The organism is Kitasatospora sp. NPDC048298 (assembly GCF_043201465.1).
Classification (GTDB): domain Bacteria; phylum Actinomycetota; class Actinomycetes; order Streptomycetales; family Streptomycetaceae; genus Kitasatospora.
On record NZ_JBICYZ010000004.1, the window covers coordinates 56,359 to 112,744 of the forward strand.

The window sequence follows — 56,386 nt, forward strand, 5'->3', positions numbered from 1 at the left end:
TGGAGCGGCCCTCGCCGACGGCCGAGACGGTCCAGGTGATCACCATGCTGGAGTTGGCGTCCTTCTCCACCAGCTGGTCCGGCGCGGGCGCGGAGACGGTGAACAGGCAGTCGCGCACCCGCTTCTCGGTGGCCTGGAGCTTCCAGTGCACCTGGGTGCCGGCGCCGGTGCCGCCGACCCGCACCTCGTACTCGCTGTACTGCGCGGGCAGCAGCTTCGGGCGGGTCACCTGGTAGTCGGCCAACGCCTCGTACACCCGCTCGGGGGCCGCGTCGTAGACTCGCTCGGTGGTGGCCTGCACCTGTCCCATGACCTTGCTCTCCTCGTGTTGCGGGAACCGCTCTGTCCGGCAAGCCAATCACAGGCTCACGCCCGCGACGCGGCGGGATAGGGTGACCGGTGTGCTCGATCTGGTGACTGCTGTGCGCTACGTCGACCCGCTGCGGGCCGGTGGCTCCGTCCCCGGCGTGGTGGAGACCGACGACCTGGGAACGTACGTGGTCAAGTTCACCGGGGCCGCGCAGGGCCGCAAGGCGCTGATCGCCGAGGTGATCGTCGGCGAGCTGGCGCGGCGGCTGGGCCTGCGGGTGCCGGAGCTGCGGCTGGTGGACTTCGATCCGGCCGTCGCCGCGGACGAGCCGGACACCGAGATCCAGGACATGCTCAAGGCCAGCGCGGGCCTCAACCTCGGGATGGACCTGCTGCCCGGCGCGCGGGACTTCCGGCCGGGGATGATCGCGGTGGACTCCGCCGAGGCCGGCCGGGTGGTCTGGCTGGACGCGCTGACCGGCAACGTCGACCGCACCGTCCACAACCCCAACCTGGTGGTCTGGCACGGACGGCTCTGGCTGATCGACAACGGCGCCGCGCTGATCTTCCACCACCGCTGGGCCGGGGCCGAGGCGGCGGTCGGCAAGCGGTACGACCTCAGCGCGCACGCGCTGGGCGGCTCGGCCCCGGACGTCCGGCTGGCCGACGAGGAGCTCGGGCCGCTGGTCACCGTGCCGCTGCTGGAGGAGGTCGTGGCGCTGGTCCCGGACGAGTGGCTGGCCGGCGAGCCCGGCTTCGACTCGGTGGACGCCGTCCGGCACGCCTACGTCACCCATCTGGCCGCCCGGGTGGTGCTCTCCGAGGAGTGGCTGCCGGAGGGCTTCGCCACGCCCGAGCAACTGCTTGAGGCGGAGCGGCGGCGGGCGGCCCGGACCAGGGCGGGGCGGCCGGCCTGGCTGCAGGAGGTGCCGGACCTGCACGGCAAGCCGTCCGTGGAGACGGTCTGGGAGCACCACTTCGACGAGGGGTAGCCGGGCGCGGGACGGCCGGAGCGGCGCGGGCGGCCGACGCGACCCGGGTGCGGGGCGGCCCGGGTGCGGCCGGAGCGTCGGTGATCGGATGCGACCGGTCGGCGATCCTGTCCGGCCGGTTGGCGGTCGGGTGCGAGCGGCCGGCGCGGGAATGCGACCGGGGAGCGGGACCGTGTGGTCCCGCTCCCCGGCTCTACTGTTCGGAGTTGTCCGCGATCAGCGTGTCAGCGCGTCAGCGCCACCACTGGACCGCCTTCTCGGCGTTGATCAGGCCCGCGCCGTAGAAGCCGTTGTCGTCCGCGCCGCCCTCGCAGGTGGCCTTCCAGGTGCCGGCGCCGCCCGGGTTGAACTCGCCGGTCGGGCACGGGACGGACTCGGCGTGGGTGGTCAGCAGCTCGGTCAGCTCGTCCGGGCTGGCCCACGGGAAGGTGCTGGCGAGCAGCGCGACCACGCCGGCGACGTGCGGGGTGGCCATCGAGGTGCCCTGCATGTAGCCGTACTTGCCACCGGGGATGGTGGACAGGATGCGGCCGTCCTTGTCCGGGGTGTTCGGGAACTGGAAGCGGCGGTCGCCACCCGGCGCGGTGACGGAGACGACGCCCTTGCCGTAGCTGGAGTAGTACGACTTGACGCCGTCGGAGCCCACCGCGGAGACGGCGATGACGCCGGGCAGCTCGGTCGGCAGCGACAGGCAGTCGTTGGTGACCGGGCGGGAGCCGGGGGTGGTGTCGTCCGGGCTGGCCACGTCGACGGTCTTGTGCGCCAGGTCGATGTTCTCGTTGCCCGCGGCGGCGACGTTGAGGACGCCCTTGCGCTGCGAGAAGGCGACGGCCTTGCGGACGGCCTCGGAGATCGCGGCCTGGTCCTTGTCCGTCTTGCAGTTGAACATCCACGGGTCGACGAAGTAGCTGTTGTTCGTCACCTTGAAGCCGTGCTCGCCGGCCCAGACGAAGCCGCAGACCGCGTTCTCCGGGTAGATGAACCCGCCGTCGTCGACGACCTTGACGGCGGCCAGCTTCACGTTCGGCGCGACGCCGACGACGCCCTTGCCGTTCTTGGCGGCGGCGATGGTGCCGGCCACGTGGGTGCCGTGGTCGCTGGTGGTCGGCTGCCAGGCCTTCCAGTCGGTGTTCGTCTTGCCGTCGATGCAGGAGACCGACTGCGAGGCGTCCACGTTGGCGGCCAGGTCCTCGTGGGTGGCGTCGATGCCGGAGTCCAGCACGCCGACGGTGACGTTGCGGCTGCCCAGCGAGATCTTGTGGGCCTTGTCGGCACCGATCTGACGCATGTCCCACTGGTAGGCGTCGTAGGGCTCCTGGCCCGGGGCGGCCGCGGCGGCCGGCTCGGCGGCGACGTCGGCCTTGCCCTGGTCGGCGGCCTGGATGCCCTTGGTACGGCTGGCGCCGACCGAGTCGACGCCCTTGGCCAGGCGCAGCTTCTCGGCGAACTTGGTGTCGTTCGAGCGGGCGACGACGACGCCGACCTGCTCGTACGACTGGACCACGGTGCCGCCGAGGCCGGTGATGGCCTTCTCGACCTTCTGTACCTGGCCGTGGTTGGCCTTGGTGTTGACGACGTAGCTCATCAGCGGACCGGTCGTCGAGTCGGCCGTGGGGGCCGCGACGGCGGTGCCGGCCGGCAGCGCGAGGGCGCCGGCGGTGGCGAGCACGACGCCCACCGCCGCGTACCGGGTACGGCTGATCCGAGGAACACGCATGAGGGTTGGCCTCCCGAGTCGTCAGGCGGCAGCTGCGATGGGCAGGTGCGCTTGGGAATGACCGGGACGCTAATGAATATTTGGTTATAAGCGCAAGAGGTAGTCATCTAATCGTCACATCTTGACCAGGGACCGGGGTTAAGGGCACCCGGCGATCAACACAGGCAACAGAGGTCAAGAGTGTTAAAAAGTGATGGTTCGCCGACGTGCCGCCACACCCTCCGCGACCTCGGCCACCAGCACGGATCGCGCCCCTACAACGCGTACAACCGACGTGCGTTGCCGGACGCGACCGACCGCGCCAGCCGCTCGGCGTCGGCCGCGGAGCAGGCGCCGTCGGCCCGCCACTCCGCGAGCACTGCGGCCAGTCCGTACCGGAACTGACAGGTGCCCACCAAATAGAGCTCGGGCAGGCCGTACGCGTCGGTGGAGAACAGCAATTTTCCGAACGGGGCCAGCTCCGGCATCTCGCCCAGCACCGCGGCCACCCGCGGCCCGGTGTACGAGGCCGTCAGCCCGAGGTCGGTGTACACCGTCGGGAAGGCCTGGGCCAGCCAGGCGGCCTGCCGGTGGTACGGGTACCCGTGCAGCAGCACCAGCGGAACGCCGCTGGGCTCGGCGGCCCGCACGAAGTCCGTCAGCAGCGACGGGTCGGCCCGGTGCAGGGTGAGGTCGGGATCGCCGAAGCCGGTGTGGAGTTGGAGCGGCAGGCCGAGCTCGGCGCAGACGTCCACCGCCGTCCAGAGCAGGTGGTGCAGCAGCACCCGGTCCGTCAGCCGGCCGCCCCCACCGCGCAGGTGGGCGCCGGCCGCGGCCACCACGGCCGCGGTGGCGGGGCGCTCGGCGGGGGCGGCCAGGCCATGCCGGTACGCGAGCACCGACTTGACCGCGACGGCCCCGGCGGCGGCCGACGCGAGCGCCCCCGCCACGGCCCGCGGCCAGTCCTCGGCACCGGCCGCCACCGTCTCGGCGACCGACTCCAGCCGGACCACCTCGCGCACCGACGCCCCGGTGGCCGCGGCGAGTTCGGGCAGCGGCAGCAGTGCGTGACCCGCCGCGGTGGCCAGCCCGGTGTCCACCAGGCAGGCGTCCAGCCCGGCCGCCGCGAGCAGCCGCCCGGTGGCCTCGGCCGCACCCAACTCCCGCCGCCGGGCCAGGTAGTCGGCGGCCGGGGCGTGCGCCGGCAGGCCGAGGGCGGGCGGGCACCAGCGTCGCACCGCGAGGCCTAGCGCGCTGTCGAAGGGCGAACAGCCGGGCGCGGGCGGGCGGTCCGACTCCGTGAGCAGCCCGGCCAGGGCGTCGTCGGTGAGCTCGGCCGCCACCACGCTGTGGCAGTGGTGGTCGACCAGCGCGGGCCCCTCCGGCCGGGGCACCGCTCAGTACCGCCAGCGGGTGGCCGCGACCAGCTCCTCCGGCGTGGCGGCCGCGTACTGCTCCCGCTCCGCCCGGCGCACCGCCAGCACGGCCTGGTAGAGCGGCTCGCCGAGCGCCTCGCGCAGCACCGCGGAGTGCTCGTAGGCGGCGATCGCCTCGGCCGGGCTCGTCGGCAGCCTCGGCACCATGCCGGGCTCGGCGGCCGCTGGGTCTCCGGTGAATTCCGGTGGCAGCGCGCGGCGCTGGTCCAGCCCGGCGAGGCCGGCCGCGATCACCCCGCCGACCGCCAGGTACGGGTTGGCGCTCGCGTCGAAGCACTTGACCTCGGCGTTCGCGGCGGCGGACCGCTCTCCGGCGGAGCCCGTCACCAGGCGCAGCGCGGCCTCCCGGTTCTCCAGGCCCCAGCACTGGTAGGCGCCGGCCCAGTGCGAGGGCACCAGCCGCAGGTACCCGGCGGGGCTGGAGCAGCCCAGCACCAGCAGTTCGGGCAGCGCGTCGAGCACCCCGGCGAGGAAGCCCTCGGCTTCGGCGGTCAGGCCGTGCGGGCCGGGGCCGCCGTGGCCGAGGTTGTGCCCGTCCCGCCAGAGGCTGACGTGCAGGTGCCCGCCGTTGCCGACGCCGCCGGTCTCGACCACCGGGGCGAAGGAGGCCCGCAGCCCGTGCCTGGCGGAGACGGCCCTGACGGTGTGCCGGACCAGGACGGAGGTGTCGGCGGCGGCGACCGGGTCCTCGGGGGCGACCGAGACCTCGAACTGGCCCGGGGCGTACTCGGGGTGGATCTGGAGGATGCTCAGCCCCTGCCGGCCGAGGGCGCGCAGCACGTCGCGCAGGTAGTCGGAGAGGTCGGTGAGGCGGTGCATCCCGTACGCCGGGCCGTGCGTCGGGTACTGCGGATCCTCCTGCGGGGTGCCGGCCAGGGCGACCGTCCACTCCACCTCGATCCCCGCCTTGAGGCTCAGGCCGCGCGCGGCCGCCACGGCCCTGGCCCGGCGGGCGAACAGCCGCTGGCAGCCGGGGTGCGGGGTGCCGGCCTGGGTGTACCTGTCCCCCGGGGCCCAGGCCCAGCCGGGCTGGGCGGCCAGCGGGACGATCCGGTCGAGGTCCGGGTAGAGCCTGAGGTCCCCGGTGGGGCCGCCGATGATCGCACTGGTGGTGATCGTGTCGTCGGCGAGGAACACGTCGAAGCAGGGCGCGGTGCCGACACCCCACTGCGCGGCGTGCACCAGGCCGCCAAGGGGCACGGCCTTGACCCGGGTGATACCGGCGTTGTCCACCCAGGTGACGGCCACCGCCTCGACGGCGTCGGTGCGCAGCCGGTCGGCGGCCGCCTCGGCGCGCTCCGCCCGCTCGTCGCGCGGTGGCAGCGCGACGGCCGCCGCGGCGGCGGCAGCGAGCCGTTCGGCCGTGGCGGGCGGCTCGGCGGGACCGGGCGCGGTGGGGCCGGCGGCGTCGGTTCGGGTGGTCATGTCCTCATGCTGCCCCGCCGACCGGGGTCCGGTAACTCCCCTATCGGGTGGTCCCGTTGGCAGCCGTGTTCGCCCGTTCACCCGTTCGGGGCGAGCCTGGCGGCCGGCTCCCCCACGGCTCCGACGGGTTTCGCGACTCCGACGGGTTTTCCGCCCGCACCCTCTTCCTACTCGCGAGTAGCTTCGCTACAGTGGCCGGACACGCACCACCGCCGGGCTTCGGGAGCCGCACCGGCGGCAGGCCGCGGTCGCCGCTTCTCCGGCGCCCGCGCGGTGCGCTTTCACCGGCCGGTGCCGCGGACCGCGGCAGGCCGGGTTCTCCTCGTATTCAGAGCCGCTTCCTTCACCTTCGAGCGCCTGAGCACCACGGCACATCCGCAGTTCGGCCGGAGCGGACCGGCCGCTGCCCCGATGCGCCGACCCCCGTCATCTCCCCAGCCCCGCGCGTGGACCCTCCTCCGGCGGCGGCCGCCCCGGCGTACCGGCCCGGCGGCGTGCCCACCGGAGCACGCGCGCGCCCTTCATGACTAGGAGTCAGGACAGATGGAGCGTCCCTTCCCCACTGTCGCCGTCGTCGGCCTCGGCACGATGGGTGCCGGCGTCGCGGTGGCGGTCGCCAAGAGCGGCCGCCGGGTGATCGGCATCGAGGCCACCGAGGACTCGGCCGCCCGGGCACTGGCCCGGATCGAGGAGGCCACCGCGCACGCGGTGGACCGGGAGCGGCTGACCGCCGAGGAGCGCGCCGGGCTGCTGGCCCGGATCTCGGTCGGCCACGAGCTGGCGGCCGCCGCCGGGGCGGACCTGGTGATCGAGGAGGTGCCCGAGCAGCTGGAGCTGAAGCGGGAGGTCTTCGCCGAACTGGACCGGATCTGCCCCAAGGACACGGTCCTGGCCACCGGCACCACCGCGCTGTCGGTGACCAGGATCGCCGCGGCGACCGCCCGTCCGGAGCGGGTGCTCGGCCTGCACTTCTTCAACCCGGTGCACGGGATGAAGCTGGTCGAGGTGGTCCGCACGGTGCTGACCTCCCCGCGGACCGCCGAGGACGCCGCCGAGTTCGCCCGCGACCTCGGCAAGGAGCCGGTGGCGGCCGGCGACCGGGCCGGCTTCGTGGTGAACGGCCTGCTGTTCGCCTACCTGAACCAGGCCGCCGCGATGTTCGAGTCCAAGTACGCCTCGCGGGAGGACATCGACGCCGCGATGCGGCTCGGCTGCGGCCTGCCGATGGGCCCGCTGGCGCTGCTCGACCTGATCGGCATCGACACCGCGCGCACCGTGCTGGAGGCGATGTACGAGCAGTCCCGGGACCGTCTGCACGCGCCCGCCCCGATCCTCGGCCAGCTGGTCGCGGCCGGGCTGCTGGGCCGCAAGACCGGGCGCGGCTTCTACATCTACGAGGCGCCGGGCTCCTCCCGGGCGGTGGACGCGGCGACCGGGCCGGCCAGGCCCGGGGTGCCGGGGCGGCAGGTGCGCACCGTCGGCGTCTGCGGCTCGGGGACGATGGCCACCGGGATCGCCGAGGTGTTCGCCAAGGCCGGGCACCCGGTGCTGCTGGCGGCGCGCAGCCAGCAGAAGGCCGAGGCGGCCAAGGCGCAGCTGGCGAAGTCGCTGGAGCGTTCGGTGGCCAAGGGCCGGCTGTCGGCCGAGGCCCGGGACGCCGCGCTGGCGCTGGTCACCCCGGTCGGGCAGTACGCGGAGCTGGCCGAGGTGGACCTGGTGGTCGAGGCGGTCGCCGAGGACCTGGCGGTCAAGCGGGAGCTGTTCGCCACCCTGGACAAGATCGTCAGGCCGGGCGCGGTGCTCGCCACCACCACCTCCTCGCTGCCGGTGATCAGCTGCGCGACCGCCACCTCGCGGCCGCAGGACGTGATCGGCATGCACTTCTTCAACCCGGCCCCGGCGATGAAGCTGGTCGAGGTGGTCTCCACCGTGCTGACCGCGCCGGACGTCACCGCGACCGTGCTGGAGCTGACCGCCGAGGTCCGCAAGCACCCGGTGGAGTGCGGCGACCGGGCCGGCTTCATCGTCAACGCGCTGCTCTTCCCCTACCTGAACGACGCGGTGCGGATGCTCCAGGAGCACTACGCGACGGTGGACGACATCGACACCGCGATGAAGCTCGGCTGCGGCTACCCGATGGGCCCGTTCGAGCTGCTGGACGTGGTGGGCCTGGACGTCTCGCTGACCATCGAGCGGGTGCTGCACCAGGAGTTCCGCGAACCCGGCCTGGCCGCCGCGCCGCTGCTGGAGCACCTGGTCGCGGCGGGCTGCCTGGGCCGCAAGACCGGCCGCGGCTTCCGCGACCACGCGCGCCGGTGACCACGCCGCAGGCCGGGGGCGGCCCGTACGAGACGCCGTACGGGGCCCCGCCGGCCGGACCGCTCGCCGCACAGCCGTACGGGGCGCAGCCGCACGGGGCACCGCCGCACGGATCCGCGTCCGCCACGCCCTCCGCGGCGTCCGCGCGCCCCGGCTGGAGCCCCGGGACGGTGTCCTCGCGCTGGCCCCGCCCGGCCGTGACCGGCCCGGTCGCACCGGTGCGACGGGGAAGGGCCGCGGCCGCGCCGTCCGGGCCGTGTAGCGTTCCGGACATGGATCGGGTTCAGTCAACCTCCCCGCAGCACCCCACCGGGCCGCACGGCGGCACCGACCGGACCGCCCCCTCGACCGGGGGCACCGGACCGGAGGGCGGGCCGGGCAGCCGCCGGGCGGCGGCGCAGCGCCAGCAGATGCGCCAGGACCTGGCCACGGCGGCGATGGAGCTGTTCGCCTCGCAGGGCTACGAGGAGACCACGGTCGACCAGATCGCGGCCGCCGCCGGGGTGGCCCGGCGCACCTTCTTCCGGTACTTCCGGTCCAAGGAGGAGGCGATCTTCCCGGACCACGACGACACCCTGGTCCGGGTGGCCGACCTGCTGGCCAGCGCGGAGCCGGAGGAGCACCCGCTGGACGTGGTCTGCCGCGGCATCAAGGAGGTGCTGCGGATGTACGCCTCCACCCCGGGGGTGTCGGTGGCGCGGTACCAGCTGATCCGTCAGGTCCCGGCGCTGCGCGAGCGGGAGATCGCCGTGGTGGCCCGCTACGAGCGGCTGTTCACCCGCTACCTGCTGGGGCGCTTCGACACCGGCGAGTCCATCCCGTCCGGCTGGCAGCGGGGCGGCGAGGACGACTCGATGCTCGCCGAGGTCTCGGCGGCGGCGGTGGTCGCGGCACACAACCACGTACTGCGGCGCTGGCTGCGGGCCGGCGGCCGGGGCGACGTGGAGGCGCAGCTGGACCACTCCTTCGAGGTGATCCGGCGGACCTTCTGGGCCTCCAGCGCACCGGGTGCCAGACGCCGGGGCTCGCTGGTGGCACCGGGTGCCAATGGGACCCCCGGGGACACCGGGGCGCAGAGCGCACTGAGTGCCAGCCCCGGGGGTGAGGTACTCATCACAGTCGCCCGGACGGACGCTCCACTGGACGTCGTGGTGGACAGCATCCGAGCCGCGCTGAGTGGCGTCCAGGAGTCGTAGACGCGGTATTCACGCAGGTCAGAGCTTTACATCGGGCCCGCGCCGACCGATCGGCGCGGGCCCTTCGCATGCCCGCTCAACGCGCGTCACGCAGCCCCGAAGGCCGCCCGAATTCGTGACACCCGGTGTCTTTACGAGTGGCACAGGGTGCCACTACCTTGTTACTCACCAGTCGCGGCGCCGCGGCTCCCCACCTCGGCGCGCCGCCGTCCGGCGTTCCCACACCCCGGGAGCAGAGCCAGCACGGCCCGGTCCACCCGGGCGCCCAGCCTGACCCGCCCACCACCCACCTCAGCGAAGCCGGTGTCCGCTCCCGGCTCCCCCAGACGCCCTGTGCCCCTCACACAGGTACGCCTTCGGAGGCAGCCATGCAGGAAATCCTCGACGCGATCCTCAGCACCGACAGCACGTCGGCGGACTTCGCGGCGATCAAGCTCCCCGAGTCCTACCGAGCGGTGACGCTCCACAAGGACGAGGAGCAGATGTTCGCCGGCCTCGACAGCCGCGACAAGGACCCCCGCAAGTCCCTTCACCTCGACGAGGTGGCCCTGCCCGAGCTGGGCCCCGGCGAGGCCCTGGTCGCCGTCATGGCCAGCGCGGTGAACTACAACACCGTCTGGAGCTCGATCTTCGAACCGGTCTCCACCTTCGGTTTCCTGGAGCGCTACGGCCGGCTGTCGCCGCTGACGAAGCGCCACGACCTGCCGTACCACGTCGTCGGCTCCGACCTCGCCGGCGTGGTGCTGCGCACCGGTGCCGGGGTCAACGCCTGGAAGCCGGGCGACGAGGTCGTCGCGCACTGCCTCTCGGTCGAGCTGGAGTCCGCGGACGGCCACAACGACACGATGATGGACCCGGAACAGCGCATCTGGGGCTTCGAGACCAACTTCGGCGGCCTGGCCCAGCTGGCCCTGGTGAAGACCAACCAGCTGCTGCCCAAGCCCAAGCACCTCACCTGGGAGGAGGCCGCCTCCCCGGGCCTGGTCAACTCCACCGCCTACCGCCAGCTGGTCTCGCGCAACGGCGCCGGCATGAAGCAGGGCGACAACGTGCTGATCTGGGGCGCCAGCGGCGGCCTCGGCTCGTACGCCACCCAGTACGCGCTGGCCGGCGGCGCCACCCCGATCTGCGTGGTCTCCAGCGACCAGAAGGCCGAGATCTGCCGCGCCATGGGCGCCGAGGCGATCATCGACCGCTCCGCCGAGGGCTACCGGTTCTGGAAGGACGAGAACACCCAGGACCCGCGCGAGTGGAAGCGCCTGGGCGCGAAGATCCGCGAGTTCACCGGCGGCGAGGACGTGGACATCGTCTTCGAGCACCCGGGCCGGGAGACCTTCGGCGCCTCGGTGTACGTCACCCGCAAGGGTGGCACCATCGTCACCTGCGCCTCCACCTCCGGCTACATGCACCAGTACGACAACCGGTACCTGTGGATGTCGCTCAAGCGGATCGTCGGCTCGCACTTCGCCAACTACCGCGAGGCCTTCGAGGCCAATCGCCTGATCGCCAAGGGCAGGATCCACCCGACCCTCTCCAAGGTCTACTCCCTGGAGGAGACCGGCCAGGCCGCCCTGGACGTGCACCACAACAAGCACCAGGGCAAGGTCGGCGTGCTCTGCCTGTCCCCCGAGGAGGGCCTGGGCGTGACCGACCACGAGCTGCGGGAGAAGCACCTGCCCGCCATCAACCGCTTCAGGAACGTCTGATGACCGAACCTCAGAAGCGCGACCGCCCCTGGCTGATGCGCACCTACGCCGGCCACTCCACCGCGAGCGACTCCAACGCCCTCTACCGGCGGAACCTGGCGAAGGGCCAGACCGGCCTGTCCGTCGCCTTCGACCTGCCGACCCAGACCGGCTACGACTCCGACCACGTCCTCGCCCGCGGCGAGGTCGGCCGGGTCGGCGTCCCGGTGGGCCACGTCGGCGACATGCGCACCCTGTTCGACGGCATCCCGCTCGAACGGACCAACACGTCCATGACGATCAACGCCACCGCCATGTGGCTGCTGGCGCTCTACCAGGTGGTCGCCGAGGAGCAGGGCGCGGACACCGCCACGCTCACCGGCACCACCCAGAACGACATCGTCAAGGAGTACCTGTCGCGTGGGACGCACGTCTTCCCGCCCGGCCCGTCGGTGCGGCTGATCACCGACATGATCGCCTACACGGTCGGCAACATTCCCAAGTGGAACCCGATCAACATCTGCAGCTACCACCTGCAGGAGGCCGGCGCCACGCCCGTCCAGGAGATCGCCTACGCGATGTGCACCGCCATCTCGGTGCTCGACGCGGTGCGCGACTCCGGCCAGGTGCCGGCCGAGCGGATGGGCGAGGTGGTCGCCCGGATCTCCTTCTTCGTGAACGCCGGGGTGCGCTTCGTCGAGGAGATGTGCAAGATGCGCGCCTTCGCCCGGCTGTGGGAGAAGGTCACCCTGGAGCGCTACGGCGTCACCGACCCCAAGCAGCGCCGCTTCCGCTACGGCGTCCAGGTCAACTCGCTCGGCCTGACCGAGGCCCAACCGGAGAACAACGTCCAGCGGATCGTCCTGGAGATGCTGGCCGTCACCCTCTCCAAGGACGCCCGCGCCCGGGCCGTCCAGCTGCCCGCCTGGAACGAGGCGCTCGGCCTGCCCAGGCCCTGGGACCAACAGTGGTCGCTGCGCATCCAGCAGGTGCTGGCGTACGAGTCGGACCTCCTGGAGTACGGCGACATCTTCAACGGCTCCGAGGTGGTCGAGGCCAAGACCGAGGAGCTGCTGGCCGGCGCCGAGGCCGAGATCGCCAAGGTGCTGGAGATGGGCGGGGTGATCCCCGCCGTCGAGTCCGGCTACCTGAAGTCCAACCTGGTCGCCTCGCACGCCGCCCGCCGGGCCCGGATCGAGTCCGGCGAGGACAAGATCGTCGGGGTGAACTGCTTCGACACCACCGAGCCGAGCCCGCTCACCGCCGACCTCGACAGCGCGATCATGGTGGTCGACCCGGCCTCCGAGCAGTCCGTGCTCGCCGCCCTGGAGGCCTGGCGCGCCGAGCGCGACGAGGCCGCCGTCCAGGAGTCGCTGGCCGAGCTCAAGACCGTCGCCGCCACCGAGGCCAACCTGATGCCGGCCACGCTCGCCTGCGCCCGGGCCGGCGTCACCACCGGCGAGTGGGCCTTCGCCCTGCGCGAGGTGTTCGGCGAGTACCGCGCGCCCACCGGCGTCGGCGGCGCCCCCGTCGCGGTGGCCGCCGAGCCGGGCGGCGAGCTGGAGCAGGTCCGCGCCGCGGTCGCCGCGACCGCCGAGGAACTGGGCGCCGGCAAGCTGCGCCTGCTGGTCGGCAAGCCCGGCCTGGACGGGCACTCCAACGGCGCCGAGCAGATCGCCGTCCGGGCCCGCGACGCCGGGTTCGAGGTGGTCTACCAGGGCATCCGGCTGACCCCGGAGCAGATCGTCTCCGCCGCCGTCGCGGAGGACGTGCACTGCGTGGGCCTGTCCATCCTCTCCGGCGCGCACAGCGAGCTGGTGCCCGACGTGCTGACGCGGCTGCGCCGCGCCGGGGTGGAGGATGTCCCGGTGATCGTGGGTGGCATCATCCCGGCAGCGGACGGCGAGGCCCTCAAGGCCGCCGGCGTCGCCGCCGTGTTCACCCCGAAGGACTTCGGCATCACGACCATCATCGGCCGGATCGTGGACGAGATCCGGCTGGCCAACAAGCTCCAGCCGTGGACGCCCGCACCGACCGCGGCCACGAACTGACCAGCTGACCAGCTGACCACTGGGAAGGAACCCTCGATTCTTATGACTGCAGTCAACCGTCTGCGCCCGCGCCGCTCCTGCCTCGCGGTGCCCGGCAGCAACCCGCGCTTCCTGGAGAAGGCCCAGGGCCTGCCGGCCGACCAGGTCTTCCTCGACCTGGAGGACGCCTGCGCCCCGCTGGTCAAGGAGAGCGCGCGCCACAACATCGTCGACGCACTCAACAACGGCGACTGGGGCGGCAAGACCCGCGTCGTGCGGGTGAACGACTGGACCACGCATTGGACCTACCGCGACGTGATCACCGTCGTCGAGGGCGCCGGTACCAACCTCGACTGCATCATGCTGCCCAAGGTGCAGGACGCCGAGCAGGTCAAGGCACTCGACCTGCTGCTCACCCAGATCGAGAAGACCATGGGCTTCGAGGTCGGCCGCATCGGTATCGAGGCGCAGATCGAGAACGCCAAGGGCCTGATCAACGTCGACGCCATCGCCGAGGCCTCGCCCCGGCTGGAGACCATCATCTTCGGCCCCGCCGACTTCATGGCCTCCATCAACATGAAGTCGCTGGTCGTCGGCGAGCAGCCGCCCGGCTACGGTGCCGACGCCTACCACTACATCCTGATGCGCATCCTGATGGCCGCCCGCGCCAACGACCTCCAGGCGATCGACGGCCCGTACCTCCAGATCCGCAACCAGGAGGGCTACCGCGAGGTCGCCCGCCGCTCGGCCGCCCTCGGCTTCGACGGCAAGTGGGTGCTCCACCCGGACCAGGTCTCCGCCGCGAACGAGATCTACTCGCCCGCCCAGGAGGACTACGACCACGCCGAGCTGATCCTCGACGCGTACGACTACTGCACCTCCGAGGCGGGCGGCGCCAAGGGCTCCGCGATGCTCGGCGACGAGATGATCGACGAGGCCAGCCGCAAGATGGCGCTCGTCATCGCCGGCAAGGGCCGGGCCGCGGGCATGCAGCGCACCACCAAGTTCGAGATCCCGGAAAGCTGAGGGCCCACGCCATGCAGTTCGGACGCACCTACGAGGAGTTCGAGGTCGGCGCGGTCTACAAGCACTGGCCCGGCAAGACGGTCACCGAGTACGACGACCACCTCTTCTGCCTGCTCACCATGAACCACCACCCGCTCCACATGGACACCAACTATGCGGAGAAGACGACGGACTTCGGCAAGAACGTCGTGGTGGGCAACTACATCTACTCGCTGCTGCTCGGCATGTCCGTCCCGGACGTCTCCGGCAAGGCGATCGCCAACCTGGAGATCGAGTCGCTGCGCCACGTCGCGCCGACCTTCCACGGCGACACCATCTACGGCGAGACCACCGTGCTCGACAAGTGGCCGTCCAAGTCCAAGGACGACCGCGGCATCGTGTACGTCGAGACCAAGGGGTACAAGCAGGACGGCACGGTCGTCTGCATCTTCCGCCGCAAGGTGATGGTGCCGACCGAGACGTACACCAAGGAGCGCGGCGGCGAGCAGCCCGGCCGTCCGACCCCGCTCGCCTGAGCCGCTCCCCCTTCCCAGGTCCACCTCTCCCCTTTATAGGGAGCCCTCCTTCCGGGGCGGGCCCCCTCGAGAGACCCCGGACGGGCAGGCCGCCGTCATCGGCCGCGCCCCACCCGGTACGGGGGCCCTGCTGCCGCAGCCACGCCGGCAGGGCCCCCGCAATCCCCCCCCCCGGGGGGATGCCCCGACTTTCCGCAGACCCTCAGACCTTTCGGAGCCGCACGATGGGACGCCTCGCACAGACCGACGGCCTCACCGAGATCCAGCGGGACATCCTCGCCACCGTGCGGGATTTCGTCGACAAGGAGATCATTCCGGTCGCGACCGAGCTGGAGCACAAGGACGAGTACCCGACCGCCATCGTCGAGGGGATGAAGCAGCTCGGCCTGTTCGGCCTCACCATCCCCGAGGAGTACGGCGGCCTCGGCGAGTCGCTGCTCACCTACGCCCTGGTGGTCGAGGAGATCGCCCGCGGCTGGATGTCCGTCTCCGGCATCGTGAACACCCACTTCATCGTGGCGCACATGATCAACGCCCACGGCACCCAGGAGCAGAAGGACTACTTCCTGCCGAAGATGGCGGCCGGCGAGATCCGCGGCGCCTTCTCGATGTCCGAGCCGGGCCTCGGCTCCGACGTTTCGGCCATCTCCACCAAGGGCGTCAAGGACGGGGACTTCTACGTCCTCAACGGCCAGAAGATGTGGCTCACCAACGGCGGCACCTCCACCCTCGTCGCGGTCCTCTGCAAGACCGACGAGGGCGGCAACACCCCGTACAAGAACATGACCACCTTCCTGATCGAGAAGGAGGCCGGTTTCGGGCCGAACCCCAAGGTTCCCGGCCTGACCGTGCCCGGCAAGATCGAGAAGATGGGCTACAAGGGCGTCGACACCACCGAGCTGGTCCTCCAGGACGTCCGCATCCCGGCCGACCGCATCCTCGGCGGCGTCCCGGGCCGCGGCTTCTACCAGATGATGGACGGCGTCGAGGTCGGCCGCGTCAACGTCGCCGCCCGCGGCTGCGGCGTCGCCCGCCGCGCCTTCGAGCTCGGCATCTCCTACGCCCAGCAGCGCTCCACCTTCGGCAAGAAGATCGCCGAGCACCAGGCGATCCAGTTCAAGCTCGCCGAGATGGCCACCAAGGTCGAGGCCGCCCACCAGATGATGGTCATGGCCGCCCGAAAGAAGGACAGCGGCGAGCGCAACGACCTCGAGGCCGGCATGGCCAAGTACCTCGCCTCCGAGTACTGCAAGGAGGTCGTCGAGGACGCCTTCCGCATCCACGGCGGCTACGGCTTCTCCAAGGAGTACGAGATCGAGCGCCTCTACCGCGAGGCCCCGATGCTGCTCATCGGTGAAGGTACTGCGGAGATCCAGAAGATGATCGTCGGACGCCGGCTCCTCGAGGAGTACCGGATCGCCGACTGATCCCCGGGCCGCCGGTCGACGGACCACGTCGCCCGGGCGGCCCCTCGAACCGCCGGTCGACGGGCGTGCGGGCCCGTCCCGGCGGAGCGCCGTGCCCCGTCACGGGCCCGGCCTGGTCCGCCTGGGTCCGGCACGGCCCTCCCGAAGCGGCCGCAGGGCGTACAGCTGCAACGACACGCCCTGCGGCCGCTTCCGCACACCCGCTTCCGGCCGCTACGGCCGTTTCGCCCGGCGGGTTCCGTCGGCGTACCCGTTGAGACAAGAGTCACCAGCCCCGTCAGGTCCCTTGGGAACCGGACCGGGTCGGGCTACGGTCGTAGGAGTGGACGCGCACACGCGCCGCCACCGGACACATGAACGAGCAGGCGGGTTGCCCACCCACCGTGTGCTCCCGATAGCATCCACCGGGACAGCAAGCCGTCCCTCTATTACCGATCCCGCGGTGGCCCCCGTCCAGCGGCCATGATCCCCCGCGACAAAGGTCTTCGATGCCCATCAGCCCGTCCCCTCACACCTCCGTCACGGACCGCGATGCCCTCGCAGCCCCGACGGCCGGTCGGCGACCCCGCGTGACCATCGCGCGCGGAGCCACCCCCTGGTTCGTCCCCACCCTCGCCACGGCCGCCGTGACCACCGCCCTCACCCGGCGCAGCGGCAAGTGGGCCCTGGCGGCGGTACCCGCCTGCGCGCTCAGCGCGGGCATGCTGTGGTTCTTCCGCGACCCCGAGCGTGAGATCGGCACGGGCAGAGTGATCTCCCCCGCCGACGGCGTGGTGCAGAGCATCGACGCCTGGCCGGACGGTCGCACCCGGGTCGCGATCTTCATGAGCCCGCTGAACGTCCACGTCAACCGCGCGCCCCTGCCGGGCACGGTGACGTCGGTCGAGCACGTCGCGGGCGGCTTCGTCCCCGCGTTCAACAAGGACAGCGACCAGAACGAGCGGGTCGTCTGGCACTTCGACACCGAGCTCGGCGACATTGAGATGGTCCAGATCGCGGGGGCCGTGGCCCGCCGCATCGTGCCGTACGTGGACGCCGGAACCAAGGTCGAGCAGGGCGACCGGATCGGTCTGATCCGGTTCGGGTCCCGGGTCGACACCTACCTGCCGGCCGGCGTCGAGGTCGGCGTCGAGGTCGGCCAGAAGACCACAGCCGGGGTGACGCGCCTTGACCGTGACTGATCCTGAAACAATCGTCGGCCTGGACGACGAGGAGACGGCCCTGCGCCGCCGCCGCTGGGCGCGCGACCGCGAGCTGCGCGCCCCGCGCTCTCCTCAGCACCTGTCCACCGCCGACTTCCTGACCCTGGGGAACGCCGTCTGCGGCTTCCTGGCGATCTACTCGATCACCACCGGGGTCCTGGTCCCGCACATCACCAACCCGGACGCCGCTCCGGACCGGCACAGCGCCGCCACCGCGGTGACGCTGCTGCTGATCGGCTCGATGTGCGACCTCTTCGACGGCCTGGTGGCGCGCAAGCTGCGCTCCTCCGCCCTCGGAGCGGAACTGGACAACCTGGCGGACCTGATCAGCTTCGGCATCGCGCCGGCCTACTTCGTCGCGGTCTGGGGCATGGTCTCCCAGGGGTCCAACACCAAGCTGTCGGCGCTCATCGCGATCACGGTGCTGCTCGCGGTGGTCCTGCGGCTGGCCCGCTTCTCGGCCGTCAAGATGCGGCCAGGGGTGTTCCAGGGCATGCCCTGCCCGATGGGCGCGATGACGGTGATCGCCATCGTGCTGCTCGACCCGCCGTTCCTGCCCGGTCTGCTCGCCATCTTCGGCGCCGCGTACCTGATGGTCAGCCGGATCGAGTACCCGAAGCCGCAGGGGCTGCTGGCCACCGCCACGCTCTGCTGGATCGTGGTCTCCATCGGCTGCCTGGCCGCCTGGGCCACCGGCCTGCCCGGTGGCGACAACCTGATGCACGTCGGCGCGTTCGCCCAGATCACGCTCGCCGCGATGGCGCCGCTGCTGGTCATCCGCCGCAAGGTGGGACAGAAGGTCGGCGACGTCCGCGCTCGGCGGGCTGAGTCTCGGATCGGCTGATTCCCCGCAAAAGTCATAAGAGTCAGGGCCCGGAACCTGTTGGTTCCGGGCCCTGACTCTTATGACTTTTCACGACACTCGACCGCCTCGGGTGCGGCCACCCAAGACGCGGTCGGTGCTGACGACGACGTGAACGACGGAGGCGCGGTCGGTGCTGACGACGGAGCCGCCGTCGCCGTGGACGACGAACTCCATCTCAAATGTCATAAAAATCAGGCGCCACCGGTGTGCACGCTGAACGCCGAACGACGGGCCGCCCGGGCCACGCCCGGGTCCGGGTGCACGCCCGAGACCGCTGTCAGCACCGAGGCCGCCCGCGGGTGCCCGGACTGCCGGGCCCGGGCGAACAGCCGCACCGGGTCGCCCGCCGAGGCGCCCTCGACGTGGCCCACCAGCAACTCGGTCTCCCCGTGGTCGAGCACCGCGGCCGCGGTGTCCACCCAGAGCCAGGCCGCGTCCTCCGCGCCCAGCACGTCCGCCGGGGAGACGCCCTCGTCCGCGCGCTCCGCCAGCCACAGCAGCGCGTAGGGGCGCAGCACCGGCGCGTCCACGGCCGCGCGCACCGCCTGCTCGGCCGGCCCTCCGGCCACCCGCAGCGCCTCGAAGGCCAGGCCACGCACCAGCGCGTCGTCGCCCCGGGCGGCCTCCAGCAGCTCGCCCACCGCGCGGTCCGCCGGACGGGCCGCGACCCAGGCGCGGAACTCGGCGCGGGCCGGGCCCGGCGAGTAGTCGGCGCAGGCGTTCAGCAGCTCGAAGGCGCTCTGCTCGATGTGCCCGGCCGCAGTCTGGGCGACCGTGCAGATCTCCTCCAGCTTGGCCCGCACCGCCCAGTGGCCGAGCGGCGACAGCTCCGCGGCATCGTTCCTGCGTACCAGGGCGCCGACCGCCGCCAGGCCGTCCAGCATCCAGTCCAGGACGGCGGCCACGTCCGAGGGCGCGGCCGGGGTGTCGATCTGCGGCGCGCGGCAGGTGCCGCGGACGGCGGAGACGGCCGAGGCCGCGTGCGGCACCGGCGACAGGCCCGGCCCGCCGAGCCCCGCGCCGACCCGGCGCTCGTCCAGCCCGCGGCGCAGCAGCTCCAGCAGCTCGCTCTCGGCGACCGGGCCGTCCACCAGGTGCAGGAAGGAGAGCAGCTGCGGAGCCTGGTCCACGGCCTGCCCGGCGAGTACGGCGAACACGCCGCGCAGCGCGGCGGGCGGCACCGGGGCGAGCAGGGTCCAGGCGTCGAACAGCGCCGACCAGCCACGCACCACGGCCTCGTCGTCGTGCTCCCAGGCGTGCAGGCGCCAGCCGGGGCCGGCTCCGCCGTCCCGGGCCTCGACCAGACCCACCAGCAGCGCCTGCCCCCATGCCTTGGCGGCGGCGCCGACCGTCATGGCCAGCGCCCGGCCCGCCGCACGGGCGTCCTCCGGGAGCAGCTCGCCACGCTTGTCGACCTCGGCCAGCTCGCCGGCCCAGCGGGCGACCCGGACGGCGTCCACCAGCATCCGGCGGGCCAGCGGCGCCAGCTCGGCGGGTGCCGGGAAGCCCTCCGGCACGGGAACCCGACCTCGCCCGGGAGCCGGAGCCGGCCCCCGTCGCCGGGGTACTCCGTTACGGGGGACACCCGCCCCGCCCGGCCTGCCACCGGCGGGCCGTTGGGCCGTTCCGGGGAGACGGGTCACCGTCGCACCGGTACCGATCGTCGGCGGGAGCGGGGCATCACGGTCGCGCGGGTTCCGAGACGTCACGTCGAGCAGTCTTCCCCTTGTACCGGCCTTCTGTCACATCCGGTTGTCCGTACGACCGGGCGAGCGGCGGTGGCACCTCCGCAAGATCGGGCAACAGCGGCAAACCGCCTGGCCGGAAACGTATGGCCTGCCCATGCCATCCCGGGCGCCCCGGTTGCCGGGAATACTCGACCGGTCACCGTGCGTACGGGTGGGGGGTAAGGGTCCGGGCCAACTATTGCCCCTGGCGACGCGCCGGATTTCGCACGGGCAATCCCCTCCCCCGGCTTCCGGCCGGGCTGTCCAGCCCGAATCCGGACGGATGGCGGGCGGGGGCGGGGGGATCGTGCTGCACGAGAAGTCGGACAGGCCGACTTCTCGTGCGCGCTCGACGTAATGGCAGGAACGTTCATTCGTGGACGGGGGGAAGCTGAGCGGAAAAACCGACGGGACCCGGCCGAACGCGCCCGCGCGGAGAGGGGGGCTCACGCGGAACGGCTCGTACGGCAGGACTCGCGCGGAAAGGCTCGCACGGAAAGGCTCGCGCGGAAGGCGGCTAGAGCAACGGAGTGAGCCACCGGCGGAGCAGTTCGGTGTAGCGCTCGGGGGCGCTGTTCCAGAGGGTCGCGTGGTCGGCGCCGGGGAAGGCCTGGAGGCTGACCACGTCGCGGCGGGCGGCGGCCAGCTTCTCGGCGGCGCCGAAGGGGGCTATCCGGTCCTCGGGGCTGTGCAGGAGGAGGGTGGGCACCCGCAGGTCGGCGCCCTCGGCGATGCGGCCGAAGTCGGCGAGGTCGACGCCGGTCCGGCCCTCGGCGGCGAGGGCGCCGAGCTCCGCCGCGACGCCCGGGAAGCCGGAGCGGGCGGCGTCCCGGCGGGCGGAGGCCGGGAGGTCGAGCACGGGTGAGTCGAGGACCAGGCCCCGGACGGCGTGCGACCAGGCGGAGCGGGCCGCCGTGTGGAGGACCATGGTCGCGCCGAGGGACCAGCCGTAGAGGATCACCGTGCCGGCGCCGCTGTCCAGCGCCAGCCGTATCGCCGCCTCGACGTCGCGCCACTCGGTCTCGCCGAAGTGGCTGAGCCCGTCCGGGGAGGCGGGGGCGCCCCGGTCGCCGCGGTAGGTGACGGCGAGGGCGGGCAGGCCGAGCCGGTCGAGGACGGGGAGCACCGGGAGGGTCTGCCGACGGTCGGCCTCGGGACCGTGCACCAGGATCACCCAGGTGCCGCGTTTGCCGTCGAGTTGCCAGGCGGGAAGGGCGCCGAGCTCACCGTCGACGGCTATGTCGGCGAAGGCGAGGCCGAGCGCCTCGGTGGGGTCGCCGAGGTGGACCCGCGGGGTGAAGCGGACCTCGGTGCCGGGGGTGAGGGTGCCCCGGTCGGCGCGGACCAGCCGGCGGGTGACCTCCTGCTCGTCACTGTGCAGGATCTCCTCGACGACCGCGTGCCCGCCGTCCGCCCACTCGACCGCCCAGCGGCCGGGGCGCAGGCTCCCGGGGCCGCGGGTGAAGGTGATCCGGCCGGGGGCGAGGCCGCGGACCACGACCGGAGCGGACTCCTGAACGGTGGTCACCGGACGGACCATCCGCTCGGAGGCCCGACGGCCGATCACCAGCACGGCGGCCCCGACCGCGGCGGCCGCCACGACGGCTGCGGTTCCCCAACGCATTTCGCTCCCCGCTCTCCTGCCTCACGGCCCGGACGGTGTTCGGGCACCAGTTCACCGGCGCCCCGCCCGCCCGGCCACCGGACTGGGCCGTCCGGGTCACCCGGGCGGCGGCCCGGCCCTGCCGAGGAGCCGGCGACCCTGGCGCTGCCGAGGTGGCGCCGGGGACGGGTGGTGAGGACGGCGGGCCCCGGGAAGGCGAAGGCCGAGGACGAGGGCAGCGGCAGGCCCCGTCCTCGGCCCGCAGCGCCGGCCGGTCCCACGGGGCGTCAGCGGCGTCCGCGTGTGACCAACCCCTCCGTGACCTCGGTTGACTCCCGGTTCGGGCCCGTGATGGGATCCTGGGGCCAAACGGAGGCATGGAGAGGAAGCCGGTGGAAGTCCGGCGCGGTCCCGCCACTGTCACCGGGGAGCACGCTCGGAACATCGCCACGGCGGGCCGTCGACGGCCGCTGGAAGGCTCCGAGGGTGCGTTCGACCCGGAAGCCAGGAGACTCTCGCCGCCGTCACGTCGATCCAGGGCGCGGACCCTGAGTGAGGACACGCACGCGATGCAGGCTGCCCCGCCCTGCCCGACCCCGAGCTGCCCTCCGCCGTGCGACCGATGACCCCGCCCGCGCCTTCCCCTTCCGTGCGCCCGCTGACCCGCGCCGCCGCGTTCGCGCTCGGCGCCGTCGCGGGCTACGCCGCCGACGCCCGTTTCGCCGACCCCCGCCGGGGCCACCCGGTGGCCGTCTTCGGCAGCGCCGCGACCCGGCTGGAGCGGCGGCTGTGGCGCGACGGCCGAGCCGCCGGGGCCGGGTACACGGCGCTGTGCGTGGGCGCGGTCGCGGCGGGCGCGCTCGCCCTGGACCGTACGGTGGGCCGGCGCCCGCTGGGCCGGGCGGCGCTGGCGGCGGCCGCGACCTGGACGGTGCTCGGCGGCACCTCGCTGACCCGGGAGGCGCGCACCATCGGCCGCTCGCTGGCGGCGGGCGACCTCACGGCCGCGCGGGAACGGCTGCCGCACCTGTGCGGGCGGGATCCGAGCGCGCTGGACGGGCAGCAGATCGCCCGGGCGGTGGTCGAGTCGGTGGCGGAGAACACCGCCGACGCCGTGGTCAACGCGCTGACCTGGGGCGCTCTGGCCGGCACGCCCGGCCTGCTCGCCTTCCGCGCCGTGAACACCCTGGACGCCATGGTGGGCCACCGCTCGCCGCGCTACGCCCGGTTCGGCTGGGCCTCGGCCCGGCTGGACGACCTGGCGGGCTGGCCGGGCGCCCGGCTGACGGCGCTGCTGACGGTGGCCGCCGCGCCCGAGCCGCGGACGGCCTGGCGGGTCTGGCGGCGCGACGGCTCCGCGCACCCGAGCCCGAACGCGGGCCAGGCCGAGTCGGCGTTCGCCGGCGCGGTGGGCGTCCGGTTGGGCGGGACGCTGCGGTACGGCGAGCGCGTGGAGAACCGGCCGGTACTGGGTGCGGAGCTGCGGCCGGTGACGGTGGACGACATCGAGCGGGCCTGCGCGCTCTCCCGGCGGGTGGGCGCGCTGGCGCTGGGTACGACGGTCGCGGGGCACGTCCTGCTGCGGGTGCTGGCGAAACGGCTGCTGACGGAACGGGTGCCCGCGGAACGGGTGCCGGCGAAGCGACTGCTGCCGAGGATGAGGGGACGGGGATGAGCAACGCACTGCTGGTCGCGGGGACGACCTCGGACGCGGGCAAGAGCGTGGTGACGGCCGGGATCTGCCGTTGGCTCGCCCGCCAGGGCGTGCGGGTCGCGCCGTTCAAGGCGCAGAACATGTCGCTGAACTCCTTCGTCACCTCCGACGGCGCCGAGATCGGCCGCGCCCAGGCGATGCAGGCGCAGGCCGCCAGGGTGGAGCCGGAGGCGGCGATGAACCCGGTGCTGCTCAAGCCGGGCGCGGACGGCCGCAGCCAGGTGGTGCTGCTCGGCAGGCCGGTGGCCGAGGTGGGCGCGCTGGACTACCGCGAGCGCAAGCCCGTCCTGCTGGAGCGCTCCCTGGAGTGCCTGGCCGACCTGCGCCGCCGCTACGACGTGGTGGTCTGCGAGGGCGCGGGCTCGCCCGCCGAGATCAACCTGCGCGACCGCGACATCGCCAACATGGGCCTGGCCACGGCCGCCGCCCTGCCGGTGGTGGTGGTCGGGGACATCGACCGGGGCGGGGTCTTCGCGGCGATGTACGGGACGCTGGCGCTGCTGTCGGCGGAGGACCAGCGGCACGTGGCGGGCTGGTTCGTCAACAAGTTCCGCGGCGACGCGCGCCTGCTGGCACCCGGGCTGGACATGCTGCGCGAGCTGACCGGCCGTCCGGTGCTGGGCACGCTGCCGATGCTGCCCGGGCTCTGGCTGGACGCCGAGGACTCGCTGGACCTGTCCACGGTGGTGGACCGGGCGGACGGGCCCGGGCCGCTCGGCGCGGACGTGCTGCGGGTGGCCGTGGTGCGCTTCCCCCGGCTGTCCAACTTCACCGACGTGGACGCGCTCGCGCAGGAGCCGGGTGTGCTGGTGCGCTGGGCGACCAGGCCGGAGGAGCTGGCCGACGCCGACCTGGTGGTGCTGCCCGGCACCCGGGCCACCGTCGCGGACCTCGCCTGGTTGCGCGAGCGCGCCCTGGAGCCGGCCCTGCGGGCGCGGGCGGCGGCCGGCCTGCCGGTCCTCGGGGTCTGCGGCGGCTACCAGATGCTGGCGCACTCGATCGTGGACGAGGTCGAGTCGAAGGCGGGCGCCGTCGAGGGCCTCGGGCTGCTGCCGACGCACGTGCGGTTCGGCGCCGAGAAGGTGCTGGCCCGCCCGGTCGGCGAGGCGTACGGGCAGCGGGTCGAGGGCTACGAGATCCACCACGGAGTCGTGACGGTCGAGGGCGGGGACGCCTTCCTGGACGGCTGCCGGGTGGGCGCGGTCTGGGGCACGACCTGGCACGGCGCGCTGGAGAACGACGGATTCCGTCGCGAACTCCTGCGCGAGGTCGCCGAGTTGTCCGGGCGGGCGTTCGTCCCGGCGCCGGACACCTCCTTCGCCGCGGCGCGCGAGGCCCGGCTGGACCGGCTGGGCGACCTGATCGAGGAGCACGCGGACACCGACGCGCTGTGGAAGCTGATCGAGGGCGGGGTGCCGGCGGCCGGATCGCTGCCGTTCCTCCCGCCCGGGGCCCCTGGGAGTGACGCATGACCGACGTCCGCTATCCGTTCACCGCGATCGTCGGCATGGCCGACCTGCGGCTCGGGCTGCTGCTGAACGCGGTCTCCCCGGCCGTGGGCGGCGTGCTGGTGCGCGGCGAGAAGGGCACCGCGAAGTCGACCATGGTGCGCGCGCTGGCCGGCCTGTTGCCGTCCATCGCCACCGTGGACGACTGCCGCTTCGCCTGTGACCCGGCCGCACCCGACCCGCAGTGCCCGGACGGGCCGCACGCCGCCCCGTCCGCGTCCGAACGGCCTTCCCAACTGGTCGAGTTGCCGGTCGGCGTGACCGAGGACCGGATCGTCGGCTCGCTGGACCTGGAGCGGGCGCTGGCCGAGGGCGTCAAGGCGTACGAGCCCGGGCTGCTCGCCAGGGCGCACCGCGGCGTGCTGTACATCGACGAGGTGAACCTGCTCCAGGACCACGTGGTGGACCTGCTGCTGGACGCCGCCGCGATGGGGCGCTCGTACGTCGAGCGCGAGGGCGTGTCGGTGCGGCACGCGGCCCGGTTCCTGCTGGTCGGCACCATGAACCCGGAGGAGGGCGAGCTGCGGCCGCAGCTGCTCGACCGGTTCGGCCTGACCGTCGAGATCGCCGCCACCCGGGACCCGGTCGAGCGCGCCGAGGTGGTCCGCCGCCGGCTCGCCTACGACGCGGACCCGGCAGGCTTCGCCGCGCGGTTCGCCGCGGAGGAGCGGGCGCTCGCCGAACGCATCACCACGGCCCGGGAGTTGTTGCCCGCGGTCGAGCTCACCGATGTGGCGCTGCGTCAGATCACCGCCGTGTGCGCCGCGTTCGAGGTGGACGGACTGCGCGCGGACATCGTGATGGCCCGCACCGCCGTCGCGCTGGCCGCCTGGGACGGGCGCACCGAGGTGCTGGAGGAGGACGTCCGACGGGCCGCCCGGCTGGCGCTGCCGCACCGGCGCCGCCGCAACCCCTTCGACGCGCCGGGGCTGGACGAGGAACAGCTGGACCGCACCCTGGAGGAGCACTCCCGGCAGGACGACCCGGAGCCCGAGGGCGACGGGCCCGGCCCGGACGGCGACGGCGGGCCGGACGGGGGGCCGGAGGACGGCGGCCCCGACGGCGGACCCGACGGCGGCGGCCCTGACGGCGGCGGCGCACCCGAGCCGTCCGACGGCGACCCCGAGGCGTCCGCGCCCGAAGCGTCCGCTCCCGAGACGCCCGCCACCGAGGGCGCCGACGCGCCCGCGCAGCCGCCCGTACCGGCCCAACACCCGACCCCCGCACGGGAGTCGGCGCCGGTCGCAGCCGGGGACCCGTACCGGACCAGGCTCTTCACCGTCAAGGGCACCGGGCACGGCGCCCAGGGCCGCCGCTCCCCCGCCGAGACCACCGGCGGGCACACCATCCGCGCCCGCCGCCCGCAGGGCGCGCTCGCCCGGCTGCACCTGACCGCGACCCTCCAGGCCGCCGCGCCGCACCAGGCGGCGCGCGGGCGCAGCGGGCGGGCGCTGCTGCTGCGCAAGGACGACTTCCGCGAACAGGTGCGCCAGGGGCGGGAGTCCAACCTGGTGCTGTTCGTGGTGGACGCCTCCGGCTCGATGGCCGCCCGGCAGCGGATGACCGCCGTCAAGGGCGCGGTGCTGTCGCTGCTGATGGACGCCTACCAGCGCCGCGACAAGATCGGCATGATCACCTTCCGGGGTGCGGGCGCCGAGTTGGCGCTGCCGCCCACCTCCTCGGTGGAGGTCGGCGCGGCCCGGCTGGAGTCGCTGCCCACCGGCGGACGGACCCCGCTGGCCGCCGGCCTGCTGCGGGCGCACGAGGTGCTGCGGGTGGAGCGGCTGCGCGATCCGGACCGGCGCCCGCTGCTGGTCGTGGTGACCGACGGCCGGGCCACCGGCGGGCGGGACGCGCTGGCGCAGTCCCAGCGCGCGGCCGCGCTGTTCGCGGCGCAGGGCACGGCGAGCGTGGTGCTGGACTGCGAGTCCGGCCCGGTCCGCCTGGGCCTGGCCCGTACCCTGGCCGGGCTGCTCGGCGGCACCACCGTCAGCCTGGACGAACTGCGCCCCGAGGGCGTCGCCTCGCTCGTCCGCGAGAACCGCTCCACGAGCCGGCCCACGAGCCGGTCCGAGAACCGTTCCACGAACCACTCCGCGAACCGCTCCGCGAACCGCGCGACCACCACGATGCGAAAGGCGGCCTGAGCCGACATGCCCAAGGGTGTCCCCGAGAGCGTCCCCGACGACGGCCTGACGACGCGCCAGCGCCGCACCCAGCCGATCACCGCCGTGCACACCGGCCCGGGCAAGGGCAAGTCCACGGCCGCGTTCGGCATGGCACTGCGGGCCTGGAACCAGGGCTGGTCGGTCGGGGTGTTCCAGTTCGTGAAGTCCGCCAAGTGGAAGGTCGGCGAGGAGAACGCGCTGCGCGTGCTCGGCGCCTCCGGCGAGGGCGGCACCGTCGACTGGCACAAGATGGGCTCCGGCTGGTCCTGGATCCAGCGCTCCGCCGAGCAGGAGATGTCCAGCGAGGAGGCGGCCAAGGAGGGCTGGGAGCAGGTCAAGCGGGACCTCGCGGCCGAGACCTACCGCTTCTACGTGCTGGACGAGTTCACCTACCCGATGCACTGGGGGTGGATCGACCCGGAGGAGGTGGTGTCCGTGCTCGAGAACCGCCCGGGCAGCCAGCACGTCGTCATCACCGGCCGGTACGCGCCCGAGGCGCTGACCGGATTCGCCGACCTGGTCACCGAGATGACCAAGGTCAAGCACCCCATGGACGCCGGCCGCAAGGGCCAGCGCGGCATCGAGTGGTAGACCGTTGAACACCGCCCCCGGCACCGCCCCCCGCACCGTTCCCCGCCTCGTGGTCGCCGCGCCCTCCTCGGGCGCCGGCAAGACCACCGTCGCCACCGGCCTGATCGCGGCACTCGCCGCGCGCGGGCTGGCGGTGTCGCCGCACAAGGTCGGCCCCGACTACATCGACCCGGGCTACCACGCGCTCGCCGCCGGACGCCCGGGCCGCAACCTGGACGCCTTCCTGTGCGGGCCGGAGCGGATCGCGCCGCTGTTTCTGCACGGCGCGGCGGGGGCGGACGTCGCGGTGGTCGAGGGGGTCATGGGCCTGTTCGACGGGGCCTCCGGGCGCGGCGAGCTGGCGTCGACGGCGCACGTCGCCAAGCTGCTGCGGGCACCGGTGGTGCTGGTGGTCGACGGCTCCTCGCAGTCCCGCTCGGTGGCCGCGCTGGTGCACGGCTTCGCCTCCTGGGACCCGCAGGTGCGGCTCGCCGGGGTGATCCTCAACCGGGTCGCCTCCGACCGGCACGAACAACTCCTGCGCGAGGCGCTGGAGGAGGGCTCCGGCGTGCCGGTGCTGGGCGCGCTGCGCCGCTCGGCGGCGGTCGCCACGCCGTCCCGCCACCTCGGACTGATCCCCGCGGTGGAACGCTCGGCCGAGGCCCTCAAGGCGGTCGCCGACATGGGTGAACTGGTGGCCTCCTCGGTCGACTTGGACGCCCTGCTCGAACTCGCCCGGACCGCACCGGACTTGGACGCCGAGCCATGGGACCCGTCGGCCGAGGTCGCCCCGGTGGCCGGCCGGCCGCGGATCGCGGTGGCGGGCGGCGCGGCCTTCTCCTTCTCGTACGCCGAGAACGCCGAACTGCTCGGCGCGGCGGGCGCGGAGGTGGTCCCGTTCGACCCGCTGCACGCCTCGGCCCTGCCCGAGGGGACGGCCGGCCTGGTGGTCGGCGGCGGCTTCCCGGAGCTGTACGTCCGCGAGCTGAGCGGCAACGCCCCGCTGCGCGACGCCATCGCCGCGTTCGCCGCCGCGGGCGGGCCGATCGCCGCCGAGTGCGCCGGACTGCTCTACCTGGGGCGGGAGTTGGACGGCCTGCCGATGTGCGGCGTACTGGCCGCCGACGCCCGGATGACCGAACGGCTCACCCTCGGTTACCGGGAGGCGGTCGCCCTGCACGACTCCCCCCTCGCCCCGGCCGGCACCCGGGTGCGCGGCCACGAGTTCCACCGCACCGTCTGCGAGCCCGGCGCGGGCGAACTCCCCGCCTGGGGCTGGCGCCTGCCGACCGGCCCCCGCACCGAGGGCTTCGCCGGCGGCAACGTGCACGCCTCCTACCTGCACCTGCACTGGGCGGGCGCACCGGCGCTGGCGTCCTCCTTCACGGCCGCGGCGGCGGCCTTCGCGACGGGGGCCGCTACGGCGGGTGCGACCTTCGGCGGATAGCGCCGCGGCGGGTGCGCCCCCGCGCCCCCGGCGGATAACGCCGCGACACCGTGCCTGTCCGGGCCTAGGCTGCGCGCATGCATGTGATCGTCCTCAACGGCGGGTCCAGTTCCGGCAAGTCGAGCATCGCGCGGTGTCTGCAGGAGCTGCTGCCGGAGCCCTGGCTGCACCTCGGAGCGGACACCATGGTCGAGGCACTGCCACCCTCGCTGCGCAGCGGCGGCGAGGGGATCGGCGGGCTGGAGGGCGGGGACGGGACGGTCGAGGTCGGACCGGCGTTCGCCGCGCTGGACGCCGCCTGGACGGTCGGGGTGGCGGCGATGGCCCGGGCCGGGGCCCGGATCGTGGTGGACGAGGTGTTCCTCGGCGGCGCGGCTTCACAGGCCCGCTGGCGGGCGGCGCTGAAGGGCCTGGACGTGCTCTGGGTCGGGGTGCGCTGCGATCCCGCGGTGGCGGCGCGGCGGGAGGCCGCACGCGGCGACCGGGTGGCCGGGATGGCCGCCGCGCAGGCAAAGGCGGTGCACCTGGGGGTCGCGTACGACCTGGTGGTGGACAGCTCTCGGGCGGCCGTGGCGGACTGTGCCCGGGCCGTGGCGGCACGGGTGGCGGCCGCCGGCTCGTCGGACGCGCCGGCGGACGGGCGGGCCGGCACCCCCGCGTAGGGCCGCGGGCTACTCCCGGTCGAGCAGCGCGGAGAGGTAGGACGCCGCCTCGTCGCGCAGTTCCTCCGGCGACGGGACGTGCCAGTGCCCGCTGCCCGCCGTCGCGTTGAACAGGACGCCGTCGCACCAGCGGATCAGGCGCCGGGCGTCCGCCGTCGGGTCGGCCGAGCCGCTCCGGGCGAGCAGCGCGGCGGCGATGTCGGCGAAGCGCCCGCCCAACCGGTCGTAGACGGCGCGCAGTTCGGGCCGCCGGGTGGCCTCCAGGGCGAGTTCCAGACGGGCCAGGGTGAGCCGGCGGCCGGTGGTGAGCGCCTGGTGCAGCAGGTCGGCGCCGACCCGGACGAGGAGGTCCCGCGCGGAGGCGGGGGTGGGCGACGCCGCGGCGGAGGGCTCCACGGTGAGGACCGGGTGGTCCTCGGTCTCCCGCTCGACGATCCGGGTGAGCGCGAGCTCCAGCAGGGCGGCCCTGGTCCGGGCGAGGTTGGAGGTCGAGCCTGAGGGCAGTCCGGCCTCCTCGTCCACGGCGCGGTGGGTCAGCCCGCGCAGGCCGCGTTCGGCGATCAGGGTGATGGCGGCGTCGGCGATCAGGGTGGGGCGCGGGGGCGTCATGGGTCCGATCATGGCCTCTCTCCTCGGACGATCCCAAACCACTACAGCAGTAGTTCCCGGCGGACTACATCTGTAGTACGGTACTGGCAGACGCACACTACGGACGTAGTGCGAGGAGAGGAGCCCTCCCATGGGCAGCCCACAGGCCAGTCGGCAGGCGATCGTCATCGGCGGCGGCATCGGCGGTCTCGCCGCCGCCCTCGCCCTCCACCGCCGGGGCGTCCCGGTCCGCGTCCACGAGCGCGCCGACTCCCTCGAACCCGTCGGCGCCGGGCTCGCCCTGGCCCCCAACGCCCTGCGCTCCCTCGACCGGCTCGGTGTCGGCGAGCGCCTGCGCGCCCTCGCCACCCCGCACCCCGCCATCGGGCTGCGCCACCCCTCCGGCCGCTGGCTGGCCCGCACCAGCACCACGGCGTTCGAGGCCTACTTCGGCGACACCATCGCCGCCGTCGCCCGCGCCGACGTCATCGACGCCCTGGTCGACGCGCTCCCGGAGGGCACCGTCCGCACCGGCTCGCCCGCCACCCTCGTCACCCCCGGCGGCCCCACCGAGCCCGCCGTCGTCCGCACCACCGACGGAGAGGAGACGGCCGACCTGGTCGTCGCCGCCGACGGCATCCGCTCCGCGACCCGGAGCCGGCTCTTCCCCCGACACCCCGGCCCCCGCTACAGCGGCTTCACCACCTGGCGCACCGTCGTCACCCCCGACCACCGCCCGGCCGCCGCCGGCGAGGTGTGGGGCCGCGGGTGCCTCGCCGGGATCGTCCCGCTCGCCGACGGGCGGGTCTACGTCTACGGCGCCGCCCTCGCCCCGGCCGGCGAGCGGGCCGCCGACGGGGACGAGCGGGCCGAACTCCTGCGCCGGTACGGCGACTGGTGCGCCCCGGTGCCGCAGCTGTTCGCGCTGGCCGAGCCCGAGCGCGTCCTGCGCCACGACGTCTGGGACCTCGCCGACCCGCTGCCCGCCCACCACCACGGCCGGGTCGCCCTCCTCGGCGACGCCGCCCACGCGATGTGCCCCTTCCAGGGCCAGGGTGCCTGCCAGGCCATCGAGGACGCCGTCGTCCTCGCCTCCCTGCTCACCCCCGGTCCCGACCCGGCCGCCGCCCTGCCCGCCTACACCGCCGCCCGGCTCCCCCGCACCACCGCCGTGGTGGCCGGCTCCCGCCGCATCGGCGACCTCGTCGCCCTCCACTCCCCCGCGGCCACCGGCCTGCGCACCGCCGCCCTCACCCTCGCCGGTCTCCTCCCCGCCCGCGCCCTGCTGAGCCGCTCGGCCCCGACGTACGGCTGGCAGCCGCCGGCCCTGGGCGAGACGGGGTGAGGGGGCGGGCCGTCCCGGACCTGAGGAGCGCGCACACCACGGGCGTGCGGCGTCGGGGCCGGGTTCGGAGGCTACGCGTCGGTGTCCTTCGGGTGCCGGGGCGAGGCGTAGACGAGGTGGACGGTGCGGGCCGCCTCGTCCACGACATACCGCACCCGGCCACCGGCGGTCACCTCGTACTCCCACTGCGGCAGCCCGGCACCCCCGAAGGCCCGGGTCGCCAGGCGCCCCCGAAGCCGGTGCTGACGGTCGGGGTCCCGCCCCGACAACGGGTTCGCCCGGAGCGCCTCGAAGCAGCGACGGGTATTGCCGGGCGCTTCGGCACACAGGTCGCCCCAACCCTTGGCAGCCTCGCTCGTGCCGAACCGAAGGCGCCACTCACCGCCGACGGGTGGCGGCGGAACGTCGTCGCCACGCTTGGGGCTCACGGCTCGATCACCTCGCCGTGATCGTCGCCGGGCAGGGGCCCAGTGAGCTCAGCCGTCAGTTCCGGATCCGCGAGGACTCTGGCCGTGGCACGCCATTCGGCTATCACCCGGTGCAGACCGGCATGCACGTCCAGCTCGACGACGTCACGGGTCACGTCGACGAGGTCGACGACGAACTCGCGAACCTCCTCGGCTGACAGGTGCCTGGTCCAGGGGAAGACCGCAGGAAGCGCCAGCAGCACGGCCCGCGCGCCTTCGTCGCTGCTGATCAGCGCGGCGAACAGGCGCGCCGTGACATCCGCGGTCTCCTCGCGCTGACGGTCATGGCGCGCGGTGGTGAGGTACAGGTCCTCGCCGTCCCGCCGCGTGACGTGCACGCGCTGGGCCCGCTCCACAGTGTCCGCGACACGCTTGGAGTTCTTCGACAGCTCTGAGAACGCCACGGTGAGAGTCGACATGGCTCGACGGTAGTTCGGAACACATTCCGAAGTCAATCGCGACGGGGTCACCAGGCCGCGCGTGTCGGTGGGTGTTGCGATGATGCGTGCCATGGGTGACTCCGGCCGACGGGCCATTGCCGAGTACTGGGACGCGGCCGCCGCGGCCTTCGACCAGGAGCCCGACCACGGGTTGCGGGCGGGGCCGGTACGGGCGGCGTGGGTGCGGCGGGTGCGGGGGTGGGTGCCGGGTGGGCCGGCGGACGTGCTGGACGTCGGGTGCGGCACCGGGTCGCTGGCGCTGCTGCTCGCGGCGGACGGGCACCGGGTCACGGGGGTGGACCTGGCGCCGCGGATGGTCGGGCGGGCCAGGGCGAAGCTGGTCGCGGCGGGGCTGACGGCGCGTTTCCTGGTGGGCGACGCGGGCGCGCCGCCGCTCCGGGACGGAAGCTTCGACGTCCTGCTGTCGCGCCACCTGCTCTGGACGCTCCCCGAGCCCGAGCGGGCGTTGCGCGCCTGGGTGCGACTGCTGCGGCCCGGCGGCCGGCTGGTCCTGGTCGAGGGCCGCTGGCGCGAGGCCGGGCGGGCCGCCGACGTCCCGCCGCCGTACCCGGCCGGTGCGGGGCGGCTGCCGTGGGGCGGCGGGGTCGGGGTGGAGGAACTCGCCACGGCCGTCCGGCCGTTGGTGTCCGAGCTGCGGGTCGAGCCGCTCGCCGGGGAGGCCGAGCTGTGGGGTGGCCCGGTGGACGACGAGCGGTACGCGCTGGTCGCGCGACGTTGAGCGGCCTGCGGGGCGTCCGCGTCAGGCGCGCCTGCCGAAGGTGCCGTTGAGCGGGTCGGACCGGTGGCAGGCGGCGCAGCGCAGCCGGGTGTAGATCGCCACCGCGCCCATGAAGACGTCCTCGCGTCCGTCGGCCGGGGACGCGGAGGAGGCGGGCTCCCCGCAGTCCAGGCAGACGCGGCGCGGCCGGGCGGCGATCGAGCAGGCGCGGCAGACCAGGTGGGTCGGGTGTTCCGCGTGCACGACGACGGGCTGCGGGCCGCCGTACAGCAGGTGGTCGCACCACGTGCAGGACTCGTCCCGCTGCGACGCCAGCATCCGGGCCCGGGTCTCCTGCTGCCACTTCGCGGCCTTCTGCACCGGCACCCTGACCGGCGGCCCCCACCCGGAGGCGGTGAGCCACTGGGCGCCCTCGGCCCCGGCGGCCCGCAGCTGGTCGTCGACGGCGATGTCCCTGGGGGTCTTCTTCTTCATCGGGGCCTCTCCTCCGGTGGGCTTCCGCAGGGGATAACGCGGTCGGGACGCGCCTGGACACGCCGCCCGGCGCGCGGCCCCGTCGGTGCGGCCCGTTTGTGCAGCCCCGGCGGCCCAGGCGGGGCCGACTCGGACGGCCCGATCCGGACAGCGGCCCGACTGGGACGGCGGCCCGATTCAGAGGAGCGGCTCGGTGTCCCCGTGGGCGATGAGGAGCTTGCGCAGCAGGGTGTCGAGCCGGGTGCGCTCCTCCGCGTCGAGGGCGGAGAGGATGCGCTCCTCGTTGTCGACGTGGCCGGCCAGGGCGCCGTCGATCAGCTCCTTGCCCGCCGGGGTGAGGCGGACCAGGACGGCGCGGCGGTCGCTCGGGCAGGGGTTGCGTTCGACCAGGCCCTTGGCGGACAGCCGGTCGACGCGGTTGGTGATGGCCCCGGAGGTGACCATCGCGGACTTGAGCAGCGCGCGGGCGTTGAGCTCGTACGGCTCGCCGGAGCGGCGCAGGGTGGCCAGCACGTCGAACTCGGAGGAGTCCAGGCCGCAGACGGTGAAGTACTCGCGCAGGGCGTTGTCGACCCGGACGTTGAGCCGTCGCAGCCGGCCGATCAGGGCCATCGGCCCGGCGTCCAGGTCGGGGCGGGCCCGGGCCCACTGCTCGACGATGTCGTCCACGGTGTCGCGCTGCTGCATGTCCGCCGCCCTCCCGGAGCCGTCTGTCCGCGACCGCCCGAGGCCGTCCGGACCCGTCTGTCCAACCTGGATATCTTAACATTCACATACTTGACGTTCACCGATCCCGGGCGTAGAAAGTATCTCAACGTTCAGATAATCAACGTTCAGGGGGAAGCCATGGCCGTCATGGACCGCAAGCGCGCGGGGATCGCCGTCACCGCCGCACTCGCCCCGGCCGCATGGGGCACCACCTACCTCGTCACCACCCAGCTGCTGCCCGAGGGCCGCCCGCTGCTGCTCGCCGCGCTCCGCGCGCTCCCTGCCGGGCTGCTCCTGCTGCTGATCGGCCGCCGACTTCCCAAGGGGCGCTGGTGGGGGCGCGCGGCCGTACTCGGGATGCTCAACATCGGGCTGTTCTTCCCGCTGATGTTCGTCGGCGCCTACCGCCTGCCCGGCGGCGTCGCCGCCACCATCGGGGCGATCCAGCCGCTGCTCGTCGCCGGGTTCTCGATCGGCGTGCTGCGGGTGCGGCCCGGACGGCGGGCGGTGGTCGCCGGACTGGTCGGGGTCGGCGGAGTGGCCCTGCTGGTGCTCAAGAGCGGCGCCCGGCTGGACGGCGTCGGCATCGCCGCGATGGTCGCCGGCATCTCGCTGATGGCCATGGGTACCGTCCTGACCCGCCGCTGGGGCCGCCCCGAGGGCGCCACCCTGCTCGACCTCACCGCCTGGCAGCTCCTGGCCGGCTCGGTCTTCCTCGTCCCGCTCGCCGCCCTGGTCGAGGGCGCGCCGCCCGCGCTGAGCGCCACCAACCTGGCCGGCTTCGCCTACCTCGGCCTGTTCGGCACCGCGCTCGGCTACTTCCTCTGGTTCCGCGGCATCGAGCACCTCGGCGCCGGCCCGGCCTCCTTCCTCGGCCTGATCAACCCGGTCGTCGCCACCCTCGGCGGCCTCCTCGTCCTCGGCCAGACCCTCACCCCCTGGCAGCTCCTCGGCCTCCTCCTCGCTCTCGCCGCCATGCTCGTCGGCCAGGCCCCCGCCCGCCGCACGCCGGCCCCGACGCCCGCTCCCACTCCCACTCCCACCGCGGCGCCTCTTGCCCCCACACCCGACCCCACACCGGCCACCACCCGCTGAGCACGCCACTCCGAACACCTGCCGGGTACCCACCCGCAGGCGTTCGGCCGTTCCCGGCTTCTCGGCCCCGCCCGGTCTCCACATCGAGGGCGTATGGCGCCGCCACGCGGGTAGGGGGCCGTTGACCCGACCCAACCAGAGCGGGAGAAAAGGGGATTGCCCGATGGCCGATTCCGACGGATTGCGTTCCGCGATCGCCGCACAGGTCGAAGGATTCGCAACGGCCGGCGGTGCAGGCGTGCGCAGCGTCCTGGTCAAGACGCTCGACGGCCTCCGACTCACCGTCGCCCACCGTGCGGACCAGGTGCTCCCCTCGGCGAGCCTGGCCAAGATGATCCTCGGGGTCGCCCTCTTCGACTCGGCCGAACGCGGCGAGCTCGACCCCGACGAACGCGTCCGGGTCGGAACCCTCCCGGGCACGATGTACCCGAGCGTGCTCCAGGCCCTCGATCCCGACTCGACCGTCACCGTACGGGAGTTGTGCGGGTTCGCCTTGGTGACCAGCGACAATCCGGCAGCCGAACACGTGCGCACCGTTCTGGGCCAGGAGCGGATCGACGCCACGGTCAAGGCTGTCGGGCTGCACAGCACGTCCTTCCCCGCCGGGTTCTCCGAACGGGAACTCGGTCCGCTCGGCCGGGCCAACGTCACCACTGCCGAGGACATGCTGCGGCTGGTCGAGCACATCGACCGGACGCCGCACCTGGAGCCGGTCCGGCGCTACCTGGTCAACTACCTGCGAAACGACCGGATTCCGTCCCGGCTGGACGACGATGTCCCGGTCCGGCACAAGACCGGGAGCCTGCGCGGCATCGTGAACGACGCGGGCATCGTCCTGCATCCCGCGAACCGCATCGCCATGGTCTTTCTGACCGAGGGACAGACGGATAACGTTCGTACGGCACAGGAGATCGGGGAGGTCTCCGAACGGATCGTCCGGATCATCGCAGAGGGGTCGGCGCTCTGACGCGGCCCGCGGGGGTGGCGTGTGGCCGTGTCTCGTGAACGACAACTGCGCAAGATCCTCGCGCTGGTCAACACCCTCGCACTGATGGTGGGGCTGGTGTGTGTCGTGACTGCGGCACTGATAACCCACCAGCAGGTCCTCGCCACCGTCCTCAGCCTCATCGGCGGCGCCTTCGTGTCGGCGGCGGCCGTCACCCTGGCGATCGGATCCCTCACCGTACGGGAAACCACGGAGCAGGTGGACAGCGCCGTACTCCGCGGTATGCAGGACGTCCTCGGCCCGGTGCGCGACCCGCTCTTCGCCGGAGCGCTGTCCGCCTACCGCTACGACTGTCTGCTCTCGCCCGCACCGGGCGGTGACGCCCACCCCGATTACCTCTACCAGAGCTTCCGGATCTCCTACCGGATCGACGCCCTGCCCGGGACGGTGACGATAGCCTGCCTCGCCTCCAACGACGACGCAGGCCTGGACGGCTTCACTGGGCCCGAGTGCCTGCTCCGCTGGATGATCGACGACAACCTGGATCCCGACGACCCCGAAGTCTTCACGGTCGGCGCGGTCCGGGTCGACAACCGGGACCTGGACCGCGCGTCCGCCACGCACGAGGACATCGTCGGCGGGCGCGCCAGGATCGAACACTTCTCGGTACCGCGCGAGGCCCAGAGCACCGCGGGCCATCTGGTGGAGCTGAGCGTCACAGCCCGCAAGTTCGTGGGCAACGACCGACGGATCCGCATCCAGGCCCAGGTGTTCCGCCATGTCACCGATGCCGAGTACCGGCTCACCGTCGACCCGGCACTCCGGCCGACCCGCCTGAGCGTGAACGCGTCGGAGATCAGCGCGCTCGGCGCCGCCCATGGCGCCAGCGTCCGGGCCACCTTTCCCGCGCCGTTCAACAACACTGCCGGACTGATCCAACTCCCGTTCCCGCTCCAGCCGGGCAGCGTCATGGCCTTCACCATCGACCGGGACGTGGCCTGACCCACCCCGGCGGGGGGTCAGCCGGTGGCGCGGATGTAGATGTCGGCGGCGCCGGGCAGGCCGCCGGGGATGGTGGCGACGTAGATGCGGCGGGCGGTGGGGGTGCGGGTGGGGACGGCGGAGGGGCTGGGGGTGGGGGCGGGGGTCCAGGTCGGGGTGGGGGTCGGGATCGGGGCCGGGTCGTCGGAGGTGGGCTCGTCGGGGGTGGGCTCGTCAGGGGCCGGGGTGGCGGCGGGGGCGACGGCCGCGGTCGGGTCGGCGGCGGGGTCCGCGGGGGCGGCGAGAGGGTCCGCCCGGTTTCCCGCGGTGCCGGCGGTGCCGCCCGGGCTGCCGGGGTCGGCCTCCGGCGACGGGCCCTCGGTGGCTGTGGAGGCGGAGGCGGACGGCGTGGCGGCGGGCAGCAGCGGGGAGGCGGGGAGTTCCGGGGCCTCGGCCGGTTCGTCGCCGCCGAGGGCGGCGACCAGGTCGGCCGGGAGCCGCGAGGCCGGGCCGGGTGAGGGGAGGTCGTAGGCGCTGAGGAAGTCGCCGAGGCCGGGGGCCCTGCCACCGCCGAGGCGGTAGTGCAGGTAGGCGACCGGGGCGCCGTCGGAGGTGTGGGTGTAGACGGCGCCGACCGGGACGTAGAAGCGGCCGACCCCGGGGTGCTGGGACGGGTGGAGGCCGGCCAGGCGTTCGGCGCGGTCGCGGTCGGTCTCGCGGCCGGCGCTGCCGGCGGTGAGCGCGTTGACGCCGCGCACCACGAGGGCGGCGGCGACGGACACGCAGAGCACCAGCCCGACGGCGACGGTGCGCCGTAGGACCGGGCGGCCGTGCAGGGCGGGCCAGGAGTCGGTCACCATGCGCTCGGGTGGGATGCCGTCCACGGTTGTCTCGCTCCCCCGTTCGATCAGAACGCTCGATCAGGACGTCTGATCAGGGCATTCGTTCAATATGCCCGATCAGGGACGTCACACTCTGCTCGACGTGGGACCGTAGCCGAGAGTTCCTCAGCCCAGGTAGGCGGGGGCGACCGCGGCCTTGGTGACCGGCTGCGCGCTGCCCGAACCGTCCGCCGGGACGGTCCACAGATCGGCACCGTAGTCGCCGGGCAGCGCGTAGACCAGAGTGCCGTCGCCGGACCAGAGCGCCTGGTCGTCGATGTTGCGTTGCTCGGCGGTGGCGGTCTCGGTCATCGTGGCGAGGTCGAGCACGTACAGCCGCCACGGGGAGTCGGCGGGCAGGCCGGGGACGCGCTTCTTGTACGCGACGCGGGTGCCGTCCGGGGAGAGCGAGGGGCACTCGACGTTGTCGTGCAGGGCGGTGAGGGTGCGGGCGGCGAGGTCGCCGCGGACGAGGTGGGTCCGCCCGGCGCTGGCGAGGGTGGCGTAGAAGGTGTTGTCGTCGGCGAAGGTGACGCCCCAGATGTTGACGTCGTGCGCCTGGTACGGGTGGCCGTCCAGGACGACGGCGAAGTCCTCCAGGTTCTCCCGCAGGTTCCAGTCCCGGACGTCCACGATCGAGGTGCGGGTGGAGAAGTCGCTGCCCGCGTACGAGTCGCCGCTGACGAAGACCGTCCACGCGGCGAGGTGCCCGGACGGCGAGACCCGGGAGCGGGTGGGGATGCCGGCCGCCGGGAACGAGCGGAGTTCGCGCAGGTGGTCGTCCAGGACGACGGCGCGGTAGCTGTCCTCCAGCGCGCCGCGCTGTGCCTGGAGGCAGATTCCGGTGCCGGCGGCGGCGTGGAAGCGCAGGCACTGGACGCCGGAGGCGGTGCGCGGTCCGTCCGGGTGGTCGGCGGCGACGGTGGTGATCTCGTCCCGGTGCGGGCCCCAGGCCATGTTGCGGAACAACAGCTGTCGTCCGCCGCTCTGCACCTGTAGTGACACCGGCCCCGACTCGACGGACGGCCCACCGGGCTGGGCCTGGTCCCGGCGGGCGGTGCGGCCGGCGGCGTTCAGGACGGCCCCGGTGCCGACCGCGCCGAGCAGGACGACGGCGACCAGCAGGATGATCACCCTGGTCCGGTTCCGCAGGTTCATCGGGTCTCCTCCTGGGTCGTCTCCGACGGCTTCGCGGCGACGGCGGGCTCGGGCTGCCCGCCGACGGATTCGGGCTCGCCGCCGCCCGGTCCGGACGGGCCCGGGGCCACCGGTCCGGACGGGCCCTGATCCACGGCGCCGGACGGGCCCGGGGCCACGGCGCCGGACGGGCGCAGCACCGCCGCCGCGCCGAGCACGCACAGCGCCAGCGCCCCCGCCGACCAGCCCAGCGCGGCCGGGCCGCCGACGGCGCCCCACAGCGCGCCGAACAGCAGCGAGCAGGCGAACCGGGCCAGCGCCTGCCCGGTGCCGACCAGGGCGAGCCCGGCGCCGCGCTGCTCGGCGGGTACCGCGTCGGCGGCCGCGGCGGCGAGCACGCCGTCGGTGGCCGCGTAGAAGGTGCCGTGCAGCACCAGTACGCAGAGCACCGCCGGCAGCCCGCGCAGCGGCGAGAGCAGCAGCCCGTACGCGAGCAGCAGCACCCCGTGCCCGGCCAGGAAGAGCCGGTGGCGGCCGATCCGGTCGGCGAGCGCGCCGAGCGGGACGGCGAGCAGCAAGAAGGCGGCGGCGGTGCCCAGCGGCAGCAGCGGGAACAGGGAGACGGGCAGGTCGAGGCGGCGCTGGACGAGCAGGTAGAGGAAGGAGTCGCTGACGGTGGTGAGGCCGAGCAGGACGGCGCAGAACGTCAGCCTGCGCAGCCCCGGCAGCCGCAGCAGGGCGAGGCCGGCGCGCAGCGAGGGTGCGGAAGTCGACAAGTCGTCACCCTGCTGCCGGTTCGGCACGAACAGCAGCAGGATCAGCACGCCGAGCGCCGCGACGCACGAGCTGACGGTGAACACCGCGTCGTAGCCGTGCCGCTCCCCGCCGTCGGCGAGCAGTGGCCCGCCGGCCAGCCGCAGCACCAGGAAGGCGGTGAGCGGGCCGAGCAGGGCGCCGGCCGTGTCCATCGCCCGGTGCACGCCGAACGCCCGGCCACGATGGGCCGGTTCGGTGGCGAGCGAGATCATCGCGTCCCGCGGCGCGGTGCGCAGACCCTTGCCGGTGCGGTCGACGGCGATCACGGCGCCGATCAGCGGCACGGTGTGGACGAACAGCAGCAGGGGCCGGCACAGCGCGGACAGCCCGTACCCGACGGCGGCGACGGCCTTGTGGCGGGCGGCGCCGTCGCGGCCGCGGCGGTCGGAGAGGTGGCCGCCGACCAGCCGGACGAGGGCGCTGAAGCCGTTCTGGATGCCGTCGAGCAGGCCGAAGCCGAGCGGGGAGAGGCCGAGGCCGGTGAGCAGGTAGAGGGGGAGGACGGCGGTGACCATCTCGGAGGAGATGTCGGTGACCAGGCTGACCGTGCCGAGGGCGATGACCGCCCCGGGCACGGCGCGCAGGCCGGTACCCCGCCGCACCGGGCCGGCGGCCGGGGAGGCGGCCGGGGAGGCGGCCGGGGAGGCGGAGGCGGTCGGCGCGGCCTGCGTGGCCGGCCCGCCGGGGGCCTTCGAGCTGCGGGAGTCCGCGACGTACACGGGCGTCAGTTCCAGATTCCGGTGATGTCGGCGGCGCCGGCGGAGTTGCCCGCGTGGGCGTTGACCCCGGCCAGGTCCTCCAGGGTGTGCAGCACGTCGTAGTGGTTGTAGGTGGTGGCGGTGCTGCCGCCGGGTGCGACGTGGGCGCCGTAGACCAGGGTCGGGATGCGGTTGCCGGACAGCTTGTCGTCCTCGTCGAAGGTGAGCAGCAGCAGGCTGTTGTGGCTCTTCGCCCACTGCGCGTACCCGTCGAGGTTGGTCCGGAGCCAGGAGTCGCCGGTGCCGACGGAGCAGTCGTGCATGTCGTCGCAGAGGTCCGGGACGACGAAGGAGACCTTCGGCAGGGTGCTGTAGTCGCTCGGGAAGGCGTCCATGCCGTACGAGCTGGAGGTGGGCACGTTGCCGAAGCCGAACCACGGGTTGTGCTTCTGGGCGTAGTCGCCGCTGCTGCAGTCGGTGGCGCCGGGGGCGGGCAGGCCCTCGTTGTAGCTGGCCCAGGTCTGGCCGGCGCCGATCAGCTCGGAGGCGAGGTTGGGCTCCCGCAGGGCGCCGACGTCCACGCAGCCGTCGTCCACGATGCCCTGGGAACTGCCGGAGAACAGCATGTAGTAGTTGGGCTGGCTGGGGTGGGTGAGCGCGTAGGAGTTGGTCAGCGTCGCGCCGCCGGCCACCAGGGTGTTGTTGATGTACGGGGCCTTGGAGCTGCCGATCACCTGCGTGTAGGCGTGGTTCTCCAGCACGACGACGACCACGTGGTCCGGCGCGGGCAGCCCGGCGGCGGCGTCGGCGGCCGCGCTGCCGCCGGCGGCCCACAGGCCGAGCGAGCCGGCGACCAGGCCGAGGCCGGCGGCCAGCGCGGTGAGCGGGCGGCGGCGGAGGGGGCGCGGGAGGGCGCCGGGGACGCCGGGGACGGGAGTTCCGGGGGTGCGCAGTCGTGCGAAGGCCATGAGGTCCTCCGGAGGTCGGGGCTTCCCGGGCGGGAGCGCCGAGAACAGTACGAGCGCCGCAGTGTCGTGTACCCCACAACACAAGTGAAGAACAGACGAACAGCTGCCGCGCGGCGGCCCCGGGGCGGACCGGCGGCGGCGGGCACGGCGTCGGGCACGGCGCCCGGCACAGCGCCGGACCTGGCGTCCGACGTCACACCCGCCACGATTGACCCGTTCCGGCCGGGCGTGGTGGGATCACCGGAGTTCGGGACGAAGGGGTGCGGCACGTGAGCGGACCGGTCGCCGTCGTCCCGCGCACCCTGGTGGTCGGGATCGGCGCGAGCAGCGGCGCCGAGCGGACCGAGGTGCTGCGACTGTTGACGGACACCCTCCGGGAGGCCGGGCTGGACCGCTCCGCGGTGGCCCGGCTGGCGACCGTGACGGGCAGGGCGGACCACCCGGCGGTGCGCTGGACGGCCGACCGCCTCGGCGGGGTGCCGGTGGACGAGCACCCGCCCGAGGCCCTGGCGGGCGTGCCGGTGCCGAACCCCTCCGCCGCGGTCGGTACGGCCGTCGGCACCGCGAGCGTGGCCGAGGCGGCGGCGCTGGCGAGCGCTCCGGGCGGCCGGCTCCTGGTCACCAAGCGGAAGTCGGCGCGGGCCACGGTCGCGATCGCCCGGGCCGCGGCACCGGACGGGCCCGCCGCGCCGGTCGCGCAGGTCGCACCGCCCGTCACGCCGCCCGCCGCACCTCCCGGCCCGTACGAGCCCCACCCCGCGCCACCCCGCACGACGAGCCCCACCCGCACCACCGGCACCACCGGCACCACCGGCACCACCCCGCAAGGAGACCCCACGTGACCACCCCCGAACCCGACCTGCGCCACCACGGCGACGCCGAGGTACGCGCCGACGGGCTCGGCCTGGTCGACCTCGCCGTCAACGTCCGCACCGGCACTCCCCCGGCCTGGCTGCGCGAGCACCTCGCGGCCACCCTCGGCGACCTCGCCGCCTACCCCGACCAGAGCAGCGCGCGCACCGCGGTGGCCGCCCGGCACGCCCGCCCGGTCGAGGAGGTGCTGCTCACCGCGGGGGCCGCGGAGGCCTTCGTCCTGCTGGCCAGAACTCTGACGCCCAGTCACATCACCGTGGTCCACCCGCAGTTCACCGAGCCGGAGGCGGCGCTACGGGACGCCGGACACCGGGTGCACCGGGTGCTGCTCTCCCCCGAGGACGGTTTCCGGCTGGGCGCCGTCCCCGAGGAGGCGGACCTGGTCGTCCTCGGCAACCCGACCAACCCGACCTCCGTGCTGCACCCCGCCGAGGCCGTCGCCGCACTGGCCCGGCCGGGGCGCACCCTGGTGGTGGACGAGGCGTTCATGGACACCGTCCCGGGCGAGCGGGAGTCCCTCGCCTCCGTCCGGGACCTGCCCGGCCGGGTCGTCGTGCTGCGCAGCCTCACCAAGACCTGGGGCCTGGCCGGACTGCGGATCGGCTATGTGCTCGGGCCCGCGCCACTGATCGCCGACCTCGCCGCCGCCCAGCCGCTCTGGCCGGTGTCCACCCCGGCGCTGGCCGCCGCCGAGGTGTGCAGCGGCCCGGCGGCGCTCGCCGAGGCGGACCGGGCGGCGGCCGAACTGGCGCTCCGGCGCGACCACTTGGTGAAGGGCCTGGCCGCCTTCCGCTCGGTGCGGCTGTACGGCGAACCGGCCGCCTCCTTCGTCCTGGTGCGACTGCCGGAGGCGGCCGCCGTCCGGCAGCGGCTGCGCGAGCACGGTTTCGCCGTCCGGCGCGGGGACACCTTCCCGGGGCTGGGCGAGGAGTGGCTGCGGATCGCCGTCCGGGACGAGGCGACCACCGACCGCTTCCTCAACGCCCTTGAGGCCGTGCTCCGTTCGGCCTGACCGCCAGAGGGGACGGCCGAACAGGAACCCCTACCGGAGCCCGAGCGCCTCCGCCGCCAGGGCGGTGCCCCGCACCCGCGCCGCGATCTTGGCGAAGGCGGTCTCACGCGCGGTGGAGGTGTCGTCGGCGAACGGCGAGAACCCGCAGTCGTCGGTGGTGCCGAGCTGGTCGACCGGGATGTGCCGGGCCGCGGCCAGCACGCGGTCGCGCACCTCCTCCGGGGTCTCCACCCTGGGGTCGATCGGGTCGGTCACCCCGACGAACACCCGGATCCCGGGGCGGAGTTGCTCCGCGATGACGGCGAGAACGCGGTCGGGATCGGCCTCGCTCGCCAGCTGCACGTAGAAGTTGCCGACCTTCAGTCGGAAGAGCTTCGGCAGCAGCTCGGCGTAGTCGACGTCCAGGCTGTGGGTGGAGTCCTGGTCCCCGCCCGGGCAGGTGTGCACGCCGAGGCGGGCCCGCTCCTCCTCGGTGAACCGGTCGAGCACCCGGTTGTTGAGGGCCACGAAGTCGTCCAGCAGACCGCCCGACGGGTCCAGCTTGAGCGACAACCGCCCCTCGGTGAAGTCGAGTTGGACGACGTGGGCGCCCGCGTCCAGGCAGCCCCTGATGTCGGCCTCGGCCTCGTCGGCCAGGTCCTTCAGGAAGTCCTCGCGCGAGTAGCCGTCGATGCCGTCGGCCGGGTAGAGCAGGCTGAGCGCCGAGGGCGCGATGACGGCCTGCTTGACGGGCTGCGAGGTGTGGCGGAGGGCCTCGCGCAGGTAGCTCTCGGCGCGGACCCGGTACCGGAAGGGCCCGGCGGTCAGCCGTGGCAGCTGCCGGGTGTGCCCGTCGGCGAAGGGGATGACGGCGCCGTCCCCGTCGAGGGCGGTGAGCCCGGCGAGGGGGTACGTGACGAAGCTGGGCTTCGCCTGCTCGCCGTCCACCAGGACGGGGCAGCCGAGTTCCGCGAGCCTGGCCAGGGTGTCGGCGGTGGCCTCGTCCTGCAGCTTCTTCAGGTCGGCGTCGGACAGGCGCCCTTCGGCGTGCTCGGCCAGGGCGTTCAGCAGGGTGTTCGGCCGCGGGATGCTGCCGATGGGCTCCGTGGAAATGGTCATGATGGGACGTTAGAAAGCGCGGTGCGACGTGCACAACGGGGCGCACGGCGCACTCCACCGGATCATTCACGCCCTGCGCGCCCACCCCCCAATGGTTCACGCCCCCGGAACAGCGCGACCCTCCGCCCACTCCCGCAGCCTGGCGAAGTCGTCGGCCAGCAGGCCGATCCGGGGGTTGACGTGCAGGGCGAGCGCCGGACCCGGGTGGTGGGCGGCGATCCACTCCTCGTCCTGCGGGCCGAGCTCGTCGTCCACCCAGACGAACGGGCGCCCGGCGGCCCAGGCGACCACGTCCCTGGTCTTCCAGTGCAGCCCGCCCGGATCCGTACCGAACAGGTCGGACCAGCGGATGTACGGGAGTTCGGGCAGGCCGATGTGCGGGCCTATGTGGGTGTTCGCCTCACCCATCCACCCGGTGGCCCACACCAGTTCGTACGGCAGCGCCAGCAGCTCCTCGCCGTGCGAGGGGTTGAGCCAGACCCGCAGCGGCTTGACCCGGACGGCCGGCGGCTTGGCGTGCTTGGCGCGCGTCGCCTGCCGGGCCTGGACCGCCGCCAGGTACTCCTGCTTCGCCACCCACCAGGAGGGGCGCAGGCGGTGGGTGGCGTAGCCCTCGGGCCTCCGCTTCGGCGCGGCATAGGGGTTGAGCGGTCCGTCCACGTCGAGGAGGAGCAGGGGCTGCTGGGTCATGCCATGAATTCTCGATCCGGCAGGGGCGCTTGACCAGCGATTTGCCGGTCACGATCGGGTTCCCGCACCAGGAGTCGCGGGCGGCTCCAGAGGCCACGGGTGGACCCAGGAGTTACGGGTGGACCCAGGAGCTACGGGCGGCTCCAGAGGTTGCGGGCGGCGAGCAGCGGGAGCACGCCCTCACCGAACCAGTACGCCTCCTCCAGGTGCGGCATCCCGCTCAGCACGAACTCGTCGATACCCAGGCCGTGGTACTCGCAGATCAGGTCCGCGACCTCGCGGTGGCTGCCCACCAGCGCCGTCCCCGCGCCGCCGCGCAGCAGCCCGATGCCGGCCCACAGGCCGGGGTGCACCTCCAGCCGCTGCGCCGAGCCGCCGTGCAGCGCGAGCATCCGCCGCTGCCCCTCCGACTCGCTCTCGGCGAGCGCCCGTTGGGTCTCCCGCACCCGGCGCGGGTCCATCGCGGCGAGCAGCCGTTCGGTCTCCGCCCAGGCCTGCGCGGCGGTGTCCCGGGTGATCACGTGCAGCCGGATGCCGAACCGGACGGTCCGGCCGCGGGCGGTGGCCAGTTCGCGGATCCAGCGGATCTTCTCGCGGACCTGGGTGGGCGGTTCGCCCCAGGTCAGGTAGACGTCCGCGAACCGGGCCGCGACCTCGCCGGCGGCCGGGGAGGAACCGCCGAAGTACACCGCCGGCACCGGGTCCGGCAGCCGGTTCAGCCGCGCCCCCTCGACCCGCAGGTGGGGGCCGTGGTGGTCGACCGTCTCCCCCGCCCAGAGCCGCCGGGTGACGTCCAGGAACTCCCCGGTCCTGGCGTACCGGGCGTCCTTGTCCAGGAAGTCCCCGTAGGCACGCTGCTCGGCGGACTCCCCGCCGGTCACCACGTTGAGCAACAGCCGCCCGCCGGTGTGCCGTTGGTAGGTCGCGGCCATCTGCGCGGCCAGCGTCGGGCTGATCTGCCCGGGCCGGAAGGCCACCAGGTACTTCAGCCGCTCGGTCACCTGGCTCAGCATCGCGGTGGTCAGCCAGGCGTCCTCGCACCAGGCCCCGGTCGGCGTCAGCACCCCCTCGAAGCCCAACTGCTCGGCGCTGCGGGCGATCTGGCCGAGGTAGCCGATGCTCGGCGGCCGGTCCGACCCGGCCGCGCCGGGCGTGGAGCCGTGCCCGCCGCCGACGATCAGCCGACTGTCGCCGTTGGTGGGGAGGAACCAGTGGAAGGTGAGAGCCATGGACGGACACACTCCTGGGGCCGGTACTGCCTGAGGTCGGTTCACGGAACCCACCGACCACGACACCCGTCCGCCCACACCCGCCCCAGATCCACGTGCAGCCTGCGCACGAGGAGGGGCCGGTCCGAAGCAGTCACGGCCCGATTCTCCGCGAACTCCCCCACCCGATCAAGGCCCACCGTCCGCCCCCGGCACCACCACCCGATCAAGGCCCGCCGTCCGCCCCGGACACCACCACCCGTCCCGAGGGCCACGCACGCGACGGAACGCCCGCAGGCCCCCTCCTGCACCGGGAGGGGGCCTGCGGGGTGTGGTGCGGGTGCCCGGGTGGGGCGGGTGGATCAGACCTGGCCGGCCTTCTCCAGGGCCTCGCAGCAGGTGTTGATCAGGAGGCGGGTGACGACGTAGGGGTCGACGTTCGCGTTCGGGCGGCGGTCCTCGATGTAGCCCTTCTTGTCCACCTCGACCTGCCACGGGATGCGCACCGAGGCGCCGCGGTCGGAGACGCCGTAGCTGTAGACGTTCCACGGGGCGGTCTCGTGCTTGCCGGTGAGGCGGGACTGGATGTCGTCACCGTACTGGTTGACGTGCTCCAGCACCTTCTCCTGGGAGGCGCCGAGCGACTCGCAGGCGGTGATGATGGCGTCGTAGCCCTCACGCATCGCCTTGGTGGAGAAGTTGGTGTGGGCACCCGCGCCGTTCCAGTCACCGCGGGCCGGCTTGGCGTCCAGGGTGGCGTCGATGCCGAACTCCTCGGCGGTGCGGTAGAGCAGGTAGCGGGCGATCCACATGTCGTCCGAGGCGGTCAGCGCGTCGACCGGGCCGATCTGGAACTCCCACTGGCCGGGCATGACCTCGGCGTTGATGCCGCAGATGGCCAGGCCGGCGTCGATGCAGCGGTCCAGGTGCAGCTCGACGATCTCGCGGCCGAAGACCTCCTCGGCGCCGACGCCGCAGTAGTAGCCGCCCTGCGGGGCCGGGTAGCCACCCTCCGGGAAGCCGAGCGGGCGGGAGCCCTTGAAGAAGGTGTACTCCTGCTCGATGCCGAAGATCGACTCCTGCGCGGCGTACTTCTCGGCGACCTCGCGCAGCAGGGCGCGGGTGTTGGAGACGTGCGGGGTGCCGTCCGTCTCCAGGACCTCGCAGAGGACCAGGATGTGGTCGCCGCCGCGGATCGGGTCCGGCGTCACGCGCACCGGGTCCAGCACGCGGTCCGAGGCGTGGCCCTCGGCCTGGCTGGTCGAGGAACCGTCGAAGCCCCAGGTGGGGATCTTGTCGGCGTTGGGCAGGACGCGAGTCTTGGAACGGAGCTTCGCGGTCGGCTTGGTGCCGTCGATCCAGATGTACTCGGCCTTGATTGCCACGTCGTGTCCCTCGCATTGCTGGGTGGTGGGTGCCCGCGTAGCGTTGCAAGCCGCCGTTTCCCGGTTGTTCCTCTCGTGTAACGCGCATGTGAACCAACCGTCCGCATTGACACCGTCACGGTGCGGGAGTGCCGCGGGCGGCACTCCCGCCGTTCCGGGTGCCGTCGGTGACGGCACCTGTGTCGTCGGTGACGGCACCTGTGTCGTCGGTGACGACGGATGCGGTCGTGGGCGACCGCCGTGGTCAGTGACGGCGGGCGTGCGCGGCGCGGCGGCGCCGGGTGGCCCACAGCGCGGCCGCCCCGCCCGCGACCAGGGCGGCGGCCCCCGCGGCGAGCGGGCCGGTGGCGCTGCTGCCGCCGGTGGCGGCCAGCCTCTCCGCCTTCTCCGTCTTCTCGACCGCGGCCTGCGGGACGGCGGTGCGGGAGGCGGTGGTGTCGGCGACCGGCTGGGCGGCGGGCGCGCCGCCGCCGGTGGCCTGGCCGGAGGGTACGGCCGGAGTGGTCTGGCCGGACGGAGTGGCCTGGCCGGCCGCCGGCGAGGAGGGCTTCTCGCAGCTCACCGAGGCGACGGTGACCTTCCCGGTGACCTTGGCGACGTTCAGGTTGAGCGGGTTCACCTCCACCTGCACCTCCAGCGCGGAGGCGGCGGCGGTGGTCGTCGTCACGGTCTTCTTGGAGAACTCCACCGAGACGCTGCCGATCAGCGGCACGTCCACCTTGGTCGGCCCGTAGAGGCCGACGGTGACCGGCTTGCCGAGCACGCTGAGCCTGACCGGCGCGACCACGTCGGCGGTGGGCTGCCCGTCCACCGGACAGGTCGCCTCGGCGCTCATCGCCTCCAGGCCGAGCAGCGCGGTGACGGGCAGGCCGGGGGCGTGCACGTCGGCGTTGACCAGCTTGACGGAGGCGCTGGCGCCCTTGGCGTCGACCCTGGTCACCGACTTGCCGATGTCGGCCTTGACCAGCTCGACCGGGCCGGTCTGGTCGACCCCGGCCACGGTGGCCGTCAGGACCGACCCTCCCCCAGCCTCCGGCTGGGGGGACCCCCCTCGCTGGGCCGGCGACTCCACCTTGTTCAGCGCGATGTTCACCGGGATGTCCACGGCCTTGTTCAACAGGCTGACGTCCAGGTCGAGTTCGGCGGTGACGGCGCGCGCCTTGCCGGGCGACGGGGCGGGCTCGGCCGCCCGGACGGGCCCGGCGGTGAGCAGCGTGCTCGCCACCACGGCGGTGGCCGCGGCGGCGGAAACGATTCGGCGAGAAGACATGGCGATACCCCCACACAGATGAAACGATGAGCCGCCAGTCTTCTCGAACAATCCGTCACATGAGTAACACAGAAAGTCATTTCACTCGTTGGAGTGAGATTGGCGTTCTGCGCTGACTCGACTCTGCTAGGGCCGGTCCGCTACGGCCGGTCTGCTACGGCAGCCGCCAGTCCACCGGCTGAGCCCCCTGCCGCACCAGCAGCTCGTTGGCCCGGCTGAACGGCCGCGAGCCGAAGAAGCCGCGGTCGGCCGACATCGGGCTGGGGTGGACCGACTCCACCGACGGGACGTTGCCCAGCAGCGGGCGCAGGTTGCGGGCGTCGCTCCCCCAGAGGATCGCCACCAGCGGGCCGCCGCGCGCCACCAGCGCCCGGATCGCCTGCTCGGTGACGGCCTCCCAGCCCTTGCCGCGGTGCTGGCCGCTCTTGCGCGGCTGGACGGTGAGCACCCGGTTGAGCAGCAGCACGCCCTGCCGCGTCCACGGGGTGAGGTCCCCGTTGGTGGGCTGCGGCAGCCCCAGGTCGGTGCCGTACTCCCGGTAGATGTTGATCAGGCTCGCCGGGATCGGCCGCACCTCCGGCGCCACCGAGAAGCTCAGCCCGACGGCGTGGCCGGGGGTCGGGTACGGGTCCTGCCCGACGATCAGCACCCGCACGTCGGCGAAGGGCTGCTGGAAGGCCCGCAGCACGTTCGGGCCGGAGGGCAGGTAGGTGCGGCCTGCGGCCAGTTCGGCGCGCAGGAAGTCGCCCATCTCGGCGACCCGTCCGGCGACGGGTTCCAGGGCGGTGGCCCAGCCGGGCTCGACGATCTCGTTCAGTGGACGCGGTGCCATGGTCGCCACCCTATCGGCCTACACCGACAGGGCTTTCAGCGGATGATCATGCGATCGAAGGGCCGCCATGGAAGGCCGGCGCGACGGCCCGGACCAGCGCGCACGACGGTACGGACGAACCCGCACGACGGTACGTACCGGCCCGCACGACCGTCCCGCCGGGCCCTCGCAGCAACCTCGCGCGACTACCCGACCGGCCGTCCCCGCAGCACCACCAGCCGCGGGGCCGCGAGCACCCGGACGTCCGCCCGCGGGTCCTGCGCGTACACCACGAAGTCCGCCGGCGCGCCCTCCTCCAGCCCGGGCCGCCCCAGCCACTCGCGCGCGCCCCAGCTCGCCGCCGACAGCGCCTCGGCCGGGCTCAGCCCCGCCTTCACCAGCTCCGCCACCTCGTCCGCGACCAGCCCGTGCGCCAGCGAGCCGCCCGCGTCCGTCCCGACGAACACCGGGATGCCCGCGTCGTGCGCGGCGCCGACGGTGTCGTACCGGCGCTCGTGCAGCCGCCGCATGTGCGCCGCCCAGGCCGGGAACTTGGCCTCGCCGCCGGCCGCGAGGTCCGGGAAGGTGGCGATGTTGACCAGGGTCGGCACGATCGCCACCCCGCGCTCGGCGAAGGCCGGGATCAGCTCCTCGGTCAGCCCGGTGGCGTGCTCGACGCAGTCGATCCCGGCCGCCAGCAGGTCCGGCAGCGACTCGGCGGAGAAGCAGTGCGCGGTGACCCGGGCGCCCTCCTGGTGCGCCGCCGCGATCGCCTCGGCCAGCGCGTCGCCGGGCCAGCAGGCGGCGAGGTCGCCGCGCTCGCGGTCGATCCAGTCGCCGACCAGCTTCACCCAGCCGTCCCCGCGGCGGGCCTCGGCCCGGACGTAGGCGGCCAGGTCGCCGGGCTCGATCTCGTGCGCGTAGTTGCGGATGTAGCGGCGGGTGCGGGCGATGTGCCGGCCGGCCCGGATGATCCGGGGCAGGTCCTCGCGCTCGTCGATCCACCGGGTGTCGGCGGCCGAGCCGGCGTCGCGGATCAGCAGGGTGCCGGCGTCCCGGTCGGTGAGCGCCTGCTTCTCGCTGGTCTCGGCGTCCACCGCGCCGTGCGCGTCCAGCCCGACGTGGCAGTGCGCGTCCACCAGGCCGGGCAGCACCCAGCCGGTCACCGTCCGCACGTCCTCGGCGGTCGGCGGGCGGGTGAGGCTCACCCGGCCGTCCACCACCCAGAGTTCGTCCCGGACGTCCTCGGGACCGACCAGCACCCGACCCCGCACGTGCAGCACCGCGCCATCACTCATGGCCGCACTCTACCGACGGGCGGGTTCCGTGTAAGCAGTCATGATGCGGCAGACTCGTTTCCGCACCCCACCCCCGCGAAAGGCGAAAAAGACGTGAGCCCCTTCCTCGACCTGCCCCCGCTCAGCGCCGCCGGGTTCGCGGCGATCGAGGACCAGGTGGCCGCGCTGCTGCACACCGAGGCCGACGTGATCGTCACCCAGGGCGAGGCGCTCCTCCCCCTGGAGGCCGCGATCCGCGGCGCCGCGCACCCCGGCTCGACCGCCCTCAACATCGTCACCGGCCCGTACGGGCAGACCTTCGGCAACTGGCTGCGCTCCTGCGGCGCGAAGGTCGTCGACCTGGCCGTGCCCTTCGACAGCGCGGTGAGCGCCGAGCAGGTGGCCGCGGCCCTGGAGGCCCACCCGGAGATCGACTTCGTCTCCCTGGTGCACGCCGAGGCCGCCACCGGCAACACCAACCCGGTCGCCGGGATCGGCGCCGTGGTCCGCGAGCACGGCGCGCTGCTGATGCTCGACGCGGTGGCCTCCGTCGCCGCCGAGCCGCTGCTCACCGACGAGTGGGGCGTCGACCTGTGCGTCATCGGCGGCCAGAAGGCGATGGGCGGCCCGGCCGGGGTCTCCGCCGTGTCCGTCTCCGAGCGCGCCTGGGAGCGGATCGCCGCCAACCCGGCCGCCCCGCGCCGCTCCTACCTGTCGCTGCTCGACTGGAAGGAGCGCTGGACGGACGCCGGCCGCGCCGTCCTGCCGCACGCCCCGGCCCAGCTGGAGATGCTCGCGCTCGGCGCCTGCCTGGACCGGATCGCCGCCGACGGCCTGCCCGCCGTGATCGCCCGCCACCGCGCCGCCTCCGCCGCCACCCGGGCCGGCGTCCGCGCGCTCGGCACGCTGGCCCCGTACGTCGTCGAGGACGCCCACGCGGCCCCGGTCGCCACCACCCTGCGCACCCAGGACGGCGTCGACGCGACGGCCCTCGCCGCCCGCCTCGACCCGGCCCTGCCCGTCCAGCCGGGCGGCGGCGCGCTGGCCGGCTCGATGCTGCGGGTCAACCACTACGGGCAGGCGGCCGCCCTGGACACCGTCCGGGCCTGCCTGTCGGCCCTCGCGGACGCGACGGACGCCGACCCGGCGCCCGCCCTGGCCGCCGCCGAGGCCGCCTGGAACGTGACCGTCCGGGCCTGACCCGGTACGGCCGAGGCCCCCGGAGGACGTCCTCCGGGGGCCTCGGCCGTCTGTCGCGCGCTCCGGTGCCCGTGTGCCTCGGTGCCCGCGGGCTCCGGTGCCCGTGTGCTCCGGTGCCCGCGGCCGCCTCTCGCGGACCTCAGTGCCCGTTGGTGTCCACCACCTCGACGCCCCGGATGTTCCGCTCGATCTCCTCCGCCGGCAGCGCGATCGCCAGCGCCCAGTAGTAGACGACCAGCGAGAACGCCACCACCACGACGATGTCCCACCACAGCGGCAGGTTCCCCCGCGAGCCCACCCCGAAGGTGCCCTGCCAGGAGATCAGGCCCATGCCGACCAGGTAGACCGGCAGCCACTGACCGGCCCGGAAGTCCATCCGGGGCGCGTTCGGCAGCCCCTTCGAGCGCGCGTACCAGGAGTACCCGCCGAGCAGCACGTAGCCGATCACGATCGCCAGACCGAGGCGCCACAGGGTGTCCCAACCGGACCAGTAGATGACCAGGCCGGCCACCACGAAGGCCAGCGGCGAGACCACCGCGCCGCCGGGCAGGTGGTACGAGCGCTCCATCTCGGGCAGCCGCTTGCGCAGCACCCCGAAGGCCAGCGGAGCGCCCGCGTACATCAGCACCACCGCCGAGGTGATGAACCCGACCAGCCGCTGCCAGCTCGGGAAGGGCAGGAAGCAGACCACCCCGGCCACCCAGGCGATCAGCAGGCCGAGCCAGGGCACCGCGCGCTTGTCGGTGGACTGCAGCACCTGCGGCGCGTAGCCGTTGCGGCTCAGACCGTAGGTGACCCGGGAGCTGGAGGTGATGTAGACGAGCCCGGTGCCGGCCGGCGAGATGACCGCGTCGATGAACAGCACGGTGGCCAGCCAGCCCAGCCCGATCAGGGTCGCCAGGCCGGCGAACGGTCCGCTGATCCCGGGGTAGTCGAGCGTGCTCCAGCCATGGGCGAAGGTCTCCGGCGGCAGCGCGCCGATGAACACCACCTGGAGCATCACGTAGACGACCGTGCCGATCACCACCGAGCCGAGCACCGCGCGCGGGATGTCCCGGCGCGGGTTGCGGCTCTCCCCCGCCCACTGGATGGCCTGCTCGAAGCCGAGCAGCGCGAAGATCACCCCACTGCTGCTGATCGCCGTGAGCACGCCCTTGGCACCGTCCGGCGCGAAGCCGTGGACGTCGAAGTTGGAGCCGTGGAACTCGCTGATGCCGAGCGCGAAGATGGTCAGCACCGGGATGGCGACCTTCCAGACGGTGGCCGCGCTGTTGGTGTGGGCGAGCAGCCGCACGCCGAGGAAGTTGACCGCGACGAAGACCCCGAGCAGGACGGCCGCGACGACGAACCCCCAGCCGGTCAGCGTCAGGTTCTTGTTCAGCAGGCCGTCCGCCCAGCTCCAGTGCTGGGCGTAGTTGATCATCGCCTGCACCTCGATCGGTGCGATGGTGGAGGCCTGGAGCCAGGTGAACCAGCCGAAGGACATCCCGGCGAACCCGCCGAAGGCGTAGTGCGGGTAGCGCGCCGTACCGCCCGCCACCGGGAACAGCCCGCCCAGCTCGGCGTGCACCATCGCCAGCAGGACGATCGCGACCGCGCCGATGCCCCAGGACAGCAGCGCCGCGGGCCCGGCCGCCACCGCCGCCTTCTGCGCCCCGAACAGCCAGCCGGAGCCGATGATCGCCCCGACCGAGGCCCAGAGCAGTCCGATGACGCCGACCTCACGCCGCAGTGCGGTGTGCCCCGAGCCGGGCGGGTTGGAGGAGGAATGGGCCATGGCCGATCGCCTCTCGAAGCAGGAGGAATTCCTCCGACAGTCCCCACCCACCCGCCCCGAAACGCCCCGCGCCCCGCACCCCTCACTCGAACAGCCCTCCGGAACCACTCGCCGGACCACCCGCCACCGCACCTGCCGACGCACCTGCCGACATGCTCGCCGCGCCGACCTCCGGCACAGTTCCCGCATCGTTCACCTGCCCGGCACGTGGACCTCACCGAAGGCAGGCAGGCTCCCGGACAGGGCGTGAAGTTGGCTATACAACTTCACCCGACCAGACCCCCGACACGACTGCCCCGACACGACAGCCGTAGTGCGCCGAGGAGAAGACCGATGACCGAACTGCCGCCGTACTGGCTGCGCGACAACTGCCCGTGCGCCGAGTGCCGGGACCCGCGCAACGGGCAGAAGCTGTTCCAGATCGACGACCTGCCCGAGGGCCTCGCCGTCGCCGGGAGCACCGAGGCCGACGGGCACCTGGAGGTGCTCTGGTCGGACGGGCACCGCTCCCGCTACCCGCTGGAGTGGCTGGACCGGGCCGACGAGGGCGACGGGCGCACCGAGCGGGGCAAGCGGCTCTGGACGGCGGCGGACTTCGCGCCCGGCATCCCGCGGGCGCGCTGGGAGGACTACCTGGCCGACCCGGCCGAGCAGGCCGCGGTGCTGGCCGCCGTGCGGGACAGCGGCTTCGCCGTGCTGCGCGGGGTGCCGGCCGTCGAGCGGCAGGTGCTGCGGGTGGCGGAGAGCTTCGGGTACGTCCGGGTCACCAACTACGGGGAGCTGTTCGACGTCCGGGTCGAGCCGGACCCCAACAACCTGGCCTTCACCAGCGTCGCCATCGCCCCGCACACCGACAACCCGTACCGGGACCCGGTGCCCACCCTCCAGCTGCTGCACTGCCTGGAGAACTCGGCGACCGGCGGCGACTCCGGACTGGTGGACGGCTTCAAGGCCGCGGCCATCCTCCGGGAGGAGGCGCCGGACGCGTTCGAGGTCCTCACCCGCACGCCCGTCCCGTTCGTCTTCCGCGACCGCCGCACCGAACTGCGCGCCGACCGCCCGCTGATCGACGTGGACCCGCGGGGCCGGATCCGCGAGGTCAGGTTCAACAACCGCTCGATCGGCACCGTCCGGGCCGACGACCCGAAGGACCTGGACGCCTTCTACGCCGCCTACCGCCGCTTCGCCGCGATCACCCTGCGCCCCGAGCTCCAGCTGACCTTCCGCCTCGGCCCCGGCGACTGCCTGGTCTTCGACAACACCCGTCTGATGCACGCCCGGACGGCCTTCCAGCAGGACGGCCACCGCCACCTCCAGGGCTGCTACGCCGACCTCGACTCGCTGAACAGCACCCTCGCCGTGCTGCACCGCCGCGCCGCCGCGCTGGACGCGATCGCCGCGCTGTTCGCGGGCGAGGGCGCCGGGGAGTACCTGGGCGAGGAGGTCACCATGGCCGAGCACATGCTCCAGGCCGCCGCTGCCGCCGAGGCCGCCGGGGCGCCGGAGCACCTGGTCGCCGCCGCGCTGCTGCACGACATCGGACACTTCCACGGCGCCCTGCACGGGCGGGACCTGATGGAGGGTCAGGACAACCGGCACAGCGACTCCGGGGCCGACTGGCTGGCCCGCTGGTTCGGCCCGGAGGTCACCGAGCCGGTCCGGCTGCACGTGGCCGCCAAGCGCTACCTGTGCGCGGTCGAGCCCGGCTACCGGGAGCAGCTCTCCGAGGCCTCCGAGTACACGCTGAGCGTGCAGGGCGGCCCGATGGACGAGCGCCAGGCCGCCGCCTTCGCCGAACTCCCGGGCGCCCGGGACGCGGTGGCGGTGCGGCGCTGGGACGAGCAGGCGAAGGTGGCCGGCGCCCCGACGCCGGGCTTCGAGCACTACCGCCCGCTGCTCGCCGCGCTCATGCGGTGAGGACGCCCGGACGCCGAGGTCGCCACGACCTCCGCCCGCCGAGACACCCGCGCGGCACGCGCG

The 56,386-nt window shown here is 73.7% G+C and carries 49 protein-coding genes and 1 riboswitch (1 of these 50 cut by a window edge); of the genes, 25 read left to right on the forward strand and 24 right to left on the reverse strand.

Annotated features, from left to right (window positions below; translation table 11 throughout):
- Positions 1 to 310: the 5' portion of an SRPBCC family protein gene (locus ACGF0D_RS04585; protein ID WP_392878316.1), read on the reverse strand. It extends 131 nt beyond the left edge of the window; 310 of the gene's 441 nt are visible here — the first part of the coding sequence; its start codon is at positions 308 to 310; its stop codon lies off the left edge, out of view.
- A gap of 91 nt (positions 311 to 401) precedes the next feature.
- Here ACGF0D_RS04585 and ACGF0D_RS04590 point away from each other — a divergent pair, with 91 nt between their 5' ends.
- On the forward strand, positions 402 to 1,301 hold the full coding sequence (locus ACGF0D_RS04590) for a HipA family kinase (RefSeq protein WP_392913968.1): 900 nt from the start codon (positions 402 to 404) through the stop codon (positions 1,299 to 1,301).
- A gap of 232 nt (positions 1,302 to 1,533) precedes the next feature.
- Here the strand turns inward: ACGF0D_RS04590 and ACGF0D_RS04595 are convergent, their stop codons facing one another.
- The 3 genes from ACGF0D_RS04595 to ACGF0D_RS04605 form a co-directional block, all read right to left on the reverse strand.
- Positions 1,534 to 3,018 carry a S8 family serine peptidase gene (locus ACGF0D_RS04595; RefSeq protein ID WP_392878320.1) on the reverse strand — a complete coding sequence of 495 codons (1,485 nt, stop codon included), beginning with the start codon at positions 3,016 to 3,018 and terminating at the stop codon, positions 1,534 to 1,536.
- 254 nt (positions 3,019 to 3,272) lie between these two features.
- Complete coding sequence (locus tag ACGF0D_RS04600; RefSeq protein WP_392913969.1) at positions 3,273 to 4,391, reverse strand: amidohydrolase family protein; 1,119 nt, start codon at positions 4,389 to 4,391, stop codon at positions 3,273 to 3,275.
- Positions 4,392 to 4,394: 3 nt separating this feature from the next.
- A complete protein-coding gene (locus ACGF0D_RS04605) occupies positions 4,395 to 5,858 on the reverse strand; it encodes a glutamine synthetase (protein WP_392913970.1) in 1,464 nt (487 codons plus the stop codon).
- Between the two features lie 543 nt (positions 5,859 to 6,401).
- On the opposite strand from ACGF0D_RS04605, the gene ACGF0D_RS04610 reads away from it, so the two are divergent.
- The 9 genes from ACGF0D_RS04610 (at position 6,402) to ACGF0D_RS04650 (ending at position 18,102) form a co-directional block, all read left to right on the forward strand.
- Entirely contained in the window at positions 6,402 to 8,177 is a 1,776-nt protein-coding gene (locus tag ACGF0D_RS04610) for a 3-hydroxyacyl-CoA dehydrogenase family protein (RefSeq protein ID WP_392913971.1), read from the forward strand.
- 272 nt (positions 8,178 to 8,449) lie between these two features.
- A complete protein-coding gene (locus tag ACGF0D_RS04615) occupies positions 8,450 to 9,373 on the forward strand; it encodes a TetR family transcriptional regulator (protein ID WP_392878327.1) in 924 nt (307 codons plus the stop codon).
- A 368-nt stretch (positions 9,374 to 9,741) separates the two neighbouring features.
- The gene (gene ccrA, locus ACGF0D_RS04620) at positions 9,742 to 11,079 is read left to right on the forward strand and encodes a crotonyl-CoA carboxylase/reductase (RefSeq protein ID WP_392878328.1); all 1,338 of its coding nucleotides are present in this window, start codon (positions 9,742 to 9,744) and stop codon (positions 11,077 to 11,079) included.
- On the forward strand, positions 11,079 to 13,109 hold the full coding sequence (locus ACGF0D_RS04625) for a protein meaA (RefSeq protein ID WP_392878330.1): 2,031 nt from the start codon (positions 11,079 to 11,081) through the stop codon (positions 13,107 to 13,109). Before ccrA ends, ACGF0D_RS04625 begins: the two co-directional genes overlap by 1 nt.
- A gap of 42 nt (positions 13,110 to 13,151) precedes the next feature.
- On the forward strand, positions 13,152 to 14,114 hold the full coding sequence (locus tag ACGF0D_RS04630) for an HpcH/HpaI aldolase/citrate lyase family protein (RefSeq protein ID WP_392878332.1): 963 nt from the start codon (positions 13,152 to 13,154) through the stop codon (positions 14,112 to 14,114).
- Positions 14,115 to 14,125: 11 nt separating this feature from the next.
- Positions 14,126 to 14,629: a MaoC family dehydratase gene (locus ACGF0D_RS04635; protein ID WP_392878334.1), complete on the forward strand. Its 504-nt coding sequence runs from the start codon at positions 14,126 to 14,128 to the stop codon at positions 14,627 to 14,629.
- Positions 14,630 to 14,853: 224 nt separating this feature from the next.
- Positions 14,854 to 16,056: an acyl-CoA dehydrogenase family protein gene (locus tag ACGF0D_RS04640; protein ID WP_392913972.1), complete on the forward strand. Its 1,203-nt coding sequence runs from the start codon at positions 14,854 to 14,856 to the stop codon at positions 16,054 to 16,056.
- Positions 16,057 to 16,544: 488 nt separating this feature from the next.
- Positions 16,545 to 17,237 (forward strand): phosphatidylserine decarboxylase, encoded by a 693-nt coding sequence (locus ACGF0D_RS04645; RefSeq protein WP_224280704.1) that lies wholly within the window; start codon positions 16,545 to 16,547, stop codon positions 17,235 to 17,237.
- Positions 17,224 to 18,102, forward strand: a complete 879-nt coding sequence (locus ACGF0D_RS04650; RefSeq protein ID WP_392913973.1) for a CDP-alcohol phosphatidyltransferase family protein — start codon at positions 17,224 to 17,226, stop codon at positions 18,100 to 18,102. The genes ACGF0D_RS04645 and ACGF0D_RS04650 overlap by 14 nt, the downstream gene beginning before the upstream one ends.
- A 69-nt stretch (positions 18,103 to 18,171) precedes the next feature.
- Here the strand turns inward: ACGF0D_RS04650 and ACGF0D_RS04655 are convergent, their stop codons facing one another.
- The 3 genes from ACGF0D_RS04655 to ACGF0D_RS04665 all read right to left on the reverse strand — a co-directional run bounded on the left by ACGF0D_RS04655 (position 18,172) and on the right by ACGF0D_RS04665 (position 21,474).
- Positions 18,172 to 18,297 (reverse strand): hypothetical protein, encoded by a 126-nt coding sequence (locus ACGF0D_RS04655; protein WP_392913974.1) that lies wholly within the window; start codon positions 18,295 to 18,297, stop codon positions 18,172 to 18,174.
- 17 nt (positions 18,298 to 18,314) lie between these two features.
- Complete coding sequence (locus ACGF0D_RS04660) at positions 18,315 to 19,640, reverse strand: hypothetical protein (protein ID WP_392878342.1); 1,326 nt, start codon at positions 19,638 to 19,640, stop codon at positions 18,315 to 18,317.
- Between the two features lie 727 nt (positions 19,641 to 20,367).
- The gene (locus ACGF0D_RS04665; protein ID WP_392913975.1) at positions 20,368 to 21,474 is read right to left on the reverse strand and encodes an alpha/beta hydrolase; all 1,107 of its coding nucleotides are present in this window, start codon (positions 21,472 to 21,474) and stop codon (positions 20,368 to 20,370) included.
- A gap of 360 nt (positions 21,475 to 21,834) precedes the next feature.
- Positions 21,835 to 21,968, forward strand: a riboswitch (cobalamin riboswitch).
- A gap of 134 nt (positions 21,969 to 22,102) precedes the next feature.
- Between ACGF0D_RS04665 and ACGF0D_RS04670 the strand changes: the two genes are divergently transcribed.
- From ACGF0D_RS04670 to cpt, 6 genes are all read left to right on the forward strand, one after another.
- Positions 22,103 to 23,128, forward strand: a complete 1,026-nt coding sequence (locus ACGF0D_RS04670) for a cobalamin biosynthesis protein (protein WP_392878345.1) — start codon at positions 22,103 to 22,105, stop codon at positions 23,126 to 23,128.
- Positions 23,125 to 24,639, forward strand: coding sequence for a cobyric acid synthase (locus ACGF0D_RS04675; protein ID WP_392913976.1), 1,515 nt, complete (start codon positions 23,125 to 23,127; stop codon positions 24,637 to 24,639). Before ACGF0D_RS04670 ends, ACGF0D_RS04675 begins: the two co-directional genes overlap by 4 nt.
- Entirely contained in the window at positions 24,636 to 26,822 is a 2,187-nt protein-coding gene (locus ACGF0D_RS04680; RefSeq protein WP_392913977.1) for a putative cobaltochelatase, read from the forward strand. Before ACGF0D_RS04675 ends, ACGF0D_RS04680 begins: the two co-directional genes overlap by 4 nt.
- 6 nt (positions 26,823 to 26,828) lie before the next feature.
- On the forward strand, positions 26,829 to 27,434 hold the full coding sequence (gene cobO / locus ACGF0D_RS04685) for a cob(I)yrinic acid a,c-diamide adenosyltransferase (protein WP_392878351.1): 606 nt from the start codon (positions 26,829 to 26,831) through the stop codon (positions 27,432 to 27,434).
- A gap of 4 nt (positions 27,435 to 27,438) precedes the next feature.
- Complete coding sequence (locus ACGF0D_RS04690; RefSeq protein ID WP_392913978.1) at positions 27,439 to 28,860, forward strand: cobyrinate a,c-diamide synthase; 1,422 nt, start codon at positions 27,439 to 27,441, stop codon at positions 28,858 to 28,860.
- An 83-nt stretch (positions 28,861 to 28,943) separates the two neighbouring features.
- On the forward strand, positions 28,944 to 29,522 hold the full coding sequence (gene cpt / locus ACGF0D_RS04695) for a chloramphenicol phosphotransferase CPT (RefSeq protein ID WP_392914090.1): 579 nt from the start codon (positions 28,944 to 28,946) through the stop codon (positions 29,520 to 29,522).
- A gap of 9 nt (positions 29,523 to 29,531) precedes the next feature.
- Here cpt and ACGF0D_RS04700 read toward each other — a convergent pair whose 3' ends face one another.
- Positions 29,532 to 30,143, reverse strand: a complete 612-nt coding sequence (locus tag ACGF0D_RS04700; RefSeq protein ID WP_392913979.1) for a TetR/AcrR family transcriptional regulator — start codon at positions 30,141 to 30,143, stop codon at positions 29,532 to 29,534.
- Between the two features lie 118 nt (positions 30,144 to 30,261).
- Here ACGF0D_RS04700 and ACGF0D_RS04705 point away from each other — a divergent pair, with 118 nt between their 5' ends.
- Entirely contained in the window at positions 30,262 to 31,455 is a 1,194-nt protein-coding gene (locus tag ACGF0D_RS04705) for an FAD-dependent monooxygenase (RefSeq protein ID WP_392913980.1), read from the forward strand.
- A gap of 71 nt (positions 31,456 to 31,526) precedes the next feature.
- Here ACGF0D_RS04705 and ACGF0D_RS04710 read toward each other — a convergent pair whose 3' ends face one another.
- Entirely contained in the window at positions 31,527 to 31,883 is a 357-nt protein-coding gene (locus tag ACGF0D_RS04710; RefSeq protein WP_392913981.1) for a hypothetical protein, read from the reverse strand.
- Positions 31,880 to 32,434 carry a prevent-host-death family protein gene (locus ACGF0D_RS04715; protein ID WP_392913982.1) on the reverse strand — a complete coding sequence of 185 codons (555 nt, stop codon included), beginning with the start codon at positions 32,432 to 32,434 and terminating at the stop codon, positions 31,880 to 31,882. Before ACGF0D_RS04715 ends, ACGF0D_RS04710 begins: the two co-directional genes overlap by 4 nt.
- On the opposite strand from ACGF0D_RS04715, the gene ACGF0D_RS04720 reads away from it, so the two are divergent.
- Entirely contained in the window at positions 32,433 to 33,101 is a 669-nt protein-coding gene (locus tag ACGF0D_RS04720) for a class I SAM-dependent methyltransferase (RefSeq protein ID WP_392913983.1), read from the forward strand. The genes ACGF0D_RS04715 and ACGF0D_RS04720 overlap by 2 nt on opposite strands.
- Positions 33,102 to 33,122: 21 nt before the next feature.
- Here the strand turns inward: ACGF0D_RS04720 and ACGF0D_RS04725 are convergent, their stop codons facing one another.
- Positions 33,123 to 33,575 (reverse strand): hypothetical protein, encoded by a 453-nt coding sequence (locus ACGF0D_RS04725; protein ID WP_392878362.1) that lies wholly within the window; start codon positions 33,573 to 33,575, stop codon positions 33,123 to 33,125.
- Positions 33,576 to 33,752: 177 nt separating this feature from the next.
- A complete protein-coding gene (locus ACGF0D_RS04730) occupies positions 33,753 to 34,262 on the reverse strand; it encodes a MarR family winged helix-turn-helix transcriptional regulator (protein ID WP_392878364.1) in 510 nt (169 codons plus the stop codon).
- Positions 34,263 to 34,430: 168 nt separating this feature from the next.
- Here ACGF0D_RS04730 and ACGF0D_RS04735 point away from each other — a divergent pair, with 168 nt between their 5' ends.
- From ACGF0D_RS04735 to ACGF0D_RS04745, 3 genes are all read left to right on the forward strand, one after another.
- Positions 34,431 to 35,378, forward strand: coding sequence for an EamA family transporter (locus tag ACGF0D_RS04735; protein WP_392914091.1), 948 nt, complete (start codon positions 34,431 to 34,433; stop codon positions 35,376 to 35,378).
- Between the two features lie 163 nt (positions 35,379 to 35,541).
- The gene (locus ACGF0D_RS04740) at positions 35,542 to 36,345 is read left to right on the forward strand and encodes a serine hydrolase (protein WP_392913984.1); all 804 of its coding nucleotides are present in this window, start codon (positions 35,542 to 35,544) and stop codon (positions 36,343 to 36,345) included.
- Positions 36,346 to 36,372: 27 nt separating this feature from the next.
- Positions 36,373 to 37,326, forward strand: a complete 954-nt coding sequence (locus ACGF0D_RS04745; RefSeq protein ID WP_392878368.1) for a hypothetical protein — start codon at positions 36,373 to 36,375, stop codon at positions 37,324 to 37,326.
- Between the two features lie 17 nt (positions 37,327 to 37,343).
- Here the strand turns inward: ACGF0D_RS04745 and ACGF0D_RS04750 are convergent, their stop codons facing one another.
- The 4 genes from ACGF0D_RS04750 to ACGF0D_RS04765 form a co-directional block, all read right to left on the reverse strand.
- Entirely contained in the window at positions 37,344 to 38,189 is an 846-nt protein-coding gene (locus ACGF0D_RS04750) for a hypothetical protein (RefSeq protein ID WP_392913985.1), read from the reverse strand.
- A 123-nt stretch (positions 38,190 to 38,312) separates the two neighbouring features.
- Positions 38,313 to 39,344, reverse strand: coding sequence for a TolB family protein (locus tag ACGF0D_RS04755; protein ID WP_392878372.1), 1,032 nt, complete (start codon positions 39,342 to 39,344; stop codon positions 38,313 to 38,315).
- The gene (locus tag ACGF0D_RS04760) at positions 39,341 to 40,858 is read right to left on the reverse strand and encodes an MFS transporter (RefSeq protein ID WP_392913986.1); all 1,518 of its coding nucleotides are present in this window, start codon (positions 40,856 to 40,858) and stop codon (positions 39,341 to 39,343) included. The genes ACGF0D_RS04755 and ACGF0D_RS04760 overlap by 4 nt, the downstream gene beginning before the upstream one ends.
- A 5-nt stretch (positions 40,859 to 40,863) precedes the next feature.
- The gene (locus ACGF0D_RS04765) at positions 40,864 to 41,805 is read right to left on the reverse strand and encodes an alkaline phosphatase family protein (protein ID WP_392913987.1); all 942 of its coding nucleotides are present in this window, start codon (positions 41,803 to 41,805) and stop codon (positions 40,864 to 40,866) included.
- 269 nt (positions 41,806 to 42,074) lie between these two features.
- Here ACGF0D_RS04765 and ACGF0D_RS04770 point away from each other — a divergent pair, with 269 nt between their 5' ends.
- Together ACGF0D_RS04770 and cobC are read left to right on the forward strand one after the other, a co-directional pair.
- On the forward strand, positions 42,075 to 42,647 hold the full coding sequence (locus tag ACGF0D_RS04770) for a cobalamin biosynthesis protein (RefSeq protein WP_392913988.1): 573 nt from the start codon (positions 42,075 to 42,077) through the stop codon (positions 42,645 to 42,647).
- On the forward strand, positions 42,644 to 43,690 hold the full coding sequence (gene cobC / locus ACGF0D_RS04775; RefSeq protein ID WP_392913989.1) for an Rv2231c family pyridoxal phosphate-dependent protein CobC: 1,047 nt from the start codon (positions 42,644 to 42,646) through the stop codon (positions 43,688 to 43,690). The genes ACGF0D_RS04770 and cobC overlap by 4 nt, the downstream gene beginning before the upstream one ends.
- A gap of 30 nt (positions 43,691 to 43,720) precedes the next feature.
- On the opposite strand, the gene ACGF0D_RS04780 is transcribed toward cobC, so the two are convergent.
- The 7 genes from ACGF0D_RS04780 to ACGF0D_RS04810 form a co-directional block, all read right to left on the reverse strand.
- A complete protein-coding gene (locus ACGF0D_RS04780; RefSeq protein ID WP_392913990.1) occupies positions 43,721 to 44,788 on the reverse strand; it encodes a cobalamin-independent methionine synthase II family protein in 1,068 nt (355 codons plus the stop codon).
- A gap of 96 nt (positions 44,789 to 44,884) precedes the next feature.
- Positions 44,885 to 45,478 carry a hypothetical protein gene (locus tag ACGF0D_RS04785; RefSeq protein WP_392878384.1) on the reverse strand — a complete coding sequence of 198 codons (594 nt, stop codon included), beginning with the start codon at positions 45,476 to 45,478 and terminating at the stop codon, positions 44,885 to 44,887.
- A gap of 131 nt (positions 45,479 to 45,609) precedes the next feature.
- Positions 45,610 to 46,707: an LLM class flavin-dependent oxidoreductase gene (locus tag ACGF0D_RS04790; RefSeq protein ID WP_392913991.1), complete on the reverse strand. Its 1,098-nt coding sequence runs from the start codon at positions 46,705 to 46,707 to the stop codon at positions 45,610 to 45,612.
- Positions 46,708 to 47,048: 341 nt separating this feature from the next.
- On the reverse strand, positions 47,049 to 48,071 hold the full coding sequence (gene glnII, locus ACGF0D_RS04795) for a glutamine synthetase (protein ID WP_392878388.1): 1,023 nt from the start codon (positions 48,069 to 48,071) through the stop codon (positions 47,049 to 47,051).
- A gap of 244 nt (positions 48,072 to 48,315) precedes the next feature.
- Positions 48,316 to 49,341: an SCO1860 family LAETG-anchored protein gene (locus ACGF0D_RS04800; RefSeq protein ID WP_392913992.1), complete on the reverse strand. Its 1,026-nt coding sequence runs from the start codon at positions 49,339 to 49,341 to the stop codon at positions 48,316 to 48,318.
- Between the two features lie 154 nt (positions 49,342 to 49,495).
- A complete protein-coding gene (locus ACGF0D_RS04805; RefSeq protein WP_392878392.1) occupies positions 49,496 to 50,173 on the reverse strand; it encodes a uracil-DNA glycosylase in 678 nt (225 codons plus the stop codon).
- A gap of 185 nt (positions 50,174 to 50,358) precedes the next feature.
- Positions 50,359 to 51,450, reverse strand: a complete 1,092-nt coding sequence (locus tag ACGF0D_RS04810) for an amidohydrolase family protein (RefSeq protein WP_392913993.1) — start codon at positions 51,448 to 51,450, stop codon at positions 50,359 to 50,361.
- 93 nt (positions 51,451 to 51,543) lie between these two features.
- Between ACGF0D_RS04810 and ACGF0D_RS04815 the strand changes: the two genes are divergently transcribed.
- Positions 51,544 to 52,629 carry a pyridoxal-phosphate-dependent aminotransferase family protein gene (locus ACGF0D_RS04815; RefSeq protein ID WP_392878396.1) on the forward strand — a complete coding sequence of 362 codons (1,086 nt, stop codon included), beginning with the start codon at positions 51,544 to 51,546 and terminating at the stop codon, positions 52,627 to 52,629.
- Positions 52,630 to 52,768: 139 nt separating this feature from the next.
- Here ACGF0D_RS04815 and ACGF0D_RS04820 read toward each other — a convergent pair whose 3' ends face one another.
- Positions 52,769 to 54,406 (reverse strand): APC family permease, encoded by a 1,638-nt coding sequence (locus ACGF0D_RS04820; RefSeq protein ID WP_392913994.1) that lies wholly within the window; start codon positions 54,404 to 54,406, stop codon positions 52,769 to 52,771.
- Positions 54,407 to 54,739: 333 nt separating this feature from the next.
- Between ACGF0D_RS04820 and ACGF0D_RS04825 the strand changes: the two genes are divergently transcribed.
- A complete protein-coding gene (locus ACGF0D_RS04825; protein ID WP_392913995.1) occupies positions 54,740 to 56,323 on the forward strand; it encodes a phosphonate degradation HD-domain oxygenase in 1,584 nt (527 codons plus the stop codon).
- Positions 56,324 to 56,386 lie beyond the last annotated feature (63 nt).

Coding starts and splice junctions, on each gene's coding strand:
- ACGF0D_RS04725 (WP_392878362.1), bottom strand. CDS start 33,575: ATGAAGAAGAAGACCCCCAGGGACATCGCCGTCGACGACCAGCTGCGG.
- ACGF0D_RS04635 (WP_392878334.1), top strand. CDS start 14,126: ATGCAGTTCGGACGCACCTACGAGGAGTTCGAGGTCGGCGCGGTCTAC.
- ACGF0D_RS04805 (WP_392878392.1), bottom strand. CDS start 50,173: ATGGCACCGCGTCCACTGAACGAGATCGTCGAGCCCGGCTGGGCCACC.
- ACGF0D_RS04640 (WP_392913972.1), top strand. CDS start 14,854: ATGGGACGCCTCGCACAGACCGACGGCCTCACCGAGATCCAGCGGGAC.
- ACGF0D_RS04755 (WP_392878372.1), bottom strand. CDS start 39,344: ATGAACCTGCGGAACCGGACCAGGGTGATCATCCTGCTGGTCGCCGTC.
- ACGF0D_RS04740 (WP_392913984.1), top strand. CDS start 35,542: ATGGCCGATTCCGACGGATTGCGTTCCGCGATCGCCGCACAGGTCGAA.
- ACGF0D_RS04825 (WP_392913995.1), top strand. CDS start 54,740: ATGACCGAACTGCCGCCGTACTGGCTGCGCGACAACTGCCCGTGCGCC.
- ACGF0D_RS04715 (WP_392913982.1), bottom strand. CDS start 32,434: ATGGCACGCATCATCGCAACACCCACCGACACGCGCGGCCTGGTGACC.
- ACGF0D_RS04595 (WP_392878320.1), bottom strand. CDS start 3,018: ATGCGTGTTCCTCGGATCAGCCGTACCCGGTACGCGGCGGTGGGCGTC.
- ACGF0D_RS04705 (WP_392913980.1), top strand. CDS start 30,262: ATGGGCAGCCCACAGGCCAGTCGGCAGGCGATCGTCATCGGCGGCGGC.
- ACGF0D_RS04665 (WP_392913975.1), bottom strand. CDS start 21,474: ATGCGTTGGGGAACCGCAGCCGTCGTGGCGGCCGCCGCGGTCGGGGCC.
- ACGF0D_RS04630 (WP_392878332.1), top strand. CDS start 13,152: ATGACTGCAGTCAACCGTCTGCGCCCGCGCCGCTCCTGCCTCGCGGTG.
- ACGF0D_RS04765 (WP_392913987.1), bottom strand. CDS start 41,805: ATGGCCTTCGCACGACTGCGCACCCCCGGAACTCCCGTCCCCGGCGTC.
- ACGF0D_RS04790 (WP_392913991.1), bottom strand. CDS start 46,707: ATGGCTCTCACCTTCCACTGGTTCCTCCCCACCAACGGCGACAGTCGG.
- ACGF0D_RS04780 (WP_392913990.1), bottom strand. CDS start 44,788: ATGACCATTTCCACGGAGCCCATCGGCAGCATCCCGCGGCCGAACACC.
- ACGF0D_RS04615 (WP_392878327.1), top strand. CDS start 8,450: ATGGATCGGGTTCAGTCAACCTCCCCGCAGCACCCCACCGGGCCGCAC.
- ACGF0D_RS04645 (WP_224280704.1), top strand. CDS start 16,545: ATGCCCATCAGCCCGTCCCCTCACACCTCCGTCACGGACCGCGATGCC.
- ccrA (WP_392878328.1), top strand. CDS start 9,742: ATGCAGGAAATCCTCGACGCGATCCTCAGCACCGACAGCACGTCGGCG.
- ACGF0D_RS04820 (WP_392913994.1), bottom strand. CDS start 54,406: ATGGCCCATTCCTCCTCCAACCCGCCCGGCTCGGGGCACACCGCACTG.
- ACGF0D_RS04625 (WP_392878330.1), top strand. CDS start 11,079: ATGACCGAACCTCAGAAGCGCGACCGCCCCTGGCTGATGCGCACCTAC.
- ACGF0D_RS04680 (WP_392913977.1), top strand. CDS start 24,636: ATGACCGACGTCCGCTATCCGTTCACCGCGATCGTCGGCATGGCCGAC.
- ACGF0D_RS04610 (WP_392913971.1), top strand. CDS start 6,402: ATGGAGCGTCCCTTCCCCACTGTCGCCGTCGTCGGCCTCGGCACGATG.
- ACGF0D_RS04605 (WP_392913970.1), bottom strand. CDS start 5,858: ATGACCACCCGAACCGACGCCGCCGGCCCCACCGCGCCCGGTCCCGCC.
- ACGF0D_RS04655 (WP_392913974.1), bottom strand. CDS start 18,297: ATGGAGTTCGTCGTCCACGGCGACGGCGGCTCCGTCGTCAGCACCGAC.
- ACGF0D_RS04810 (WP_392913993.1), bottom strand. CDS start 51,450: ATGAGTGATGGCGCGGTGCTGCACGTGCGGGGTCGGGTGCTGGTCGGT.
- ACGF0D_RS04700 (WP_392913979.1), bottom strand. CDS start 30,143: ATGATCGGACCCATGACGCCCCCGCGCCCCACCCTGATCGCCGACGCC.
- ACGF0D_RS04800 (WP_392913992.1), bottom strand. CDS start 49,341: ATGTCTTCTCGCCGAATCGTTTCCGCCGCCGCGGCCACCGCCGTGGTG.
- ACGF0D_RS04675 (WP_392913976.1), top strand. CDS start 23,125: ATGAGCAACGCACTGCTGGTCGCGGGGACGACCTCGGACGCGGGCAAG.
- ACGF0D_RS04785 (WP_392878384.1), bottom strand. CDS start 45,478: ATGACCCAGCAGCCCCTGCTCCTCCTCGACGTGGACGGACCGCTCAAC.
- cobO (WP_392878351.1), top strand. CDS start 26,829: ATGCCCAAGGGTGTCCCCGAGAGCGTCCCCGACGACGGCCTGACGACG.
- ACGF0D_RS04735 (WP_392914091.1), top strand. CDS start 34,431: ATGGACCGCAAGCGCGCGGGGATCGCCGTCACCGCCGCACTCGCCCCG.
- ACGF0D_RS04720 (WP_392913983.1), top strand. CDS start 32,433: ATGGGTGACTCCGGCCGACGGGCCATTGCCGAGTACTGGGACGCGGCC.
- ACGF0D_RS04730 (WP_392878364.1), bottom strand. CDS start 34,262: ATGCAGCAGCGCGACACCGTGGACGACATCGTCGAGCAGTGGGCCCGG.